This is a genomic window from Chloroflexus sp. MS-CIW-1 (genome assembly GCF_030444705.1).
Lineage (GTDB): Bacteria > Chloroflexota > Chloroflexia > Chloroflexales > Chloroflexaceae > Chloroflexus.
In genome coordinates, this window is the sequence record NZ_JAUBWR010000003.1 from 1 (window position 1) to 57,671 (window position 57,671).

The 57,671-nt window shown below is 54.1% G+C and carries 50 protein-coding genes and 1 riboswitch; of the genes, 25 read left to right on the top strand and 25 right to left on the bottom strand.

All coding sequences use genetic code 11. The features are described from left to right. Positions 1-369 precede the first annotated feature (369 nt). The 6 genes from QTO31_RS17150 to QTO31_RS17175 all read left to right on the top strand — a co-directional run bounded on the left by QTO31_RS17150 (position 370) and on the right by QTO31_RS17175 (position 4,697). Positions 370-1,014 carry a hypothetical protein gene (locus QTO31_RS17150; protein ID WP_301430307.1) on the top strand — a complete coding sequence of 215 codons (645 nt, stop codon included), beginning with the start codon at positions 370-372 and terminating at the stop codon, positions 1,012-1,014. Positions 1,015-1,114: 100 nt separating this feature from the next. Continuing rightward, positions 1,115-2,017, top strand: a complete 903-nt coding sequence (locus QTO31_RS17155) for a hypothetical protein (protein WP_301430309.1) — start codon at positions 1,115-1,117, stop codon at positions 2,015-2,017. 12 nt (positions 2,018-2,029) lie between these two features. Next, on the top strand, positions 2,030-2,272 hold the full coding sequence (locus QTO31_RS17160; protein ID WP_031460877.1) for a hypothetical protein: 243 nt from the start codon (positions 2,030-2,032) through the stop codon (positions 2,270-2,272). A 12-nt stretch (positions 2,273-2,284) separates the two neighbouring features. Continuing rightward, positions 2,285-2,899: a nicotinate-nucleotide adenylyltransferase gene (gene nadD, locus QTO31_RS17165; protein WP_031460876.1), complete on the top strand. Its 615-nt coding sequence runs from the start codon at positions 2,285-2,287 to the stop codon at positions 2,897-2,899. Between the two features lie 6 nt (positions 2,900-2,905). Continuing rightward, positions 2,906-3,622 carry a 16S rRNA (guanine(527)-N(7))-methyltransferase RsmG gene (gene rsmG, locus QTO31_RS17170; RefSeq protein ID WP_301430312.1) on the top strand — a complete coding sequence of 239 codons (717 nt, stop codon included), beginning with the start codon at positions 2,906-2,908 and terminating at the stop codon, positions 3,620-3,622. Positions 3,623-4,034: 412 nt separating this feature from the next. Continuing rightward, positions 4,035-4,697: a PspA/IM30 family protein gene (locus tag QTO31_RS17175; protein WP_301430313.1), complete on the top strand. Its 663-nt coding sequence runs from the start codon at positions 4,035-4,037 to the stop codon at positions 4,695-4,697. A 326-nt stretch (positions 4,698-5,023) separates the two neighbouring features. Here the strand turns inward: QTO31_RS17175 and QTO31_RS17180 are convergent, their stop codons facing one another. After that, complete coding sequence (locus QTO31_RS17180; protein WP_031460873.1) at positions 5,024-5,605, bottom strand: thymidine kinase; 582 nt, start codon at positions 5,603-5,605, stop codon at positions 5,024-5,026. A gap of 66 nt (positions 5,606-5,671) precedes the next feature. Between QTO31_RS17180 and QTO31_RS17185 the strand changes: the two genes are divergently transcribed. Together QTO31_RS17185 and QTO31_RS17190 are read left to right on the top strand one after the other, a co-directional pair. Then, entirely contained in the window at positions 5,672-6,394 is a 723-nt protein-coding gene (locus tag QTO31_RS17185; protein ID WP_301430314.1) for a TIGR00730 family Rossman fold protein, read from the top strand. Continuing rightward, positions 6,382-6,597 carry a hypothetical protein gene (locus QTO31_RS17190; RefSeq protein ID WP_301430315.1) on the top strand — a complete coding sequence of 72 codons (216 nt, stop codon included), beginning with the start codon at positions 6,382-6,384 and terminating at the stop codon, positions 6,595-6,597. Before QTO31_RS17185 ends, QTO31_RS17190 begins: the two co-directional genes overlap by 13 nt. Positions 6,598-6,649: 52 nt before the next feature. Here the strand turns inward: QTO31_RS17190 and QTO31_RS17195 are convergent, their stop codons facing one another. Continuing rightward, on the bottom strand, positions 6,650-8,158 hold the full coding sequence (locus tag QTO31_RS17195) for a MutS-related protein (protein WP_031460870.1): 1,509 nt from the start codon (positions 8,156-8,158) through the stop codon (positions 6,650-6,652). Then, positions 8,158-9,678: a MutS-related protein gene (locus QTO31_RS17200; RefSeq protein WP_031460869.1), complete on the bottom strand. Its 1,521-nt coding sequence runs from the start codon at positions 9,676-9,678 to the stop codon at positions 8,158-8,160. The genes QTO31_RS17195 and QTO31_RS17200 overlap by 1 nt, the downstream gene beginning before the upstream one ends. 63 nt (positions 9,679-9,741) lie before the next feature. Then, positions 9,742-9,803, bottom strand: a riboswitch (Fluoride riboswitch). Between the two features lie 99 nt (positions 9,804-9,902). On the opposite strand from QTO31_RS17200, the gene QTO31_RS17205 reads away from it, so the two are divergent. From QTO31_RS17205 to QTO31_RS17230, 6 genes are all read left to right on the top strand, one after another. Next, positions 9,903-10,376 carry a transposase gene (locus QTO31_RS17205; protein ID WP_301430318.1) on the top strand — a complete coding sequence of 158 codons (474 nt, stop codon included), beginning with the start codon at positions 9,903-9,905 and terminating at the stop codon, positions 10,374-10,376. Then, positions 10,349-10,714: a transposase gene (locus tag QTO31_RS17210; protein ID WP_301430320.1), complete on the top strand. Its 366-nt coding sequence runs from the start codon at positions 10,349-10,351 to the stop codon at positions 10,712-10,714. Before QTO31_RS17205 ends, QTO31_RS17210 begins: the two co-directional genes overlap by 28 nt. Positions 10,715-10,756: 42 nt before the next feature. After that, a complete protein-coding gene (locus QTO31_RS17215; RefSeq protein WP_301430321.1) occupies positions 10,757-12,646 on the top strand; it encodes a hybrid sensor histidine kinase/response regulator in 1,890 nt (629 codons plus the stop codon). Beyond that, complete coding sequence (locus QTO31_RS17220) at positions 12,639-14,393, top strand: response regulator (protein WP_301430323.1); 1,755 nt, start codon at positions 12,639-12,641, stop codon at positions 14,391-14,393. Before QTO31_RS17215 ends, QTO31_RS17220 begins: the two co-directional genes overlap by 8 nt. Positions 14,394-14,432: 39 nt before the next feature. Then, on the top strand, positions 14,433-15,647 hold the full coding sequence (locus tag QTO31_RS17225) for a tetratricopeptide repeat protein (RefSeq protein WP_301430324.1): 1,215 nt from the start codon (positions 14,433-14,435) through the stop codon (positions 15,645-15,647). A 700-nt stretch (positions 15,648-16,347) separates the two neighbouring features. Then, positions 16,348-17,459, top strand: a protein-coding gene (locus QTO31_RS17230; RefSeq protein ID WP_301430325.1) for an IS630 family transposase whose coding sequence is annotated in 2 segments (ribosomal slippage) — positions 16,348-16,762 and positions 16,762-17,459 — 1,113 coding nt in all. Because the reading frame shifts where the segments join, the coding sequence is not laid out codon by codon here. Between the two features lie 281 nt (positions 17,460-17,740). Here the strand turns inward: QTO31_RS17230 and QTO31_RS17235 are convergent. After that, on the bottom strand, positions 17,741-17,935 hold the full coding sequence (locus QTO31_RS17235; RefSeq protein WP_031459335.1) for a hypothetical protein: 195 nt from the start codon (positions 17,933-17,935) through the stop codon (positions 17,741-17,743). 204 nt (positions 17,936-18,139) lie between these two features. Between QTO31_RS17235 and QTO31_RS17240 the strand changes: the two genes are divergently transcribed. From QTO31_RS17240 to QTO31_RS17255, 4 genes are all read left to right on the top strand, one after another. Beyond that, on the top strand, positions 18,140-19,273 hold the full coding sequence (locus QTO31_RS17240; RefSeq protein ID WP_301430326.1) for a 5-(carboxyamino)imidazole ribonucleotide synthase: 1,134 nt from the start codon (positions 18,140-18,142) through the stop codon (positions 19,271-19,273). A gap of 50 nt (positions 19,274-19,323) precedes the next feature. After that, on the top strand, positions 19,324-19,818 hold the full coding sequence (purE, locus tag QTO31_RS17245; protein WP_031459333.1) for a 5-(carboxyamino)imidazole ribonucleotide mutase: 495 nt from the start codon (positions 19,324-19,326) through the stop codon (positions 19,816-19,818). Between the two features lie 109 nt (positions 19,819-19,927). Beyond that, positions 19,928-20,941 carry a dTDP-glucose 4,6-dehydratase gene (gene rfbB / locus QTO31_RS17250; protein WP_031459332.1) on the top strand — a complete coding sequence of 338 codons (1,014 nt, stop codon included), beginning with the start codon at positions 19,928-19,930 and terminating at the stop codon, positions 20,939-20,941. A gap of 190 nt (positions 20,942-21,131) precedes the next feature. Next, positions 21,132-22,109: a helix-turn-helix transcriptional regulator gene (locus QTO31_RS17255; RefSeq protein WP_301430327.1), complete on the top strand. Its 978-nt coding sequence runs from the start codon at positions 21,132-21,134 to the stop codon at positions 22,107-22,109. Positions 22,110-22,247: 138 nt separating this feature from the next. Here the strand turns inward: QTO31_RS17255 and rpmE are convergent, their stop codons facing one another. The 6 genes from rpmE to QTO31_RS17285 all read right to left on the bottom strand — a co-directional run bounded on the left by rpmE (position 22,248) and on the right by QTO31_RS17285 (position 27,147). Further along, a complete protein-coding gene (gene rpmE / locus QTO31_RS17260) occupies positions 22,248-22,547 on the bottom strand; it encodes a 50S ribosomal protein L31 (protein ID WP_367620657.1) in 300 nt (99 codons plus the stop codon). Between the two features lie 13 nt (positions 22,548-22,560). Then, complete coding sequence (rpmA, locus tag QTO31_RS17265) at positions 22,561-22,836, bottom strand: 50S ribosomal protein L27 (RefSeq protein ID WP_028457254.1); 276 nt, start codon at positions 22,834-22,836, stop codon at positions 22,561-22,563. A 14-nt stretch (positions 22,837-22,850) separates the two neighbouring features. After that, on the bottom strand, positions 22,851-23,162 hold the full coding sequence (gene rplU, locus QTO31_RS17270) for a 50S ribosomal protein L21 (protein WP_031459329.1): 312 nt from the start codon (positions 23,160-23,162) through the stop codon (positions 22,851-22,853). 125 nt (positions 23,163-23,287) lie between these two features. Then, on the bottom strand, positions 23,288-24,211 hold the full coding sequence (locus QTO31_RS17275; RefSeq protein ID WP_031459328.1) for a response regulator: 924 nt from the start codon (positions 24,209-24,211) through the stop codon (positions 23,288-23,290). 181 nt (positions 24,212-24,392) lie between these two features. Then, the gene (aspS, locus tag QTO31_RS17280; protein ID WP_301430329.1) at positions 24,393-26,162 is read right to left on the bottom strand and encodes an aspartate--tRNA ligase; all 1,770 of its coding nucleotides are present in this window, start codon (positions 26,160-26,162) and stop codon (positions 24,393-24,395) included. Between the two features lie 64 nt (positions 26,163-26,226). Beyond that, positions 26,227-27,147, bottom strand: coding sequence for a polyprenyl synthetase family protein (locus QTO31_RS17285; RefSeq protein WP_301430331.1), 921 nt, complete (start codon positions 27,145-27,147; stop codon positions 26,227-26,229). A gap of 240 nt (positions 27,148-27,387) precedes the next feature. Here QTO31_RS17285 and QTO31_RS17290 point away from each other — a divergent pair, with 240 nt between their 5' ends. Continuing rightward, the gene (locus QTO31_RS17290; RefSeq protein ID WP_301430332.1) at positions 27,388-29,847 is read left to right on the top strand and encodes a penicillin acylase family protein; all 2,460 of its coding nucleotides are present in this window, start codon (positions 27,388-27,390) and stop codon (positions 29,845-29,847) included. Positions 29,848-30,052: 205 nt separating this feature from the next. Continuing rightward, positions 30,053-31,549, top strand: a complete 1,497-nt coding sequence (locus tag QTO31_RS17295; protein WP_301430333.1) for an HD domain-containing protein — start codon at positions 30,053-30,055, stop codon at positions 31,547-31,549. On the opposite strand, the gene QTO31_RS17300 is transcribed toward QTO31_RS17295, so the two are convergent. Further along, positions 31,519-31,671 (bottom strand): hypothetical protein, encoded by a 153-nt coding sequence (locus tag QTO31_RS17300; RefSeq protein ID WP_173424549.1) that lies wholly within the window; start codon positions 31,669-31,671, stop codon positions 31,519-31,521. The genes QTO31_RS17295 and QTO31_RS17300 overlap by 31 nt on opposite strands. Before the next feature lie 92 nt (positions 31,672-31,763). Beyond that, complete coding sequence (locus QTO31_RS17305) at positions 31,764-32,159, bottom strand: response regulator (RefSeq protein ID WP_031459323.1); 396 nt, start codon at positions 32,157-32,159, stop codon at positions 31,764-31,766. 1,089 nt (positions 32,160-33,248) lie between these two features. Here QTO31_RS17305 and QTO31_RS17310 point away from each other — a divergent pair. Together QTO31_RS17310 and QTO31_RS17315 are read left to right on the top strand one after the other, a co-directional pair. Further along, a complete protein-coding gene (locus tag QTO31_RS17310) occupies positions 33,249-34,154 on the top strand; it encodes an AEC family transporter (protein ID WP_301430334.1) in 906 nt (301 codons plus the stop codon). Positions 34,155-34,287: 133 nt separating this feature from the next. Beyond that, positions 34,288-35,496: a TRAP transporter substrate-binding protein gene (locus tag QTO31_RS17315; protein WP_301430335.1), complete on the top strand. Its 1,209-nt coding sequence runs from the start codon at positions 34,288-34,290 to the stop codon at positions 35,494-35,496. Between the two features lie 450 nt (positions 35,497-35,946). Here the strand turns inward: QTO31_RS17315 and QTO31_RS17320 are convergent, their stop codons facing one another. The 3 genes from QTO31_RS17320 to QTO31_RS17330 form a co-directional block, all read right to left on the bottom strand. After that, complete coding sequence (locus tag QTO31_RS17320) at positions 35,947-37,281, bottom strand: TRAP transporter large permease subunit (RefSeq protein WP_301430337.1); 1,335 nt, start codon at positions 37,279-37,281, stop codon at positions 35,947-35,949. A 14-nt stretch (positions 37,282-37,295) separates the two neighbouring features. Beyond that, positions 37,296-37,856, bottom strand: a complete 561-nt coding sequence (locus QTO31_RS17325) for a TRAP transporter small permease subunit (RefSeq protein WP_301430338.1) — start codon at positions 37,854-37,856, stop codon at positions 37,296-37,298. A gap of 231 nt (positions 37,857-38,087) precedes the next feature. Further along, the gene (locus QTO31_RS17330; RefSeq protein ID WP_301430339.1) at positions 38,088-39,923 is read right to left on the bottom strand and encodes a phosphoenolpyruvate carboxykinase (GTP); all 1,836 of its coding nucleotides are present in this window, start codon (positions 39,921-39,923) and stop codon (positions 38,088-38,090) included. 473 nt (positions 39,924-40,396) lie between these two features. Here QTO31_RS17330 and secG point away from each other — a divergent pair, with 473 nt between their 5' ends. Continuing rightward, positions 40,397-40,612, top strand: a complete 216-nt coding sequence (gene secG, locus QTO31_RS17335; RefSeq protein WP_301430341.1) for a preprotein translocase subunit SecG — start codon at positions 40,397-40,399, stop codon at positions 40,610-40,612. A 3-nt stretch (positions 40,613-40,615) separates the two neighbouring features. Further along, positions 40,616-42,280 (top strand): peptide ABC transporter substrate-binding protein, encoded by a 1,665-nt coding sequence (locus QTO31_RS17340; RefSeq protein WP_301430342.1) that lies wholly within the window; start codon positions 40,616-40,618, stop codon positions 42,278-42,280. Positions 42,281-42,286: 6 nt separating this feature from the next. Here the strand turns inward: QTO31_RS17340 and QTO31_RS17345 are convergent, their stop codons facing one another. Continuing rightward, the gene (locus tag QTO31_RS17345) at positions 42,287-43,066 is read right to left on the bottom strand and encodes a hypothetical protein (RefSeq protein ID WP_301430715.1); all 780 of its coding nucleotides are present in this window, start codon (positions 43,064-43,066) and stop codon (positions 42,287-42,289) included. Positions 43,067-43,221: 155 nt separating this feature from the next. Between QTO31_RS17345 and QTO31_RS17350 the strand changes: the two genes are divergently transcribed. Then, complete coding sequence (locus QTO31_RS17350) at positions 43,222-45,321, top strand: ArnT family glycosyltransferase (protein ID WP_301430344.1); 2,100 nt, start codon at positions 43,222-43,224, stop codon at positions 45,319-45,321. A gap of 61 nt (positions 45,322-45,382) precedes the next feature. On the opposite strand, the gene QTO31_RS17355 is transcribed toward QTO31_RS17350, so the two are convergent. From QTO31_RS17355 to QTO31_RS17395, 9 genes are all read right to left on the bottom strand, one after another. Next, positions 45,383-46,207 carry a dihydroorotate dehydrogenase gene (locus QTO31_RS17355; RefSeq protein WP_301430345.1) on the bottom strand — a complete coding sequence of 275 codons (825 nt, stop codon included), beginning with the start codon at positions 46,205-46,207 and terminating at the stop codon, positions 45,383-45,385. Then, positions 46,200-47,729: a UDP-N-acetylmuramoyl-L-alanyl-D-glutamate--2,6-diaminopimelate ligase gene (locus tag QTO31_RS17360; RefSeq protein WP_301430346.1), complete on the bottom strand. Its 1,530-nt coding sequence runs from the start codon at positions 47,727-47,729 to the stop codon at positions 46,200-46,202. The genes QTO31_RS17355 and QTO31_RS17360 overlap by 8 nt, the downstream gene beginning before the upstream one ends. 1 nt (position 47,730) lies before the next feature. Beyond that, the gene (locus QTO31_RS17365) at positions 47,731-48,789 is read right to left on the bottom strand and encodes a lipid II:glycine glycyltransferase FemX (protein WP_301430348.1); all 1,059 of its coding nucleotides are present in this window, start codon (positions 48,787-48,789) and stop codon (positions 47,731-47,733) included. Beyond that, complete coding sequence (locus QTO31_RS17370) at positions 48,786-49,595, bottom strand: PIG-L deacetylase family protein (protein WP_301430349.1); 810 nt, start codon at positions 49,593-49,595, stop codon at positions 48,786-48,788. Before QTO31_RS17370 ends, QTO31_RS17365 begins: the two co-directional genes overlap by 4 nt. Positions 49,596-49,601: 6 nt before the next feature. Continuing rightward, on the bottom strand, positions 49,602-50,513 hold the full coding sequence (locus QTO31_RS17375; protein ID WP_031459309.1) for a HEAT repeat domain-containing protein: 912 nt from the start codon (positions 50,511-50,513) through the stop codon (positions 49,602-49,604). A 72-nt stretch (positions 50,514-50,585) separates the two neighbouring features. Then, on the bottom strand, positions 50,586-52,541 hold the full coding sequence (locus tag QTO31_RS17380) for a hypothetical protein (protein ID WP_301430350.1): 1,956 nt from the start codon (positions 52,539-52,541) through the stop codon (positions 50,586-50,588). Continuing rightward, positions 52,538-52,690 (bottom strand): hypothetical protein, encoded by a 153-nt coding sequence (locus QTO31_RS17385; protein WP_173424548.1) that lies wholly within the window; start codon positions 52,688-52,690, stop codon positions 52,538-52,540. The genes QTO31_RS17380 and QTO31_RS17385 overlap by 4 nt, the downstream gene beginning before the upstream one ends. A 498-nt stretch (positions 52,691-53,188) precedes the next feature. Then, positions 53,189-54,160: an ROK family protein gene (locus QTO31_RS17390; RefSeq protein WP_031459307.1), complete on the bottom strand. Its 972-nt coding sequence runs from the start codon at positions 54,158-54,160 to the stop codon at positions 53,189-53,191. 51 nt (positions 54,161-54,211) lie between these two features. Beyond that, positions 54,212-57,214: a lamin tail domain-containing protein gene (locus QTO31_RS17395; protein WP_301430352.1), complete on the bottom strand. Its 3,003-nt coding sequence runs from the start codon at positions 57,212-57,214 to the stop codon at positions 54,212-54,214. Between the last annotated feature and the right edge of the window lie 457 nt (positions 57,215-57,671).

The following is a 57,671-nucleotide window of genomic DNA, read 5'->3' on the forward strand; positions in this document are numbered from 1 at the left end:
AATCGCCACGGCTACGCTCACCTCCCCCCTTTCCTCTACCTTGGTGGGAGAGGAAGCGGCTTGGGGGAAGGTGAGGGCGCATCATCCCCCCTTCCTCTCCCTTGGTGGGAGCGGCAGGGGGAAGGGGGAAGGTGAGGGCGCATCATCCCCCCCTTCCTCTCCCGCAGCGTGGGAGAGGAAGGGGGGCTAGGGGGGAAGGTGAGGGCCGCCAGGCACGCTTTGCAGTACAGCTACTGAAAACGTTAAAGAACCTAATGCGTTATTTCCTTCATATTGACTCTACACAAAAATATCATAGAATAGTAGATACGACACAAGCGTTGTGTCGCTGGCCGTTCTTTATCTGTAGAAAGCGCATGGTTTTGAGCGATGCGCCAGCATTATGGCTGGATCATTCTGGCAGGTGTGGTTGTTGCATTGAGTGGCTGTCTTTCGACATTACCCACCCATCTGGATGTGAGCGGACCATTACCGGCAACATTGCCACCACTGGCACAAACACTCCGTGCAGCGACAGCACCGACGTTACCAACGCCGGTGCAATCGCCATTTGTACCTTCAATCACTAGCACAGCAACAGTGGCCATTATCGTCACAACTCCCGAACCGGCAACTGTCATTCCGCCAACACCTACCCTGGCACCGGTGCCAACACTCGTCTTACCAACCTTACCTGCACTCTCGAATGAAGAACGATGGCGTTTTCAGCAGCTTAACCGCCAAATTTTTCCTGAACCTCGTTTATATAGTACAAAACGCAGTCAACTGTATTGGTATGATCCAGTAAATCAGCAAACTGTTTTGCTTGGCGTTATAAATGGTGAATTTATAGCACAAGCTACCTTTACGTTTCGTGAAAATGGTCAATTAGCGCTCGAGGTGCCTTATGAAATTAACCGCAGTTACGGTCTTTCAGCGCTCTCTCCCGCAGTTATCGAGCGTATCCGTGCCGCTGGCTTCACTGATTGGATAGAAACATTCGTATTCCTGACTTCCGACGTTCAACCAAAGTAGTTTGAATGGTTACAACGTGTTTCCGGTGTCGTTGTATAATAGAGTTGCTTATCCTCGAATTATTTTTGCTCTTGCTCAGAGTTAGGAGAAGGAAATCGCCGTGAGTAGCCGCTATCTTGAAATGGTACGTGGTCAACGTCGCCGAAGTGGATGGCAATTTACCTCGAAATCATTGCTCGCCATTCTGGCATTCATTGCCATGATCGGCTCAGCCGTCTACTGGTGGGGGGTGCAAAGCCAGTTGACCGGTAACTGGATTATTGCAGCCGCGTATACCGCAATTCTGGTTCTGGCGCCACCTAGTCTGATGTCGTTCCTCATCCCCTGGTCACCCGGAGGGATGCTGCTCCAGAAGATTAATGCCCGCACCTGGGGCTATGTTGCAGTGATGATTGCTGCCCTGTACCTTGTGTATTATTCGTTCGAGATTCAATGGACATGGTGGGCATCCCAACCGGTTGTGCAAAGCACCGGTCTGGTTATTCAGCAAGTGTTGATAGGGATTATTGGCTTTATCATTATTCCGGCCCTCCTCTGGACGCCAGTGACCTCCGAAGAGTTGGTTGAACAGGTTCGCCAGGCCCATCTGGTCCGCCGTTACGAATTGCAGACGCAGGCTGATATTGCTATTCTTCGCGCAACGCTGCTCCGTGCTCAGGAAAAAGCATTAATTGGGTTTGCCAATCTCACTGTTCAGGAACGTGAAGAGCTGGCCTCGGTGATGCGTGGATTGGTAAAGGGTATTGATGCCACGTTACGCGATATTGGTGAGAGTGTGAAAACCGTGAGTGGTGCAACCATTCCGTTCAATAGCCTGGAAGATAATGAAGACATCCGACAATACCTCGATTTTGTCGCTGAGACCCTGACTGAAAACTCTCTCTTGCCACGCCGCTCGTCGGCAACCGGCCAATCTGAAGCGGCAACCCGCCAGATCACTCCCTCCGATCACGATGAGTATTATGACGATGATCGTAGGACTCGCCTTTTGAGACATCGGTAAGCGAGTATATGTATGCGCGGTTACCGTTTTACCACTGACAACCGCCTTCCTGAACGTGATCTGACCGAGCTGGCTGATGAGCTGGCGATACAGTTACATTATGCCTTGGGCGAACGGGTCAGCCTCTTACCACGCAGCGATGTTGCTGAGCTGATCTGGCCGTATATCGATGATCTCCATCCCGACGATCAGAACGATGTTGTCTGGCTCGTCTGGCATCTCTTTCAGGAAGCTCGTGAGCTGAGCGAGGAGTGAGTTACCTGCCCCATGCCTACTCTTCGCCGGTTAGGGATCTACGGTGGCGCATTCGATCCGATTCATTTCGGCCACCTGGCAATTGCTGAAGAGGCACGCTGGGCATGTGGCCTCGATCAGGTACTGATGATCCCAACCGCTTCGCAGCCGCTAAAACCAGGCCATTACGTCGCAGCCCATCATCGCCTGGCAATGGTTCGTCTGGCTTGCACTGGGAACCCGGCTCTCATTCCTTCAGCGCTTGAACTGGAACGACCGCCTCCGTCATACACTATCGACACGCTCCGTATTTGCCAGACCCGGTATGGAACTGACGTAGAACTGGTTTTGATCGTCGGTGCTGATGCGGCTGCCGATTTACCGCGTTGGCGCGATTGTGAACAGATTCCACATATCGCCCGCCTAGCAATCGTTCACCGGCCGGGTTATACCGTCTGTCTAGACACAATCCTCGCCGCAATACCCGCTTTTGCCAACCGGATCACTGTCATCGAAGGACCACAACTCGCTATTTCCAGTACCGATCTCCGTCGTCGTCTTGCCGACGGTCGCCCGGTACGGTATCAGTTGCCCGATGCAGTTCTTGACTACATCATCCAACACCGCCTGTATCAGGCAGAGGAATAAGAACGCATGACCGACAATGCCGAACAGTTGCTCAGAGAAACAACTGCCGAGTGGGGTATCCCGCTAAGCGATGCCCAGATCGCCCAGTTTCAGCGTTACCTCGACGAGTTGACGATCTGGAACGAGCGGTTCAATCTCACTGCCATTCACGACCGTAAGGCAATGGTGCGTCGCCATCTGCTCGACTCGCTCTGGCTGGCCCGTGTTTGGCCTGCAATCCCCGACAGCCTGATCGATATCGGCAGTGGCGCCGGTTTTCCTGCTCTGCCGCTCAAAATTGTATATCCTGCATTACCGGTGACCTTAGTTGAAGCTACGGCGAAGAAGGCAGCATTTTTGCAGCATATCATCGATTGTCTCAATCTCAGTGACGTGCGCGTTTTAAACGAGCGGATCGAGGTGGTGGGCCGCAACCCGACTGAACGCGAACGCTACCAGATTGTTACCGCCCGTGCCGTAGCCGAGCTGCGGGTCCTGGTTGAATATGCTCTCCCGCTCTTACGAGTTGGCGGACATTTGCTGGCACCAAAGGGAAGAAACCCAGCAGCAGAGATCGCAGCGGCCTATTCCGCCCTGCGACAGCTCGGCGGTGAAATCAGCTCTTGTCTACCGGTCACCATCCCGGGTGAAGAACCGCGTAGCCTGGTAATAGTCACGAAAGTCGCCCCTACACCCTCCCGCTTCCCACGTGCCATTGGTGTGCCAGCACGCCGACCGTTATAATGCTAGATCGATTCCGCAATTGGCTTCCACCACTGCCCGGTAGCAGTGGCAGCTTCCAGTTGCAATCAGGCTCCGCGTCGGTGCACCGATCATACCGTCAACGCACGGGAGGGGCAAGGCCCTGCGGACAAACAAACAGGTCAGCACGGGAGGCGATCAACGGAAGGGAATCACTGCGCCACGATGTTCACTCATATACGGCTCTTCGCAATAGATGATATAACAGTCGGCTCTCTCCATGTGCGCAGAATCTTCCCGCACCAGGCTGAAACCTTTCTGCCTATCACAACGTACAGATCAGTGGTTGTAGAAGCACGTTCGGCATGCTACAATGCAGACAGTTTTCTCACGCTGGATACGCAAAGCTACAGCCACAGCTCATGAGTACCGATACTGATAAGGAGGAGCATCTATGTCCATTCTCGGTCGGATCAAAGACCTGATCAGCGCCAACATCAATGCGATGCTCGACAAAGCGGAGGACCCAGAGAAGATGGCGAACGAATACCTGCGCCAGTTAACGAATGAGTTATACGAAGCACGAACCGGCGTTGCCCAAGCCATGGCTGATGAAACACGCCTCGAGCAGCGTCGTATCGCGGCTGAAGCGGAAGTTGAGCAGTGGCAAATAAAGGCCGAGCGTGCTCTGCGTGCCGGCGATGAAGCTCTGGCTAAAGCCGCCCTGGCGCGTAAGGTCCAGGCGCAGAAACTTGCCGAGCAGTACCGCGCTCAGGAAAAGGCGCAAGAAGAGCAGGTTGAAGCACTCCAGCAGGCCCTCATTGACCTCGAAACACGGATTGCTGAAGTGAAAGCCCGCAAAGAGCTGATCATCGCCAAGAAGAATCGTGCCCAAACCCAGGAAGCGATCCAGCGCACCGCAGCCTCGATTGGTCGAGTCAGTGCCCTCGATAAGCTCGATCAGCTTGAAGAGAAGGTCGATGACCGGCTGGCAAAGGCCGAAGCAATGGCTAAACTCGAAGGTGACACCCTGGAAGCGCGTTTCCGCCAGCTTGAGAAAGATACCGAGGTAGATATCGAACTGGCCGAGCTGAAGCGGAAGCTGGGCTTGAGCTGATTCACTTATCGTATCGGTGAATGACGCGAATGAGATGGGGGCGCATCCGTTTTACCACGATAGTGACGGTTATCTGATCTGATAAGCGTATCTACCATGCTGAAAGGAACACACTTCCTCGTTCTGATGACGAGGAAGTGTGTTCTGTAGCGTTGCCAGCGACTTAACACCTGAGAACGCTGTCCTCTCCCCCGCATCCCGTAGTGACAGGAGGCAGGTCCTGCATCAGATGCACCGCACATCGCTCTCAAGACGGCAATAGGCATCTGTAGGCCATCAGACACGCGCAAACAGTGAATGCGTCTCCCGCGTGCCCGTGGTATCACCTACAACGCCGGTTCGTAACAGGCTCGGCAGCGCGCCTCATACATATCCAGACCGCCGACTACAATCGTCGGTGCATTAGCCGGTGCTGGCTTGCCATCAATTAATCGTTGCGAGCGCGTCGCATACGCTCCACACTTGACACAAATTGCGTACAGCTTATCGACCTGTTCGGCTAACGCCAACAGGTGCATCATCGCCGGAAACGGCTCTGCACGGTAATTTAGATCGAGACCGGCAACAATCACTCGCACTCCCCGGTCGGCCAGCCATTGACAACCGCGCACCATTTCAGCCGGATCATCGTCGAAGAGATGGAGTTCATCAATTGCCACGACTTGCACATCGCTCGCATGAAACAGAATTTCGCGCATCGTTGATACGGTAATTGCCTCAAGCCGACTCCCGCTGTGACTTGCTACCTGCCCCTCGGCATAGCGAGTGTCCATACGTGGGGTAAAGATGCGGAACGATTGCCGAGCAATGCGCACCTGTCGCATACGGCGGATCAATTCCTCAGTTTTGCCGCTATACATGCAACCGCAAATGACTTCGATTCGACCACCATCACCTGGACGTGTCATCCATTCCTCCGAAATTGTAGTATCCTATTGGCAGTATTGCCCATTAACGTGCGGAGTATACCACATATGTCACGCCAGACTGAAGACGAACGCCTGTTACAGACCGAACCTGTTCGACAACCATACCACTTCACCCATACTGATACCTGGCGGGTATTACGGATTATGGGCGAATTTGTTGAAGGCTTTGAGAACATGGCCGGCCTGGGTCCGGCAGTCTCGATCTTCGGCTCAGCCCGCATTTTATCCGATTCGCCCATCTATGCGGCTGCTGTCGAAACCGCCCGCCTCCTGGCTCAGGCAGGCTTCACGATCATCACCGGCGGTGGCCCTGGCCTGATGGAAGCTGCAAACAAAGGCGCACGTGCAGGTGGTGGTCGTTCGGTCGGCTGTACTATCGAATTACCGTTTGAGTCCGGCGCCAATCCCTTCGTCGATCTCGAAGTGCGCTTCCGCTATTTCTTCATTCGCAAAATAATGTTTGTCAAATACGCTCAGGCATTTGTGATCTTCCCCGGTGGCTTCGGCACGCTCGACGAACTATTTGAGGCGCTGACCCTGATCCAAACCGGAAAAATTCACGACTTTCCGGTTATTCTCTATGGCTCTGATTTCTGGCAGGGCATGGTTGATTGGGCACGTCATACCTTGCTCGCCAACGGCACTATTTCGCAAAGCGATCTCGATCGGCTGCAAATTTGTGATGACCCGCAACAGATTTGTGCCCAGATTGTTGCATCGTATCAACAACGGTATGGGAAACGAGGGAACGAGCCGTGGACACACTGATATGGCCTGCGAACGATCAGCTTTGTACCCTGTTAAGACGTTATTACTGCGGTGAGGCAGGTCTTTGGGCCGAGATTCTGGCCTGCGTTAATCAAGAGCTGATGAGACGTCAACTTCCGGTCGCACCGCGGCATGTACGCTTCCGCCGAACGACTGATGGCTATTTGGTGGAGGTGCGTTCAGCCGAAGGGTTTCAGGTGTAAATGCGTGAAACAGCTCTTTTGCTTTCAGCGCAGAGCATGGATGGGTAACGGCTCAGCTATCTGTGATTTCTACCCCAAATATCTTTCGGTAGAGATCTGCCCCATAGCTGGTTTCGAGCGGCATGCCCTCTTTGATCTTAAAAGTACGTCTCCCATCCGGTAAGCGCTCAGCACGCAGGAAAAGAACATTATCTTTACCGATAAAAGAGCGGGCGAATTCAGAGAGATGGGTCACACAGTAGATTTTAATCTTCTTGTCGAGCAACGCACGAACAATTTGCCCGGCAATTTCCGAGCCTTCACGTTCATTGGTAGCGGCAAAGGCTTCATTCAATAGAAGCATGGCATTGGGAGTAAGATGGTCAACGATCGTACTCATCCGTGCGAGTTCCTCTTCAAACTTTCCCTTCACCATTGTCTTGTCTTCTTCGCGCCTGAAGTGAGTAAACAGAGCGCTTGCCAGATTGGCTTGAAACGCTGCGGCTGGAACAAACATACCGCATTGCATCATCATCTGTGCCTGACCGAGACTCCGTAGGAAAACGGTTTTGCCACCTCGGTTTGGCCCAGTAACAATAAGAAGCGATGTTCCATCAGCGGCAATATCATTACCGGTTACTGATGTTTTCATCGTCAATGCTAGGGCAACGTCGTACAACCCTACACACGAGCAGGAACGCTCATCGGCAGGCGCTGGCTGCGGAAAGGTAACGGGTTGGTCGAGCTGTGTGAGCTGCCTGTACAGGTTTAGACAGCCAATGTAGAATGCCAGCTCACGCCGTAGAACCTCGAAGAAGTGTTCTATGTGTGCAGCGGCCTGGGCCACTACACTGGCGGTACGGGCAAGCCCCTGGTCGCGTAATTCACCCAATACCTGAATCCCAGCATCATCGCGTGGGTGGAGCGTATACGAATAGACTGGCGTATGGGCAGTGAAAAGACGTTGCAGCCAGTTCCGACCGACGTTGTTCGGACGACAGAGAACGTAGTCGCTACCTTCGTTCCCTTTTCCCAATTGTGCTCTGAGCAAGACACCCTGTGGGAAGCGTAACTGCTGAATATGTTGTTCCACTTGGGCCAGATATTCATCATCAAGCTCGTGCTGGATCATGGTGAAGAAGCGGCGAAAGCCCGGAGATGTGAAGGTCGATACATGTTGGTCAGCAATCTGTCGTAACCGACGGAGGAGGTCTAAAGAGATTTCCAACAATTCACGGGCACCGCTTAGAAGGGAACTCGGTGATGCGCGGAACGAGGAAATCCACAGCCAACGCTTGCGCTTACGCTCAAGAAATGCTAGTGGAATCTGGTATAGCTGCCTGACAACATCAGGGTACCGGATGCAGTCTTTCAAGATGTCCTGGCGATATAGAATCGGTGTGAGTTCAGTCAACGATGACAACACAACTTGACGGACCACCTGCAACACGAATTCGTCACCCTGTGCCATCGCTTCAAACAAGATGGGCAAACCCAGATCTCGGATCACATCATCGATGAGCGGTGGTAATGGTGAAGACAGGTCAAAATCCTGATCGGGATGGAGCAAAAACACCTTCATCATGACAATCGCTCCTGAAGTTGTTCATAGGTGAGACCATACGTGCGCGCCAGTGAGATGGCATAAGCCAGGCCATCGGCTGGTCTGCGGGTTATTTTGAAAGTACGCCTGGCAGGATCAGCAGCGTCTATCGACGCTACCATACTGACCGTCTTTTCGCTCAACGAGGCCAGTTCGTCGAAAAATGTTACCCAGACTCCCAAAACATCGAGCGCTATCAGACGAGCCATGATCTCCTTACTCAAGAAGAGAGCATCCTGAACAGTGGTGGATGAGAAGATCTCATTCAGGATAAACACACTGTTTGGTGTAGCCTGCGCGAGCGCATCGTGGATGCGGAGCAGGTCATCCTCTAGTTTTCCGCGCAGATTCTGTAGATTCTCTGTGCGCTCGAAATGGGTGAAGATGTTGTCGGCCAGAAAGAGCGCTGCCTGCCGACCAGGAACGGGGCAGCCAAGACTGGCCAGATAGTGAGCTTGACCAATCATGCGGGCAAATGTCGTTTTGCCCCCCTGGTTTGGCCCTGTGACAACGAGAATACGTTCCGGATCATTGAGAAAAAAGTCGTTCCGCACAATGATGTTTGCATTGTGCCGCAAAGTGTGAGCCAGCGCCAGATCAAAGCCGTCGCGCACAAAGATCGATTTGTTGGTTGTGCTGACGCGAGGATAGCAAAAGGGTAAATGCTGGGCTTTAAAATCGGCAATAAAGTCAAGATAAGCAACATAGAACTGTATCTCACGGTCGAACGTCTCAATAGTTTGATCGAGAAATTGGGGATGTTGGCGGCAGAAATGATCTAGGGCAGTGAAGGGTTCAGGGTATAACAGGGCAACAGAATCGAGAATCTTAGCCTCAATATGACTCATTCCGTTGCGTTTTGACAGATGCAAGAATTCATCCGACGTATCACGTTGCTTAAACTTTTTGAAGGTATTCTCTATATCCAGGCTGTAATCAACCTCGTCCTCGTAGGGCTTGACCTTGAAACTCCCACTCTCGATGATGACGCAATACCTGATCGCGGACAGAAACCGCTTGACCTGCTGCCCTTCAGCCGCCAGCGATTGGTATCCCGACGACCGAACGTAATGCTTCAGATATTCACGGAACGCTACAAGACCGCGCGAACGCAGTGAAAGATTGTCCAGGTTGCGTGCAAGAGAATCTACTGTGTTACAATACACTAAAACCGCTTCAAGAAACCAACCTTTTTTGTGATAGTCAACGTCAAGTTTGTCAATCATTGTCAGATAGCGCCGTACCGTGCCCATACCCTCCGCAAATGCTTTGATCGCCATCATCACCGGCTCGTGTTCCAGGTCTTGAAACACTTCTTGTCGATAGTAAACCGTTTCGACATCACGCAGAGGAGTCCAGAAAAAGGATTGGAGCTGGTATCCCGGTTTGAGACTAGTAATAGCTGCGACTATTTGATCCAGATTCAGATCGGAAAAGAAAGCGGGCTGAACGCTGGCAAGCGGGCGATGTTCATCGTGGTTATGAAGAATGGAGATCATGGAATCCCTCGTACTACACAGAACACTTGCGGCGTAAAGAAAAAACCTCTACAGAGAACTTACTCCTCTGTAGAGGCTATCAGCCTAAAAGGCAATTGACGGTGAGCCTCATCACCGGTAACTCACTGAGATCATTCTACTCTCAAAAGAACAAATGTCAAATCAGCATCTAATGTGTGGTATAGTGATAGTGACCATGCTGTTCTGATGAGGAGCAATCTGGTATGCCACAACGTGCATTTCGATCCTATCCAACCAATTATGCGACCGATCTGACCGATGCGCAATGGGCCGCCATCACGCCGCTCGTCACCGCGCCGTCGCCCAACGGCGGCCGCCCGACCGAAATTGATCGCCGCGCGATCGTCAACGCGCTGCGCTCCAAAAATCGCACCGGTTACCAATGGCGCATGCTTCCGAACGATGTTCCGCCAATGCGTTCCGTTCGCTCCTATTTCGACAAATGGAATCGTGATGGAACCTTTATAAACATCAATGATACGCTGCGGAAACTGGCGCGACAAGCGCTTGATCGCGATCCGGAGCCGTCCATCAGCGTCCTGGACTCCCAATCCGTCAAAACGACCGAAGCAGGCGGAGAGCGCGGCGACGATGGGGAAAAAAGGTCAACGGGCGCAAACGGCAATGCTGGGTTGATACAAATGGGTTCTTGCTGCGCGTGCTCGTCCATCCGGTAGACATTTCTGATACTGAAGGCGCGGAGTGGCTTTTGGCCGCGCATCATCAATCGTTTCCTCGGATGCAAGAAATTCGGGTGGATGAAGGATACAAACAAGGGTTAAATGAATGGATGCAACAGAACACGACGATACGCCTGAATGTCATCGAAAAACCGCCTGGACAAAAGGGATTTGCGGTCATCCCGAAGCGATGGGTGGTAGAACGCTCGATTGCGTGGGCGGGACGCAATCGGTTGGCGAGCAAGGAATACAACCGCAACCCAGAATCAAGCGAAGCCTTTCTTTATCTCGGTTCTATTGCAATGCTCCTGAATAGGCTTTATCCGAGGTGTTAGTTTTTGATCACGCTCTTAGGGCGCCACAATGGAGTAATAGTCATGACTCGAAAAATTCGCATTCTAGTAGTGGACGATGATCATGCAACACGAAGATTACTTCGGTATCTTTTTGAAGAAGCAGGTTTTGAAATAGTGGGAGAGGCTGAAAATGGTCAGCAAGCCGTAGAAATGGCGCTCGAATGCAAGCCAGATGTTGTTACAATGGATCTTAACATGCCAATTATGAATGGTATTGATGCTACCAGAATCATTACACAAAAAGCACCCTCGATCCGAATTATTATAATAACTGGATTTGGCACGCCAAGTACCGTAGAAATCTCGATAAAAGCGGGAGCCTGCGCTTTTATGGCAAAACCATTCGGTTTTGAAGATCTATTGACTACTATTAACCGTGTACACGAGCAGAAGCCTTCTCCTTCGGAGATTGAACAGATACAAATTGCCGAACTTAGAGAGCGTTTAGATCTGTATGCTCACGACGTCACCAAAGGATGCTTGCTTGACCAGATAGACCGTCTTGTCGCCGGTATTGCCCATGACCTGCGTAGCCCTTTGGGTATCGTTCTGTCTACTCTTGGCACGATAGATGTCAATGCTAATGATGTGACATTCGTCAGGCATCTGGAACGGATTCGGAGGCGATCCCTGTATTGCAAATGGATAGTAGACAATTTTCTAGGAGTAAGCTTTAGCGAAAACATAACTCTGGATAATATATCGCTTATTGATGTCATACAAGAAACGTTGCAGATACTGGAAAACAAAATCCATCCAAACATACATCTGAGTATTCATGTTCCAGAAGATCTTCGAATTCTGGGCAGTAGCAACCTCCTTCGTCTAATCTTGATGAACATTATTGAAAACGCTATTGAAGCGATGACAGACGGCGGCGCCCTGGATGTATCCGCTCATACGATTGATAGTCATGTACACATCGTCATAGCGGATACGGGGGTTGGTATTTCCTCAGATAAAAGGCAGAAATTGTTCAGTATAGGATTTACTACAAAACCCGCTCATTGTGGACTGGGTCTTTACATAGCCCAACGCTTTGCACGTCGAATGGGGGGTGAAATAGTCTATGCAGAGAGAGAACAATCTAATGGCTCGGTATTTCGTCTCTCGGTGCCTCTCCAACCCGAGTTCTCACTCCCGAAAGAACCTTCGAAGTTGCGCGCAAATCGGCGTAATTTAGAGAGAAAACTTACGAGAATTAGAGACAGATCAGTTTTAGAGGTGGATCGAGTTCTTCCTGAGTTCCAGAGAATCGTTTCAACTTTTGCAAGCAATCTTTATAACGAATTGAATGTCATAGAAGTTACCGCTAAAAATTTGCTATCGGAATCTCAGGACGATTCATTGAAAAACGCACTAAATAAGATTATTCAAAGCTGCACGTATGCACGTTTGCTTACCCGAAACATGGCAGAGCTCGGAAAGACACCCTCACTCCACTACAGTTTCATATCGCCAATCGAGATCATTGAGGAGGTTTTGGAGTTACTGGAAAGAAAGATACCTCCTGAGTACTACAAAGTTGAGTGGGAAATAGATCCAACGCTAGGAGATATCGAGGCGGACTCAATCTCGCTTAAACAGGTTTTTATGAACCTGATTCGCAACGCCCTGGAAGCCATGCCAGATGGCGGGGTCCTCAAGCTTAATCTGGCTCGCGAAGGGCAAACAGCAGTCATTACCGTAAGCGACACAGGGAAGGGCATTGCACCAGAGTACATCAATCGCCTCTTTACCATAGGCTTCACAACCAAACAAAATGGCTATGGCTTAGGGTTATACAATGTTATGAGCATCATTAAGAAACATAAGGGCACGATTAGCGTTTCTAGCCGCCCAGGTAAAGGCACCACATTTGTCATTCGGTTACCTATAAAGCAAACAACAGAGGAGGCGACCTATGAATGAAAAACCAAGGATACTGTTAGTTGAAGACGATATGGATTGGCTTGAAATTTATAGCGACAATCTGCGAGATGAAGATTATATTATAGAGACGGCGCGATCTATTCGCCAAGCTATTGATTTGTTGCGACATGCCATCTACGATGTCGTTGTGACAGACCTAAAAATGCTAGGATACAACGATGACTTCGGAGGATTTAGCGTCCTACAGAAAACCAAGGAACTCAGTCCTACTACTCAAGTGGTCGTGATCACCGGTTATGGATCTCGTGATATTGCATTACGTGCCATGCAACAAGGAGCGTTCGACTACGTAACCAAACCCCCTGAGCGTGAGAGATTGAAGCTGTGTGTAAGAGCGGCACTTCATGCCCGGAGGATGTTGGTACAAACAAGTTCAACGCAAAGAGCCAAGACTGAAGCAGGAAGTCACGACAAAGGTATACTTGATCAGCCTTTACAAAAACATGGAGCATTACAAGGCTTTATTGCCAATAGTCAGGGCATGCGAGTTGTGTATGAACAGGTAATTGAGGCTATTGATACCTCATTTTCAGTTCTTATATATGGGGAAAGAGGTACTGGCAAAGGATTTATAGCAAAGACCATCCATGCTAATAGCCCAAGACGGTCACGACCGTTCTCGCAAGTAAACTGTGCAGATCTATCTGGTATTCACTGGAATGCCATCACCCGTAACTTATCTCGCATTCAGGGAGGTACTTTGTTCTTTGATGACATCTCGATCTTGAGCGATAAAGATCAGGATAGCCTGGATAGGCTAATTCCAACACTTCAAACGCAAGATATACGCTTGATTGCGTCCGCAAATGTAAATCAGGGAAAAGAGTGGATAAAACGCCCAGAAAGCGCAACTGTACGACCTTCATTATTACAGAGTATAGCTCGCATATCTATTTGGGTGCCTCCGCTAAGAGAACGGAAAGATGGCGACGATCTTCCCGCACTAATAGGTTACTTCATTCACAACGCGTCTGAGGAGATAGAACCAAAACCCGACATTACGGTTTCTTCCGAAGCGATGAGGCTGCTTCTAGAATATGATTATCGTAACGGAAATATTACTGAACTGTATAATATCGTAAGAAATGCCGTGAATTTTTTAGGGGGTGAAGGGGCAATTCTGCCCGAACATTTGCTTTTTCCAAAGGGGAAGGGAAGCCGTGAGATTACCAGGATTCTATTTCTTGCATCCGATCCTACCAACACTTCGCGTCTGCGATTGGGAGAGGAATTCAGGGAGATTAGCGAACAACTCATGTTAGCACTAGGTCGTGATTATTTTGACTTGTTACTACCGCAACTATCTCTTCGTCCAAAGGATATTGCCAGAGTTCTGCTAAACACGAAACCTCACATTGTTCATTTCTCCGGACACGGCGATTCCGAGGGAGCTTTGTGTTTTGAAGATAACAATGGCCAGGTATATTTGGTCCAACCCGAAGCGCTTGCAGCATTATTTGAGCAATTGGCTGACCAAGTACAGTGTGTTGTCTTGAATGCCTGTTATTCAGAAATTCAGGCAAGAGCAATATCAAAACACATTGGCTACGTCATCGGAATGAACAAGGCGGTAAGTGATAGGGCTGCTATTGCATTTTCTCTTGGCTTCTATCAGGCACTCGGAGCAGGACGCTCTATAGATGAGGCTTTCAGATTTGGGTGCGTACAAATGCAATTACACGGCCTTCCTGAACACTTAACCCCCGTACTCATAAAAAGCGTCTGACACCGCTTCCAGTTGCCGACCGGCTCCCACTAGCGTGCTTTGATCCACAACAGTGCTGGCCATGTATGCCGCGCCGCTCGGCAGTGTGCCGCTGCACTGGGAACGCGATGCGCGCGCCTGCGCCAGGTGCTCAGCGCCTACGACGAGGCGCTGCGCTTTTATACCCCGACCAGCGCGCCGCTCGCGTATGCGATGACGCAGAACAACCGGGGCGCCGTGTTGCAGGCCCTGGCGACGCTGGCGGAGGAAGACCGCGCCGCGCGCCTGCGCCAGGCGCTCAGCGCCTACGACGAGGCGCTGCGCTTTTATACCCCGACCAGCGCGCCGCTCGCGTATGCGATGACGCAGGGTAATCTGCTGAATCTCTATCAAACCCTTGCGGGCGAGCCGGGTGAAGATCGAATGTCCCGGTTGCTGGATGCGCTTCGCGCTGGATGGACGGCGTTCCGTTTTTTTACGGCGTTACAACATTCGGATTTTCAGCAGCGTGTGATGCACCTGCTTCGAGGTCTCCGCGCCGCCTGCGGCGATGACTTCGATACGCTGTGGGCAGCGCTGGATGTGGGACCGCCGCCGGAGTGGCTGAGCGCGCCGGAGGAGGGTGAGACGTCGTCGCTGCTGAGCCAGCTTATCCAGCGCTTGCTGGCGGTGTCGTCCGGCGAGGAGTTGCTGGCGTTCTGGCGCGAACTGCCCGCCGAACTGGAAGAACCGCTGGCTGCTGCCGCAGAAGAAGCAGCGCATCAGGCCCGGCAGGCTGGCGACGCGGCGCTGGCGCAGGCGCTGCGTGAGCGCGCTGCGGGTCTGCGCGCCATCCGCGCCGCCGCGGATGCGGCTCAGTCAAAGATTCAGCAGGCCTGGCAGCATTACATTGAACTGGTCGAGGCTGCTGAGGCGTCGGGAAATGACATCGCCGCATGGCGGGCTGCGGTGGAAGCCGGCGAGGCGCTGCTCGCGCCGGAGTTCACCGATACACTGGGGATTGGGGATGCTGTGCGCGAGCATGTTGCGTCAACCTGGAATGCTCTTGGCAATGCGCTCCACGACGCTGGCGACGGAGAGGCTGCGGTTGCCGCCTATGATCGCGCCATTGCGCTGCAACCTGATAAAGCCATGTTGCGGCGCAATCGCGTCGCGACGCTGATCGACCTGGGGCGGCGCGCTGAGGCGGCGGAGGAACTGGCGCGCGCCCGCGCGCTCGAGCCGGACGCCGCGCGCCTGGCGGAACTGGAGGCGCGGTTGAGGGATGAGGGGTAGCGCGTGGCGTCGTCGTAAGGCTGCCGATAGGCGAGAGGCGAGAGGCGAGAGGCGAGAGGCGAGAGGCGAGAGGCGAGAGACGAGAGGCGAGAGGCGAGAGGCGAGAGGCGAGAGGCGAGAGGCGAGAGGCGAGAGGCGAGAGGCGAGAGGCGAGAGGCGAGAGGCGAGAGGCGAGAGGCGAGAGGCGAGAGACGAGAGGCGAGAGGCGATGGTCGAGAGGGTCACTGCTGGAGTTCGCGTTCCGTGCCGGCGGGCTTCGTGCTGGCGAGCCGAGGGCTTTCGCCCGACGGCGTGCGCCAGCCCGCGCAGGCGGGCTTCGTCCTGGCTAGCCGAGGGCTTTCGCCCGACGGCGTGCGCCAGCCCGCGCAGGCGGGCTTCGTCCTGGCTAGCCGAGGGCTTATGGTCTTTGAATAAATAATCTGGTATAGCCCGCGCAGGCAGGCTTCGCCCTGGCTAGCCGAGGGCTTATAGTCTTTGAATAAATAATCCGCCATAGCCCGCGCAGGCGGGCTTCGCCCTGGCTAGCCGAGGGCTTCAGCCCCACGGCTAGCGCAGTATAGCGAATTTAATTTTCAATCTCCATCAGCCTCACGGCTGGCGCAGTATTGCGGAGTTATTTCTCAATCTCCACTAGTACTTGACCACACTGGTCTCATAGGGTATTCTTTCTTCCACACTACTCTCGTGGAGTGAAGGAGCCATGCCCAGACCCAAAGCATACGTGGTGACGCTGACCGAAAAGGAGCGCTTGTCCCTGCGTGATCTCCTGAAGAAGGGGGAAGTGAACGCCCGGATGGTTACTCGGGCCCGGATTCTGCTCCTTTCAGCAGAGGGCGCGACCGATCAATCGATAGCCGAGGTGCTCAAGGTGAATCCGCAGACGGTGCGGAACATCCGAAAACGGTTCGGAGAGGAGGGGCTGGAAGCCGCTTTGCAGGAGCGCCCCCGGCCTGGCGCCCAGCCGAAACTGGACAGCAAACAGGAGGCGTTCCTGATCGCCCTGGCCTGCAGCGCGCCGCCGGAGGGCCGGGAGCGCTGGACGATGCAGCTCTTGGCCGACCGGCTGGTGGAACGGAAGATTGTGGAATCCATCTCCGACGAAACGGTGCGGCGGGTGTTAAAAAAAACAACCTTAAGCCCTGGCAGAAGCAGCAGTGGCGCCTTGGACAGATTACTGCGGACTTCCTCTGGCGCATGGAAGATGTGCTGGACCTGTACGCCGAACCTTACGACCCACGACGACCGGTCGTCTGCTTTGACGAACGGCCGTATCAGTTGGTGGCGGATGTCCAGGCGCCCCTGCCGATGGAGCCGGGGCGTCCGCAGCGGGTGGACGACGCATATGAGCGGCAAGGATGCTGCAACCTGTTTTTGATCTTTCACCCCCTGACGGGCTGGCGGGAAGTCCACGTGACGGAGCGGCGGACGAAGGAGGACGTCGCCCGCCAAATGAAATGGCTAGTGGATGAAGTCTTCCCGGAGGCAGAGGGGATTCGCGTGGTGCTGGACAACCTGAACACCCATACCCCAGCTGTGCTGTACCAGACTTTTCCACCAGAGGAAGCCCGACGGCTGACACGGAAGTTGGCGTTTCACTCTACGCCGAAGCATGGCAGTTGGCTGAACATGACAGAGATCGAGTTCTCCATCCTGGCTCGCCAATGTCTGGATCGGCGTCTGCCGGATATAGAGAGCGTACGCCGAGAGGTAGACGCATGGGCAAAAGCCCGTAGTGAAGTCCGGGCTACCGTGCAATGGCGGTTCACCACGGCCAATGCCCGGCTCACGTTTCGTCGCTTTTATCATCAGTAATCAGTGTGGTCAAGTACTAGCTCGTTGACAATTTGACTCACTTCTACGGAATCTATGCTTCAACAGAGCAAACAATCAGCGAGAGCGGTCAGCATACTCAGCATTGGTCACCTTCACTAACCAGATGAGGCAACAGCGGAGACACATCGGCTGGCGTATACGCTGAAGGGACGGGAATTTCGCCCGACTGCATCCCCCTGCCTTGCCCCTGGGAGAAGAGGCAGGGGCCGCTGGGGGAAGGTGCGGGGAGCGTAACGATCTCCCGCTCTCCCGACTTTACCTCACCACACAAACGAGGCAATAACCATACCAAGCATGAGTAACCCGCCCCAAATAGCAATCCAGAAGAGATCACGACGGACATCAGCATACTCACGGCTGTAGTCTGGTGGTTCGATTGAACGTGCAACCGGTCGTCGAACCGAGGCAGAACGCTGGTTTGAACGACGACGATTGCTGCGCGAAGAGGTTGTCATACTGTCTTGCTCCTTCCTGTATTGTATTTTCCCCGACATTATAGCCGAAGTCACCTTTTCACCGGGAGCTTGCATATCTGAACATCTGAGGATACTATACCCGGCGTAGCGTTCCCGCAGTACGTGCATGGCAGCTCGCCACAGGAGGAACGTGACACGGTTGCGAATTTCTGAAACACAGATAGTATGATCGGTGGATAAGCTATGCGGATCGGTATTCTTGGTGGTGGTCAACTGGCCCAGATGCTCACCCAGGCTGCAATATCACTGGGGGTTGAAGTAGTTATTTGTGAGCGGCTACCAGATAGTCCGGCAGCCCGCTATACTCAATATGCAGTCGTTGGCCCCTGGGAAGACGAGACGGGTTTGACAGCCTTTGCCCACCAGTGCGATTTGGTCACGTTAGAGAATGAGTTTATTGACGCCTCGATACTTGAGCGTATCGAGGCGCATGGTGTTCCGGTCTTGCCGCGACCGGCAACGGTGGCAGTTGTACAAGATAAGTTACGGCAGAAGGAGCGATTGGCATCTGCCGGACTGACGGTACCACCATTTCGGTCAGTGACGACACCAAACGATGTGTTGACTGCGGCGCAAGAGTTTGGCTGGCCACTCGTGCTGAAGACACGCCGGAATGGGTACGATGGGTACGGAAATGCAACCGTTCGCAGCGCTGAAGAGGTGATACTGGCCTGGGAGCGTCTTACACGCGGAGGTAGTCCGTTGTTCGTCGAGGCTTGGGTGCCGTTTACGTGTGAGCTGGCGGTGATGGTTGTGCGCGGACGTGACGGTACGACAGTGGCTTACCCTGTCGTTGAAACAGTACAGCAGAATCACATCTGTCATGTGGTACGGGTACCGGCGCCGGTCGATGCAAACTTGGCAGCGCAGGCCACCGATCTGGCAGTAGCAGCAATTCAGGCGGTTGATGGGGTCGGTATTTTTGGCGTTGAGCTGTTTGCGCTCGCTGACGGGCAGGTGCTCATCAATGAATTAGCGCCACGTCCACACAATTCCGGTCACTACACGATTGAAGCCTGTGTGACGTCGCAGTTTGAAAATCATCTGCGTGCCGTCTTGGGTTGGCCACTCGGCCCAACCGCTTTGCGGGCGCCAGCGGCGGTAATGGTGAATCTGCTCGGCAAGCGCAACGGGCCGATCAATCCATCGGCCATTGTCGCAGCGCTGGCTGTACCAGGAGCACACATTCATTTTTATGGTAAGCGAGAAGAGCGGATTGGGCGTAAAATGGGCCATATTACGGCACTTGGCGCAACCCTGGCTGAAGCAGAAGCTGTTGCCCGACGCGCCGCAGCCCTGGTTACAATGCCGGAATAGCAGAGCTAGAGCGTATCTCGGAACGTTCACGCATCAGGTGAGGAACAGGTATGGCCGATCATCCGTTAGTGGGTATCATCATGGGGAGTGACAGCGACTTGCCAACGCTGCAGGGCGCTATCGATGTCTGTCGCGAATTCGGCATTCCCTACGAAGCACGTATTGTCTCGGCCCATCGCACACCACTCGACATGGCCGAGTATGGGATGACCGCACATCAGCGCGGTATTCGGGTTATCATTGCCGGGGCAGGCGGTGCAGCACATTTACCGGGGATGATCGCAGCCTATTCGCCATTACCGGTGATTGGTGTTCCGGTGCCCAGCAAGGCGCTCAATGGTCTGGATTCCCTGCTCTCAATTGTGCAGATGCCGGCAGGTGTGCCGGTGGCAACCGTTGCCATCGGCAACGGACGTAACGCCGGCTTGCTGGCAGTACAGATTCTGGCGAGCGCTGATCCGGCACTCTTAGCCCAGGTCCTGGCTTACAAAGAGCGTATGGCTGCCGAATCGCGAGCCAAAAACCGCATCTTTACGGAAACGTGATTCCCTGGTGGTTCAGCAGGTTTCCTGCTCTATTTCAGATACGCTCTCAGGAATTGTAAGACACATTTGCAATACCATTGTTAGCGAAGTGAAAGGAAGCAACATTACTATGCGGAATCTCCTTATTACTGGCGGAGCCGGGTTTATTGGCAGTAACTTTGTCCATTATATGCTTGACACATATACCGATTATCGGATCGTGGTGTACGATAAACTCACGTATGCCGGTAATCTGGCAAATCTAGCATCGGTCGCTAATGACCCACGTTTCACATTCGTGCGGGGTGATATTTGCGATATTGATACGGTACGCGAGGTAGTGCGTACCTACAAGATCGATACCATTGTCAATTTTGCCGCCGAGACCCACGTCGATCGGTCAATAATGGCGCCCGATGCAGTCGTTCGTACTAATGTGAACGGAACTTGGGCCTTGCTCGAAGTAGCCCGCGAGTTTCAACTCGAACGTTTCCATCAGATCAGTACCGATGAGGTGTATGGCGCAATTCCGGCCCCCCGCCGCTCACGAGAGGGTGATCCTCTTGAACCGCGCAGCCCCTACTCGGCGAGTAAGGCCGGCGCTGAGCACCTGGTGTATGCCTACTACATTACGTATGGGGTACCGATAACGATTACCCGTGGTTCAAATAATATCGGGCCGTACCACTATCCCGAAAAGGCGGTTCCCCTCTTCACAACGAATGCCATTGATAACTTGCCTCTACCGATCTATGGTGATGGATTGCAGGTACGTGATTACCAATATGTCCTTGACCACTGTGAAGCGATTGATATTGTGCTCCATAAAGGCCAGATCGGCGAGGTGTATAACGTTGGCACAGAGGTTGAGACGCCGAACATCGAAATGGCACGCAAGATTCTCGATATTCTCGGCAAGCCGTACAGTCTGATCCAACACGTCACCGATCGCGCCGGTCATGACCGACGTTATGCGCTTGATTGCTCGAAACTGCGCGCATTGGGCTGGCGTTCGCGTCATACGTTCGATGAAGCCCTCGAAAAGACGGTGCGCTGGTTTGTTGAGCATGAAGATTGGTGGCGCCCGATCAAGTCTGGCGAGTATATGGAGTATTATCGGCGCCAGTATATTGAACGTGGGTAAATGCTCTCTAGTACGGAGGTCGGTGTCATAGCTTTGCAGACCGGAAAGAGGTGCAAGAAATAGCAGCAGATTCCTCGCCACTCAAACGCATCGGCGGGGAAAAGAGGGAATCTTACCCAACCCCGTGACGAGCACATTCAGATAATAAGGTGGTCAATGCACTGGCTTTAACGTTCAGTACACCAAACCTATGACCGATACCGATAATCGTCTACGTAGTAAAGCTGCCCGGTTACGCCACCTGGAGCATATCCTCTACAATGCGCCCAATGGGCTAAGTGTGATTGAATTGGCTAAACGGTGTGGTGTGCATCGACGCACCATCTACCGTGATCTCGACGCCCTTGCAGAAAGCGGAGCACCCATCTGGCAGCACGATGGCAAATACGGCATCGACCGTAACGCATACCTGGCGACAATTCGCCTCAACCTTCACGAGGCAGTTGCGCTCTTCTTCGCCGCCCGCCTGTTGAGCCATCATAGCGACGAGCATAACCCACATATCGTTTCGGCCCTGAACCAACTGGCGGCCGGGCTACCCGATCAGACGATTGCCGATCATATCGCCCGTTTGGCAAATATCGTGCGCGACCGTCCCCCACATCCCCACTACATCCAAACCCTCGAAAGGCTTACCCGGGCCTGGGCTGACCGGCGGATGGTACGGATACGGTATCGTCCGCCTAATCGCCCTCCCACCGAGCGCGAGATCGCCCCCTATTTCCTTGAGGTCGTGCGGATGACGCCAGGCGTATACGTGATTGGGTATGACCGACTGCGTGACGATGTACGCACCTTTAAAGTTGAGCGCATCGAGCACGCGGAACTTTTGGCAGAACACTATACCATTCCGGAAGCATTTGACCCCTACACCCATCTGGCAAACGCATGGGAGGTCGTGAACGAAGCAGCGGTGACCATTCATTTACGCTTTAGCGCCCAAATCGCGCCGCGTATTCGTGAAAATCGCTGGCATCATAGCCAACAACTCACCGACAACCCCGACGGTAGCTGCGATCTGCGTCTGACTGTTGGCGGCATCCGCGAGATTCTAAGCTGGGTGTTAAGTTGGGGTGCAGACGTTGAAGTGTTGGAGCCAGAGGAATTGCGGCTGGAAGTTATCAACCATGCCCGTCGCATATTGACCCACTACAATACCATACCGTAGCGAAAAGTTTAATCCATTACTCCTCAAGACGAAGCAGGACCTCGCTGATGCTCCAGGCAACGAGGATTCTGCCATCTCATTACTAAAAAACGAAGGTCGGCGCCAGGCCGACCTCACCAGGCAGATACGAACTATCGCCTACTCGGCATCCTCACCATAAATTTCTTTGAGCAGGCTCTTCTTTTGTGGCTGAGCACGACCGGCGCGTCGACTTTCACGCTCATTCTGGCGTTCCTGCGCGACATTCAACCGACGCATAAAGCGATCGACCTGGCCGGCAGTATCGACGATCCGCTGCTCGCCGGTGTAAAACGGATGGCAATTAGCACAGATTTCTACGCGCAGATTGGGACGTGTCGAGCCAATCTTCCAAACGGTGCCACACGTACCACACACAATGCCATCGGTATAGTATTTGGGATGAATACCCGGTTTCACGGCAACTTCCTCTCTAGTGAGTGGCTGTGGTTGTGCCAACTGGAATCACGCTCACCTTCTTCTGCGTGCGTGAATAGTGGCTAAACTGCACTACACCATCTACGAGTGCGTACAGCGTCCAGTCACGACCAACCCCAACATTCTCACCCGGCTTAATCTTCGTACCACACTGGCGGACGATAATGTTCCCGGCGCGAACCTTCTCGCCGCCAAAGCGCTTGACTCCGCGCATTTTTGGATTGCTATCGCGCCCATTGCGCGAGCTACCTACACCTTTCTTGTGGGCCATTGTTCAAGCTCCTCTCAGGCGACGATCTCGCTGATACGAATTTTGGTATAGCGCTGGCGATGACCGGTGCGACGGCGATAACGTGTTTTGTTGCGATACCGAAAAACAATAATCTTCTCGCCCTTTTGCTCGCCGAGCACTTCCGCCCGCACCACTGCACCTTCAACCAGCGGTGAGCCGACCTTCACCTGATCCGCGTCACCCACCAGGAGCACTTCGTCTAGCTCGATCTGGCTGCCTGGTTCGGCGTTGATCAGGTCGATAGTCAAGACCTGGCCTGGCTCAACACGGTATTGCATGCCTCGGTCACGAATAATTGCATACACGGTCTTCTTCTCCTTGGGGCGACGCTTTTGATAGCGTCGAGACAACATGAAAACAGAGCGGTTACACCGCCCTTCGCCCTGCGTAGTATAGCAAAGGCCAGGCGTGGTGTCAAACTGATACAGCCTTACTCACTCCGTGCAATCCGCGCCATTTCTTCACAAGCGCGCAGGGTAGCAATACGTGCCCATCCCAGTGACGCATTCGCCCCAATTGCCAGCAACAGAATGAGATCATCGACCGATGCCATGATGATGTTTTGATCCTGGCCCTCGTGGATAACCAGATGCCCTGGTTGCTGCTGCCCTAAATGCCGACCGATCTCGGTCAGTGCCAGCGTATTCCCTGCTGCCAGGGCTGCCACGACGGTCACATTGATGTCACGTCGTCGACTCCAGTGGCTGAGGACCAAACCACTCGTATCGGCCAGAATCGCGCATTGCACGTCAGGGGCCAGTGCCAGATCCTTCAGTGACTGGCGCATACGCTCCAACTGCGCTTCTGAATAGCTCCGCCCACTACGCCCGCTCTGATTGGGAGTGAGCCGCATCGCGACGCCCGATGATGCAACCGACGACGACTGCGCTGGCTGTCGAGCACGCAGTGCAGCCAGTCGCTGGCTAAACCGACTGCCAGCGGCAGGTTCAGGTGCTGGCGACTCGACACGCATCGCAGCGACCGGCTTTGTCGGATCGAGGAGCGTCATAGCTGTCAGTCGAAGCTGCTCGGCGTTCGCCGGTTTGGCCAGAACATAGTCGATCTGCAATTCGCTTTGTAACTGCGGCGATACATCCTCTGGGCTGATCGTAAAAACGACAATCGCAGTGCCCGGATCAAGCTGCCGTACTCGCTGAATAAGCTCGATGCCGCTCATCCCTGGCATCTTCAGATCGGTGAGCAGCAGATCAACAGGCTGCCGGGAAATGTGAAGGAGCGCTGCCTCTGCCGACGAGACATCGCTTACCTCGTAAGACGTGTCTTCGGTCAATGCCAGCGACACCAGCCGACGAATATGAGGATCGTCATCAACAACCAGAATGCGCTTAGGCATATCCACTCCGGCGAACATACCGCCGCGCCAATCTGGGCGCGGCGGCGGCATGGACGTCGTACATATCTATAGTATAGCCGGTTTATGCTGAATTTGTCGTTAGCCCAAAGGTACGAATTTGATGAATTATTTGTCAGAATGACGCCATACATCCCCAATGGGAGATGACGACCTCACCCACCTATTCTGGCATGACAATCCGAATGTGCAACTCTTTCAACTGTCGTTCATCAACCGGTGATGGTGCGTTAGTCATGAGATCAACTGCTTGCTGCGTCTTGGGGAAGGCCATCACCTCACGAATCGTCGGCTCATCGGCCAGGATCATCACCAGCCGATCAATACCGGGGGCAATGCCACCGTGCGGTGGAGCGCCGTATTCAAACGCTTCCAGCATATGCCCAAACTGGGCCTGCGCCTTTTCTTCGCTAATGCCAAGTAGCGAGAAGACCTGCTGCTGAATATCACGACGGTGAATACGAATACTGCCACCACCGGCTTCATACCCGTTGAGGATCAGATCGTAGGCTTTCGCCCGCACTTTACCGGGATCGGTGGTTAACAGAGGCAGGTCTTCATCTTTCGGTGCAGTAAACGGATGGTGAACGGCGTCCCAACGCTGTTCCTCTTCGTTCCATTCTACCAACGGAAAATCGACAATCCACGCAAAACAGAGCGTATCGGGATCGGCCAATCGCAGCCGCTCTGCCAGATTGCGGCGTAGCTTGTCGAGCGAAGCTGCAACCACCGCCGGTTGATCGGCCACGATGAGGATCAGATCACCGGGTTCGGCGGCCATGCGCTCAGTGATAGCGGTGAACTCACCAGGAGCCAGATTCTTGGCGAAACTTGAACGCACTTCACCGCCATCAGATGGCAGAGCTGCCCAGGCCAGGCCCTTTGCTCCTCCGGCACGCACCACTTCCGCAAGCTCGTCAATCTGCTTCCGCGAGAAATGGGCACATCCTGGCGCCCGAATACCCTTGACCTGACCGCCATTGGCTAAGACACTGCGGAAGACCTGAAATGGGGTCTCAGCGAGCAGATCGCTCAGATTAACCAGCTCTAAGTCGTAGCGCAGATCGGGCTTATCCGAACCGTAACGCTCAATTGCCTCGGCGTATGTCAGGCGGCGAAATGGGGTTGGTAAACGCTTATGTGGCACGATTGTCCGACAGAGCGCCGTAAACAGCCGTTCGATCAGCGCAAGCACATCCTCCTGATCGACAAAGCTCATCTCCATATCGAGCTGGGTAAACTCAGGCTGCCGGTCGGCACGCTGGTCTTCATCACGAAAACAGCGTGCGATCTGAAAGTACTTATCGTAACCGGCTACCATAAGTAACTGCTTGAGCTGCTGTGGACTTTGCGGTAGCGCGTAGAATTTGCCTGGATGCAGTCGTGACGGCACCAGATAGTCGCGCGCGCCTTCGGGGGTCGATTTGATCAGAATCGGTGTCTCGATTTCGAGAAAACCTTCGGCGTCGAGAAAATCGCGAATAAACTTCACTACTCGATGACGCAAGATCAGGTTGCGCTGCATCCGTTCCCGACGCAGATCGAGATAGCGATACTTCAGTCGCACCGATTCATCTTCACCACCCTCCTTGGCAATGTAGATCGGCGGTGTGCGGGCCGGATTCAACACCTGCGCTTCAAACGCCTCTACCTCAATCTCACCGGTCGCAAGATCAGGATTCACTGCTTCTGCCGGACGTATGCGCACATGTCCACGCACCTGCACCACGTATTCCGAACGAACGGTTTCGGCTACTGCGTGCGCTGCTGGATGGGCGCTGTTAAAAACAACCTGTGTGATGCCATAACGGTCACGCAGGTCGATAAAGATAAGATCACCATGATCGCGCCGACGATGTACCCATCCGGCCAGCGTCACCTCCTGACCGGCATGAGCCGGACGCAATTCACCACAGGTGTGTGAACGATACATAATATACACTCCTGCCGAATCGAAAGCGACATCGATAGCTCAGCCGTCGCATTATAACACAGCGTTACACTTCGCCGATCTGATCAATGATGCGGTGCAGCCAGGGCGTTGTGACGCCAACCGGCAGAAGCTGTAGAGCCTGCCGGGCAGCGTTCCGCTGCGCCACAAGGGCGGTACGGGCTGCGGGTAAGCCGTTGGTGCGAATCAACGGCAAAGCCTCGGCGATAGTGGCTGGTGTCGGATTTGCAAAAACTGCTTGCAATACCGGTGCTGGTGGTTCGGTCACAGCTAGTAGCATCGCTAATGGAACATGACCGGCCTGTAATAGAGCACCATTAGCCTCCAGATCGCGAATTTCCGTCGCCAACCGCAGGGCCAGTCCTAAATGTAGACCAAACTGTGCTGCTGGTTCAAGGAGATGTTCTGCCAACCCGCCACACAAGACACCTGCCTGGGCCGACGCCGCTAAGAGCACCCCGAAAAGCGCTTCCGTTCGTTGCCAGTAGATGGTCAAAGCAGTTTCCTGTGGGGTAAGGCTCGTGATCGTGGTCAATTGCCCTTCACAGATCCGCATCACCGCCTGCGAGTAGAGTTCAATCACCCGTGGATCTGGGCTGCGGGCCATCTCGCCAGCGGCAAGCGCAAAGAGGTAATCACCAACCATCAAAGCCACACCATGATCCCACGTACCATTTGTACCTCTTCCGAACCGACGAGCCTGTCTGTCGATGAGGTTGTCATGGGCACGAGTTGCCGCTTCAATAAGCTCCACTGCGGCTGCCGCGTGGACAACCTGAGCACTAACGGTATTACCTAGCCGGGCAACGGCGAGGACAATCAGGGCACGCAGTCGATCTGCTGCATCGGCTATCACGTGCGGATCAACCATCGCAATGACGCTATACCGCGCCCGTAGCCGGTCACGAAGTATCTGCTCGACAAGCGAAAGATCGTGGTGCAACTCCGCTGGAATAGCAAGGGTCATGCTTTATCACTTCAGCTATAACGTATTGCCTACTGTTTGGAAAGATACGCTATCCCGGCGTCACTGTCAACCGTCATCCGAGTCGCCAACGGATTTTCAGCGTTTTTAGCTTCGGATCACCTTTGCAGCCTGAACGACACCAGAACAAATCGACACCAATGAACCTTTTCGTTTGACATGTGAGCGTATCCGATTCACAATACCGGTGTCTCAGTCCTTGACTCGAAACGGAGGTGGAGCGTGACCCTGAACCCCACACGCATCGGACGAGCGATAGGCATTACGGTAGGTGCGGTCGCGGCGCTGGCCGGTGTCGGAGCAATTGCCGCGCTACGACGACCGTTACCCCGCACGAATGGCCAGATCACCCTACCCGGCATCCGCACGGCGGTAGAAATACGACGTGACCGTTGGGGTGTGCCGCATATCTACGCAGAACACAACGAAGATCTCTTTGCCGCTTTAGGGTATGTGCATGCTCAGGATCGTCTCTGGCAGATGGAAATGCACCGACGCATTGGTCACGGTCGGCTGGCCGAGATTTTTGGGCCAGCCGCCCTCGATTCCGATCGCTTTATTCGCACACTCGGCTTTAGTCGCATTGCCGATCAGGAGGTCAAGCTGCTTGATGACGAAACGGCAACGCTCATGAGCGCGTATGTACGTGGGGTCAATGCCTGCATCGGACATATCGGCAACCGGTTACCACTCGAATTCACGCTGCTCGGCTTCCAACCCGAACCATGGACACTGGCCGATCTGCTAGTCTGGCCGAAAATGATGGCACTCACTCTGTCAACCAACTGGATGCAAGAGCTATTGCAGGCCCAGATCGTCGCGCTGGTTGGCATCGAACGCGCTACCGCATTGCGTCCTCACTATCCAGAAGATGCACCGCTGACTGTGCCGGCCGGTACCAGCTATACACCCGATCTCGGCGCCGGAGCGCTCCAATTGGCCAGCGATGCTGCCCTGTTTACCGGTGAAAACGAAACACCCCAAGGGTCAAATGCGTGGGTTGTCGCCGGTCAACGCACCACGAGCGGTCGTCCCTTACTTGCGAATGATCCTCATCTCAACCTCTCGCTCCCCAATCTCTGGTACGAGGTGCATTTAGAGGGAGGCGATTTTCACGTTGCCGGTGTGACCATTCCTGCTACCTGTGGTGTGATCATCGGTCACAATCAACGCATCGCCTGGGGCGTCACCAATGCCCGTACCGATAATCAAGACCTGTTCATTGAGCAGTTCGATGTGACTGATCCTCGCCGTTACCGCTGGAATGACGACTGGCTCACTGCTGAGGTTGTTCAAGAGAAGATTGTGGTCAAAGGACAGGCGAACCCAACGGTGATCGATGTGCGCATCACACGTCACGGACCGATTATCGATCCGGTTGCCGGTTCGCTGCGCGGTGAACCATCTAGCGCCGACTCGACAACGCAGGCGCTAGCGCTGCGCTGGACGGCTCTCGATCCTTCGCCTACCCTCACTCGTTCCGTGCTCAAATTGAACCGTGCCCGCAACTGGGAAGAGTTTCGGGCTGCATTACAAGACTGGGACGTGCCACCGCAGAATTTTGTCTACGCTGATATTGACGGCCACATCGGTTACTGTCTGGCCGGTCGCCTCCCAATCCGTCGTCAAGGTGACGGGATGCTGCCGGTGCCCGGCTGGAATAGTGATTATGAATGGCAGGGCTACATTCCATTCACCGAGCTACCGAACCAGCTCGATCCGCCGAATGGCGCCATTGTAACGGCCAATCACCGAATTACTCACGATAAACCTCCTACCAGTGCTCCTATTCAGGGTTTCTGGCTCAATCCGTACCGTGCCCAACGCATTCAGACATTACTCGACGCCACCAAGCAGCACGATGTTCGTAGTTTTGCCCGCATCCAGGGCGACATCCTGTCTTTACCCGGCAAAGCCCTCGTCGAACAGATGGCCCGTCTTCAGCTCGAACCGGGAATGGAGCAGCGCGTGCGCGATCTCTTCATTACCTGGGATGGTCAGCTTCATCCAGAAAGTGTTGGGGGCGCGATCTATGAAGGTCTACGCTACCACCTGCTCCGCATTGTCTACCACGAATTGCATGATCTGTTCCAGGCTTCGGCAGCCGTGGGTTCGTTTAGTGTTTTGCCCGCGAACCTCTACCTGGAATGCGCCTTACCGATGATTCTTTCCCGTATGGCCGGTCAACCGCTCGAACAACCCGATGAATGGCTCGGCCACGGTCGTAGTTGGGGCGGCGTCTTACGGGCAGCTCTGGCCCGTACTGTTGCTGAACTGACTGAACGATTCGGTAACGATCCTTCACGCTGGACGTATGGCCGCTTGCATACATTAACCCTACGCCACCCCCTTGGTAGCGTACCCGCACTTACCCCTCTCTTCAATCGCGGGCCATGGTCAATCGGCGGTGACATCGATACCGTTAACCATTGCTATCTTCCCCGCGACAATGCCGGCATGAAGATTACCAATGGTGTTTCATTACGCTTTATCTTTGATCTCAATGATTGGGATAACTCGCGGGCTATTCTACCAGGTGGACAGAGTGGGCATCCGGCCAGTCCTCATTATGCCGATATGGTGACGGCCTGGCGTGGTGGCGCCTATCATCCACTGTTGTGGAGCCGGGCGGCAGTCGAGCGGCACACCAGAGACGTTTTGACGTTGCTTGCCGAACATTGAGCGTATTGTTGCGGAAGCATGTCATCTATCTATGTTATGGTATAAGTGCAGGCAGGTCGTACACGTCGCTCAGAAGCGGAGAGAAAGGACTGAGAGAAGGTGCAGGTACCGGTATCACTGCTCATAGCTAGCTTTTCGTTGCTACCTGAAAAGACTTAGGACGAAGCGGAACCGCTGATGATAAGGTTCATCGTCACCTGATACGATGATGCAAACAATAAACAACCTGTTTTCACTGATTGCCGCCTGCACAGATCGACCGGTCTGGCTGGTGGGGGGAGCTGTGCGCGAGCTGCTTACCGGTCGTACCCCGGCTGACCTCGACCTCGCCATTGATGGAAGTGGACTGTCACTTGCACAGGCACTCGCTCACACCGGCAACGGCACATTTGTCGCCCTCGACCGCGAACGTGATACCGGTCGGGTCGTCTTTGCCGATGGGATAACCATCGACTGTGCGACGTTACGGGCCGCTGATATTGTGGCCGATCTGCATTTACGCGATTTTACCGTTAATGCACTGGCACTGCCGCTTACTGCTGCTATAACCGGCGACTGGCGTAAGCTGATCGATCCACTCGGTGGTCAGGCCGATCTTGCTGCCAGACAGCTCCGTCCATGCTCAGCTTACAGTCTGATAGATGATCCACTGCGAGTTGTACGTGCCGGTCGCTTTCGAGCCACTTACCAGCTCATGCCAACCCCTGAACTGATCACTGCGGCGCGCAGCGCTGCACCATTCTTACCCAACGTAGCAATTGAACGAATCCGGGATGAACTGCTCAAACTCTGCGACGGTCTGGCAGCGGCTGCCGGCCTGCGCCTCCTCGATCAGGTTGGTGCACTAACCATCATCTTCCCCGAATTAGAAGCGGCACGCACCTGTGAACAGCCACGCATCCATTTCTTACCCGTCCTCGATCATGTCCTGGAAACGGTTGCAGCCCTTGACTGGCTGATCGACAATGGCGAACCACCCATTGCCGTACAAACCCATCCTAATCTGAGCCGTAACCTGCCGTTTGCCGATCGCTATCGTGAACTTTTACAGCAGCGACGCGGCAACGTCCGCCGCGCAGCACTACTCAAGCTGGCAGCCCTTTTGCACGACAATGCCAAACCGCAAACCAAAGTGAACCATGCGGATGGCACAGTAACTTTCTATGGACATCAGGGGATAGGGGCAGAGGTAGCTGCAACTATTGGCCAACGCCTACGGCTGAGTCGGTCCGACACCCAATACCTGGTACAGATTGTACGCGAACATATGCGTCCAGGCCAGATGCGTGGTGGCGGGCAACTGACCGAAAGGGGCATTGCCCGCTTTTTCCGCGATTCTGAAGATGCCGGTCCTGATATTCTGCTCCACGAACTGGCCGATCATCTGGCAACACGCGGCCCGTGGCTCGATCCAGCAGCATGGAACGAACATCTTAGATGGATGGAAACAATGCTAGAGCACTACTGGAACACACCGACCCCACCACTGCCACCACTTATTCGGGGCGATATGTTAATGGACGCTTTAGGGATTAAACCGGGGCCGGAAGTTGGTCGCCTGTTACGGCTGATTCGCGAAGCACAACTGGCAGGGGAAATACACAACGCTGAAGAGGCTTTAGCACTCGCCCGTACAATGCAAATCCCGACGACCGAGACAGACGATCCAGATCACTGTGGCCGTCGTGGCAAACGGATCTGATCGGTCTGTTGCTGTTCATGCGCGGCGGGGCGATCATCATCAAGCAACGGCAACAGGATGAGTGTCAACACGATCATCCCAAACAACACGAACGATGGCAGAAACGACATTAGATCGTACATCGCATACCTCCCGTGAAGCTGCAACGAAAGAGTACCATGCGTTAGTATCCTAGCGGAGAGCATGCGTCAGGAGAATGACAATGATCTGATGTTTAGCTGATGGGCGCACGTAAGACGTCGCGCACAATATGTTCAAGGCGGTCAAGGGGAAAAGGCTTGGCAAGGTAGTAATCGATTCGTTGCTCACGAGCGCGCTTTTCAAGCTCAGGCGTGGCATAGGCAGTAATCATGACCACGCACGTATCAGGGGAGGTCTCTTTAATTGCCGCGGCAAGCTGTAAGCCATTCATGCCTGGCATATTATAGTCTGTGATAACGAGAGGTACACGCCGCAGCGCAATTTGAGCCAGCGCATCAGCACCACTGTGAACAGTAATAATATCGTAGCCACCGGTTAGGTCTCGCATCAAACGATGCAAAATGATAAGAATATCAGGCTCATCCTCCACCAGAATGATTGCCGGATTGCGACCGGAAACGTCGGACATACGAGAAGCTCCTTAAGCAGCCGCAAAACTTGTTCTTTATCAGAAATACCGGTTATACGTTGGCAAAGCTAGTCGTATTGTAGCACAGCCATGCATGACGGGCAAGCGATGAGCGCAGACGATCAGGAGTTTTTACCACTTGCAGTGGCTGCGCAACAGAAGTTGCCACTCCGCTGAGCTGCTACATAGGAGAGCAAGGAGAATTGTTACGCAGCGCGGTTTCTGCCGCTTCCACACGAAGAGAGGAAGTTACAGGGGTGGGAACGCCACCCTACGCAGGCTGCTGGCCTGCGCACCTAGCTAGATCACGTAGGTGAGGTTACCGTAAGCGGGTACGTGATAGCAATCCGTAGCACAACACTGGTTTGTATTGTCTGGCATCAAAGGTGATCTGAAGCTGAGAACACTGCAAAACTCTAACCGGAAAGAGTATTGCTGGAAGAAATATACGATATGCTGTATCTCAGCTCAGCTTACTCATATCGAATGTTTCAGCGACTAACGCAACTTACGTTATTATATAACATCGTATACGGAAACATGTTTGAAACCGGTCCTGTAAGGGGATCCAATACGTAATGAGTACTTATCCACCACATCTGCTTATGGGTCGACCAACATTCTTAGAGCTTGTCCGGATCATCTATCATCACCACACGACGGATGAATCTCGGCGATAGAAACAATACGATGTATGAGGAAAGGCATCGTCTCGACCCGACAAGTTTTCCACGACGATGGTTATAGAGCCGGAGATACCGAACGTCGTCGCAACTCAGGGAGAAACGACGCTTTCGGATGGCACATCGATCTGACCGAGAATGACCTGCTGATCCTCATCGCTCGGAACAGGAGATATCGGATCGACTCTTAGAACGTATCTAAAACACTCTTTTGTTACCATCTGTTACTCACTGTTGTTATTCTACAAAGAGGTGCATGATGGCTTAGTAGATTCGGTATCGCAGTAACGCCACAAGTCCTGTCCACTCTTCACATGGTACCGGTTTGAAGCAAGCTCTTAGCGAAAACACATTGCTCGTGGATCCTTATGCCTCTTTCAAGGCTGTTTGAAGAAACTACACTGCTATGAACCAACTCCCCGGCATCTTCCTGAATGTCCTTGCACCGGTGTTCCTGCTCGTGCTGATCGGTTACATCACCGGCCCTCGTCTGCAACTCGAAGCCCGCACTCTCTCACGGTTCGCCTATTTCATTCTGACCCCAGCGTTTGTCTTTTACGTTCTTAGTCAAACCCGGATCGAAGTCGGGCTGGCAGGACGTATGATCGGATTCATCACCGTCGTCTATCTCGGCTCAATTATTATCGCCTTTCTGATTGCCAGGCTTTTCAAACGCAGCGCCAAAATGACTGCTGCCTACGTTATGATCGCTGCCTTCGGCAACGTCGGCAACTTCGGCCTGCCTATCATTCAGTTCGCCGAAGGGCCAGCCGCTCTTGGGGTAGCTACAGTCTACTTTTTGGCCAATCTCGTCCTGGCTTTCATTGTCTGTGTGGGTGCGGCCAATTTCAGCCGTGGCTTCAGTCTGAGTATGGCCATTCAAGTTTTTCGCACCCCTGCGTTACTGGCCCTTCCGCCAGCACTCTTGTTCAACTGGCTTGAAATCAATCTACCACCGGTCGTTATGCGCCCACTTGAACTGCTTTCCGGCGCCCTCATCCCAACAATGCTCATCGTGTTAGGTGCACAACTGGCGGCTGCCGGTATTCCGCGCATCAATGCCGATCTGCTTATCGCCAGCGCAATCCGCCTGATCAGTGGGCCGGTATTGGCCTTCAGCACCGTGAGCTGGTTCGATCTGCCGCCACTGGAACGTAATGTAGGTATTCTACAGGCCAGCATGCCAACGGCGGTATTGGTCAGCATTATTGCAATGGAAAACGAACTACTTCCTGAATTTGTTACAGCTACAGTCCTGTTCTCGAATCTCGTTAGCATTATTTCACTCGCATTAGTATTAGTCTTCTTGTAAGCATCCTTTTGTCAAGAAACAACTGAATCAACAACTATTGCACGAACAATAACACCACCATTTGCACAATTTCGCCATATCATGTATAATTAGGATACCGAGTTCTTATTTTCAGATTGCCCAGGAGCACAGCATGAAACGACGAGAGTTTCTTCGTGGCGCCGCAGCCGGCGTTCTCGGTGGCCTTGGACTGACACTAGCTGCTTGTGGTCAACCACCGGCGGTTACCAATCCGCCAACGGCGGCCCCCCCTACCTCACCACCAGCGCCTACAGCCGCAGGTGGTGAGCAACCCACTGCCGCTGCCCCCACGGCTCAGGCCCCTGCTCAAGGTTCGTCAATGCCGGCTGTTGAATGGCGAATGGGAACGAGCTGGCCTATCGCGCTCGATACCATCTACGGTGGTGCAGTAACGGTGGCTGAGCGGGTAGCAGAGTTATCGAACGGTATGTTCAAAATCACGACCTTCCCCGCCGGCGAACTTTTCCCTGGCCTTGAAGTGCTGCAAAACGTACAGCAGGGGACAGTTGAATCAGGACACACTGCACTGTACTATTACGTAGGTCTTGATCCAGCGTGGGCCTTCGCCACATCGCTGCCGTTTGGTCTCACTGCGCAACAGCAAAATGCCTGGCTCTATCATGGTGGTGGTGAGGCAGCAATTAACAAGCTCGGTGCGAACTTCAACGTTATCTCTTTCGCTGCCGGTAACACCGGTACCCAGATGGGTGGCTGGTTCCGCCGCGAGATCAACACCGTGGCCGACCTGCAGGGTCTCAAGATGCGCATCCCCGGTTTAGGTGCGCGAGTACTCGGAAAGCTCGGCGTGGTAACCCAAACCCTACCCGGTGGGGAAATCTTCCAAGCCCTGTCAACCGGTGCTATCGATGCGGCAGAGTGGGTCGGTGCCTACGACGACGAGAAACTTGGTCTCCCCGATGCGGCAGAGTTCTACTATGCACCAGGCTGGTGGGAGCCAGGGCCCAGTCTCCACGCTGTATTCAATCTCGATGCCTGGAATAAGCTGCCGAAAGAGTATCAGAACTTCCTCCGCGTCGCTTGTTGGGAAGCAAATATGAACATGCTCGCTAAGTACGACGCACTCAACAACGATGCACTGGAGCGAATTCTGGCGAAGGGGAAGAAGTTGCGTGTCTACAGCGATGAGATTATGAATGCAGCGCAGAAAGCGGCCTTCGAGCTGTTCGCCGAGAATGCGGAAACGTCGGCGGCGTTCAAAGAGATCTTCCCCGGCTGGAACTCGTTCCGCCAGAAGATTCAGCGCTGGCACCAGACCAACGAGTTACCGTTTAATCTCTTCGTCAAGAACAATCCGATTTAGTTTCTCCGTCCTTTTCCGCACTTCAACCAATTACGGCAGGGGCACGGCATACCGTGCCCCTGCTGGTATCAAGATGGTTGTTCCATACAATCCACCCGCGAGAAAGCACACATACACAATGGCAGACGAATCAGCCCCGTGTGTAACGCTACACCGTCAGAGAGCGTAAAGCACGTGTCTGAACAATAATTCTCGTGTTTGAGGGTGGAGAAGCCTGCCGATCCGTATTCCGAAGTGAAGACAGGAAAGAAGGGTTCAGGTACCCAACCAGTCCGAGCCAGCATGCGAATGTAAGCGAACGATGGATGACCCGTTCACTGTAGAACGCGGGCCAGAGGCCCGCGCTAGAATAGCGATCACGGTGAGCGGGTGCATAGATGTTCGTCGCGTATCCTGATTTTTAAGCAAATCAGTCAGCGAATATGATGACCTGTCTTCATCAGGATATGATCACTGGCCAAACGACACTGCTGGCAACCACAGCGCCAGTTGGGGGAAGAAGATCAAGATCACCACAATCATGAGCTGAATGGCGATAAACGGTATCACCCCCCGGTAAATATCACCGGTCGTAACCCCAGCAGGGGCCACCCCACGCAAATAGAAGAGAGCAAATCCGAACGGCGGGGTAAGGAACGAGGTCTGCAAGTTCGCGCCGAGCAGCACGCCAAACCAGATCAGATCGAAACCGAGTGCCTTTGCTACTGGTACGAAAAGCGGAATGACGATAAAGCAAATCTCGAAGAAATCGATAAAGAAACCGAGAAAAAACACAATGAGCATACTGACAATAAGAAAACCCCAGGCACCACCAGGTAAATTCGCCATGAGATCGAACACGAACTTATCGCCACTTAATGCTCGGAAAACCAGTGCAAAGGCGGTTGAGCCGATCAGGATGAAAATAACCATTGTGGTGGCGCGCATTGTCGCATCACACACAGCAATGAAATTCTTCCAGGTCAAGCGCCTGTTTGCTGCCGCCAGCAAGGTTGCACCCAGGGCGCCTACTGCGCCAGCTTCAGTCGCTGTTGAAATCCCGAAGAAGATCGATCCGAGAACTGCGACAATTAACAACAACGGTGGAATCATCACCTGAAATACACGCTTTGCCAACGCCGCGCCACTTATCGAACGGGCGGATAACGGTAGCGCCGGGGCCATCTCAGGCTTGAGCAAAGCGACCACCCAGCAGTAGAAGGCGAGCGCTGCTGACAGCAACAATCCAGGTATTAGCGAACCGAGGAACAAGCGTCCTACCGACACACCAATCTGGTCACCGAGTACAACCAGCACCACTGAGGGCGGGATAATTTGCCCGAGCGTACCAGCGGCACAGATCACGCCACAGGCCAATTCCTTGTTGTAGCCGTAGCGCAACATAATCGGCAGCGAGATCAATCCCATTGCCACTACCGTCGCTGCCACCACACCAGTAGTTGCGGCTAACAACGCTCCGACTACCACCACGGCAATTGCCAGGCCGCCGCGAATTGGCCCAAAGAGAATACCCATTGTGTCAAGCAAATCTTCTGCCAGCCCCGACTTTTCGAGCATCGAGCCGAGGAAGATAAAGTACGGGATGGCGAGAAGTGTGTAATTCGACATCACGTTAAAGATACGTGATGGCATTGCCCGAATAATAATCGGGTCAAAAATACCAAGCGAGACACCGATGATTCCGAATACAATCGCTGTTGCACCCAACGAAAACGCGACCGGGTAGCCGATACCAAGAATGACCAGCGCCCCGAGGAACATTGTGGGACCGAGCCAATCGTACATGGATCCTCCAGATATTACAATTTTGTCTCGTGCTCTTCTTCAATAGTTGACGGATCAAGAATTCCGCGGAAGGCAGCGAAGTATTTAATTGCTTCTGAAATACCCTGAATGATCAGGAGCACCGGGCTGATTATCAGAAAGGTCTTGATAATATAGCGTGGCAGACCACCCGGATCGGGAGAATTCTCACGAATACGCCACGACTGTTCAACATACGGTAGACCAAAGTAGATTAGTAAGGCACAAAATGGAATTAGAAAGAACACAGTACCAAGCAAATTCACAAGCGCTTTACGCTTTGGTGGATAGTTACTGTAGAATACATCAACCCGTACATGCTCATTATGCTTGAGAGCATACGCTGCGCCCAACAGAAAGATCAGTGAAAAAATGTACCATTGTGCCTCGATGTAAAAGTTGGACCCCAGTGTCCGACCAATTGCCCGACCAACATAGCGGTTTGCAACGTTCCAAACCCCCACACCAACAACAACTGGGACCAGGATATAGGCAATCCGCCCAACCCATTCGGTGAAGGTATCGATGATGCGTGACAATTGCAACAATGCTTGCACGTCAATCCTTCCTTCCCTTGTAATAGCCTTATGCGAACACAACAAACGAACCTAGCGATTCGACACGAAATCGCTGTGAACTGTCGAAAAGGAGATGATCAGTACAACATACTTTGGGAATGTTTAACTCTTTATGGTTCAATAGTACACGGAAACAAGCATCTTGTCAAAAAAATCGCGGATCACCTGCTGATAGGTGATCCGCAACAGATACGAACCTCAGGCGAGCAATTATTCGTGCGTCGCTCCCCACTTCTCTGGGGCACGCCAGAGGCTAGAAAGGATCAGATCACGCACCGACAACAATTCTTTGGGCAAGCGATCGTAGAGCTTGATAAACAGCTCCTCGTGCAACAGAATCTCCTGCTGCCATTCCGCTAAATCACACTCCATCACCTGATCAAATTGTTCGGGGCTGAAATCAAGCCCTCGCCAGTCAATATCCTCGTACCGCGGTACCCACCCGATAGGGGTTTCTACACTCACGGCCTGACCATGGGCACGTTCGATGATCCACTTTAAGACGCGGATATTTTCACCAAAGCCCGGCCAGATGAACTTCCCATTCTCATCCTTGCGGAACCAGTTGACACTGAAAATACGCGGCGGGTTCTTCAGACGACGGCCAAAGCTGAGCCAGTGATTGAAGTAGTCACCCATATGATAGCCGGCAAATGGGAGCATCGCGAATGGATCGCGCCGTACTACACCCTGCTGCCCCATTGCTGCTGCCGTCGTCTCAGATCCCATCGTCGCCGCAAGATAGACACCATACGTCCAGTTGAAAGCCTGGTAAACCAATGGCACCGTGCGGCTCCGGCGGCCACCGAAGATAAAGGCCTCAATCGGCACCCCCCTTGGATTCTCCCATTCCGGATCAATCGCCGGATTCTGACGGGCTGGAGCAGTAAAGCGAGCATTAGGATGAGCCGCCAGTCGTCCACAACCAGGCGTCCAGTCACGTCCTTGCCAATCGATCAAATGCGCTGGTGGTTCATCAGTCATACCTTCCCACCAGACATCGCCATCGTCGGTAAGGGCGACATTGGTGAAAATGGCATTCGCCCGACAGCTCTCCATCGCGTTGGGGTTGGTCTTGTAGGAGGTACCCGGTGCAACCCCAAAATAGCCGGTCTCAGGATTAATCGCGTACAGTTTGCCATCAGGGCCAGGTTTAATCCAGGCAATATCGTCGCCAACAGTGGTGATCTCCCATCCCTCACGTTTGAAGGCATCGGGAGGAATGAGCATCGCGAAATTGGTCTTACCACACGCTGAAGGGAAGGCTGCGGCAACATACGTTTTACGACCGGATGGCTCTTTCACCCCCAGAATCAGCATATGCTCAGCCAGCCAACCCTGCTGCCGCGCCATAACTGATGCGATGCGGAGGGCAAAACACTTCTTCCCAAGCAATGCGTTGCCGCCGTAGCCCGAACCAAAGCTCCAGATCGAACGCTCTTCAGGAAAGTGAACAATGTATTTTGTCGGATTACACGGCCATGGCACATCGGGTTGACCTCTTTCAAGTGGCATACCAACACTGTGGAGACAGGGGATGTATTCACCATCTTCACCCAGCACATCATAAATCTTCGTCGAAACACGGGTCATGATATGCATGTTCACAACGACGTAGGGTGAGTCGGTGAGTTGAATCCCAATGTGCGCAATCGGCGACCCAATTGGTCCCATACTAAAGGGGATAACGTAGAGAGTACGACCGCGCATGCTGCCCTTAAACAGTTTGAGCAGAATCTCCTTCATCTCTTTTGGAGCCATCCAGTTATTGGTTGGGCCAGCATCGTCTTTTGATAGGCTGCAAATAAAGGTGCGATCTTCAACGCGAGCTACATCTGAAGGATCGGAGCGGGCGAGAAAACTGTTGGGGCGCAATTTTGGGTTGAGGCGAATGAATGTACCGGTTTCGACCAGTTTGTTACAAAGCGTGTCATATTCAGTCTGGCTGCCATCGCAGAAATGTACTTGTGCTGGCTCGCATAATGTGACGATTTCCTGAATCCATTCGCGCAACTGTTGATGTTTAAGGTATGCAGGGAACTGCATATAAGACCTTCCTTTCGCTCACGACACCATCGGCGGGCGATGTCTGTGACATCTCGAACAATTGCAATGATAACATAGTGAGCAACAAAATACACGACTGGAAATCATTACATTTCGTCGCAAGACGACAACCGTAGATACTACGATAACTTCAGCAAGGCAACAGTGGTTCATCCTTGGCAGGGCACAACACACTTCGCGATAAGCACGATAGAGCAGACAAGTGTTGAAAGGTACATACACCGCACATCGCATGTATCGGTACGAACCTGACGAGCCATCAAGGTATGATCTTCGCAGGATCGCTCCGTCGTTAATCGCTTCAGTCATCGAAGGTTACCCGAAGCTGAGCACACTGAACACCACTGCCTTCACTCCCTCTTCTGAACACCGGCGGGATATGGTATACTATGATGCCTTTAGAAAGGCAGCAGATGCTACTTACTACTCGCATAAGGAGAGGTAAACCGAGCATGGAAACAGCGCTGTACATTGCGATTTTGGTCATTAGTGCCGTGATGAGTGTGTTGGTTATCTTACAATCGCGCGGAGGCGGTATTAATCGTGACACCAGCTCGATTCAGCGCACCCGACGCGGGATTGAGAAAACGTTGTACCAGGCCACGATTGTGCTCGGTGTCACCTTTTTAGTACTCGCACTGATTACCAGCTTGCCAATTTTTAGTTAGGGTATGGCACGTCGAATTCGCTGGCAGATTGCGATTGCGCTGCTTGGAATTGGCTTCATTGTGGGGTTGTTTGGTCGTCTGGCAATGTTAAGTGCATCGACCAATAATCCCGCTCCCGGCGGTACGTACCGTGAAGCAGTGGTTGGCTCACCGTTGATGCCGATCCCACTTCTGAACGATCCGATCAATGATCCAGTAGGCCGCACGCTCATCAGTCTGCTCTTTGAAGGACTGACCCGGATTGGAGCCGATGGGCTGATCGAACCGGCCCTGGCTGAGGGTTATACCGTCGATGGAAGTGGCGAAATCTACACGTTTACCCTTCGTCCAGGGTTGCGCTGGCATGATGGGACACCATTGACCGCTGACGATGTGGTCTTTACGCTTCGTACCCTGCAAACCTTAGATGCTGCTGGTGAACCGGCTGTCGCCAGTTTTTGGCGGACTACACTTATCGAGCGCGTTGACATCCGTACCGTTCGATTTACACTGTCGGGGCCATTCGCACCGTTTCCAGCCCTCGCCCGTGTACCAATTCTCCCGGCACATTTGCTGCGCGATCTGCCCCCTACCGAGTGGTCAACCAGTGAGTTTGGTCAGCGTCTGATCGGCAGTGGGCCGTTTCGATTGTCGGAATTACGCCCCGATGGGGCAATCTTGACCGCCAATCCAACTTATTACAATGGCCGGCCATTCCTCGATACTATTGAGTTACGGTTCATCAGTACATACGAGGCCGCCATAGCCGCCCTATCACGCGGCGAAGTGATGGGCCTAGCCGAACGCTGGGGAAGCAACCTTCAAGCTATTGATCTGCCAGGTGAAGAACAACGGATTGCTTTGCCGCTAGATGAGTATACTCAACTCACTTTCAATCTGCGATTACCACTGTTTCAAGAGATTCCTCTCCGCCGTGCATTGGCCCTCGGCCTCAACCGCGACGCCTTGATTGAAACGGTTATCAAAGGGTTGGCGCAACCCATCGACACACCACTTTTACCCAATAGCTGGGCTGACGACCCGACGATTCGGCAGATGCCGTTCGATCCGGTCACGGCAGCCGAGCGGTTGGCAGAAATTGATTTTGAACCGGGCGATGATGGCATTCGTCAGCGCGGACGGCAACGCCTCAGTTTCACATTACTGGTTGATCAGGATGAACGTCGACTGGCTGTCGCTAACGCTATTGCCGAACAGTGGCGAACTATCGGTGTCGAGGTTACTGTTGAATCGGTGGATAGCGTAACCCTGATCGACCGTCTGCGTCAAGGTGATTTTATGGCAGCCATTCATACCTGGACACGGATTGGGCCAGACCCCGACCCCTACAGTCTCTGGCACTCCAGTCAGGCAAACGGTGGCTCAAATTACGCTGGGCTTACCGACAGTCGGATTGACACCCTGTTGGAGCAAGCGCGTGCTGAACCTGAACTCGTCGCTCGTTCTGAGTTCTACCACACCTTTCAACAGCGCTGGCTGGAATTATCACCGGCGATCACATTGTACCAACCGTTGTATGTGATCGTGACGACGACAAATATTCAGGGACGCACCTTTGCTAACCCTGATCTCGGCCCACATATCCTCTTCGGCGTCGAAGATCGCTTCCGCGACGTCCATCGTTGGTTTGTCAACAGTTTTCGCCGCCTCGAAGGTGATTTACCGTAAATCCGCTTACGCTGGCAGACGGAGATCACGGAGATCGAACACCGGCCCTTCAACACAACGTCGCTGCCACCCTTGCCGGGTCTCGATCTGACAGACACGACAGATACCCAGCCCACACGGCAGCGATCCGTCCAGAATCACCTGAACCAGCCCACGATCCCATCGCAGACGAGTCGTGCGTATCAGGTTCGCAGCCCGGTTTACGAACAAAGAAGGTAACCCTAACACAATCTGATCGGCCCAACGTAACGGATTCTGATCCATTGTCGTGAGCAGATCGAACAGCGCCGACTCACCGGTCGAGCTGATCTGCACTTCTACCGTCGCCGGTAAGAGAAATGGCGGTGGGACAAAGCCGTCATCACCGGCCATCAACAGCGATACATTCAGCTTTCCAGCATACCGACGCGCTAAGAACAGCAGAGCCGGTAACGTATTGCCAACACCCGCCAACAGAAGGGTCTGGGTTGTTGGATTGATTGCACAGGTGTTCACAGAAGGTACACCGAGGTCCAGAATGGTTCCCTCACGCAGATCAAGCAACCAGGAACGGGTGGAGTCACGTGGATCGATCAACAGCTCTACGGTGCCATCGGTTGGATCAGCACCGGCTAAAAAGATAGCAGACCATAAGAGCGGATCGAGACTGTACGTTTGCCGCTGGCTAATCATGGCAAACTGACCGGGACGGGCAGTGCGTGCCAGTGACGGCGCCACCAGCCGTATCCAGATCAAGTGTTCAAATTGACGGTATTCCTGAATTGTTGCGGTATAATATAGCTGCATTTTCAAACACGTATCCTGAAGCTGGTTCCACTGCATGCCGCATTCTTTACCCACTTCTCCTGTAGCGCGTGAAGAACGCCAGAGGCGGGTGAAATTGATGAATACAAAGCGTACCGATACACCATGTCTGCCGCACCAGAAATCATACCATCGTGATGATGAGTAATCAATCTTCCAACAATCAATTATCTCTGGACTGGTGGCAAAAGCCGCTTGCCGGGAACGGATTGCTCAGATGTATTACCATCGGTGAACTGCTGCTCTTATGCGGCAGCCTTACTCTCTACATGTACACGCGCTTCATCGATCTGACAACGTTCCCCATCTATTTTTTCTGCGATGAGGCAATTCATGGCGTATTAGCCCGTGAACTGGTTGCGCAAGGATTTCGTGATGCCAGCGGTGTCTGGTTTCCACCTTACTTTCGGAATGTAGAGAAGTGGAGTCTCAGCTTAAGCGTCTACCTCCATGCCTTCAGGATCATCCTCTTTGGGTTTGATCAATCGGTGTGGACTATCCGAGCTACGTCGGTCATTGCTGGATTGCTGGCGCCACTTGGTATCGCGCTGATCCTCCGCGTGGGGTACAACAGCCAACGCTGGTGGCTCGGCATACTGGTGCTCTGTATTCTGCCAGCATGGTTTATCCATTCACGCACAGCGTTTGAAACAGCGCTGATGGTGGCCTGCTACGCCGGCTTTCTCGCCTCATACGTCATCTACCGTTTTCACGATGATCGCTGGATCGTGGCCGTCATACTCTTTGGCGCAGCGACGTTTTACAGCTACGCCAATGGTCAGGGGGTCATGTTGGTCAGTGGATTACTCTTGCTGCTGAGCGATGCTCGCTACCATTTCAGCCGTTCGGCGCCGCGTCTCTGGACTGCATTTCTGATGTTGTTGCTTGTGCTCGTCCCGTGGCTGCGGTTTCGTCAACTCCATCCCGACGCCACCTTCGAGCACCTCCGTTCGCTCTACTCCTACTGGATTCTGCCCATACCCATCAGCGAAAAGATCCAACGATTTTTCAGCCTCTACCTGCAGGGGTTAGACCCTCGCTACTGGTTCTGGCCAAATACGATTGACCTCGACCGACACCGCTTCCCAGAGAGCGGTCATCTTCCGCTCGTGCTGTTGCCCTTTATCACCACTGGCCTGATCACCTGTCTGTGGCATTGGCGCAACCCAAACTATCGCATTCCAATTATTGCCCTGCTGGCTGCACCCTTCAGCAGCGCCCTGGTTGGACCAGCAATCACGCGAATGCTGGGAATGGTTGTCCCGGCAACGATTTTGACGGTCATTGGCATTGATGTTCTTCTCGATCTGTTTAACCGCTTTTGGCAGCGTCTGTTCAGTATCATGACCGGAATACTCTTGGCTGCAAGTAGCCTGGCAATGACCCAATATGCCGTCCTCGGTGGGCCACTCTGGTTTCGCGATTACGGTCTTTATGGCATGCAATACGGTGCGCAACAGATCTTCGCCGAGACTATTCCCACCCTGCTCGCCCGCGATCCCCACATTGTGCTGCGTGTCTCACCGACATGGGCGAACAATCCAAACAGTTTTGTGGGCTTCTTTCTGACTCCTGCGCAACAACGGCGGGTAGAGCTGATCAGTATCGAAGCCTATCTCTACACTGTTCGTGATCTCAATCGGCAACGCGATGTCTTTATTATGACAGACGCCGAATATTGGCTTGCCCAACAAAGTGGAAAGTTCATCATATCGCCGCCCGAACAGATCGTTCCCTACCCTGATGGACGGCCAGGGTTTTACGTGGTGCGCATGGAATACGTGGCAAACATCGAAGAAATCTTAGCCGCTGAGCGCGCCGAGCGGCAGCGCTTGATTGAAACCCCCTATACCCTCGATGGTCAACCGATCACTGTCGCTCATTCTCTGTTTGATATGGGGAGTGTCAATGAACTGTTCGACGGCAATCCGATGACGCTTGCCCGCGGGTTTGAAGCGAATCCGCTGGTGATTGAATTGCGCTTGACCACTCCCAAATCGCTACGCCAGGTAGAGCTGACCCTAGGTTCGATGGACCTTGATCTCACGGTGGTGTTGACAACCCCTGATGGTGTTGCGAACGTCGTGCGCCAGCAATACCGTAATCTCCCGCCCGATCCGACAGTTCAGCTTGATCTCCCTGCACCGACGACCGTGCAACAGGTACGCTTGGAAATCTTCCAGGTTGGTGTCGGCGAACCGGCACATGTCCATGTGCGCGAGATTGTCTTGCGTTGAAGGAGAATGGGAAGTTCAGGAACCTTTCGACGCTCTCAGCCAATTGTGACCGTCCATCCCCCTACGAGATAGCCTGATCACGCAACGATTCAGCAATCACTCGTCCACGACGCAGATCACTAACCAGCGCACTGGCCAGGGCAACTGCCCGTGCACCAGCCTGAACCATTGCCTGCGCATGGGCCTCTGTAGCTACACCACCCATACCAATCACCGGCAATTGCACAGCAGCAGCAACACTTGCTACCATCCGTAGCGCCACCGGAAAGATGGCCGGGCCGCCAAGTCGTCCATAGATCAACCCTCCTTCAGGGTGGGGCATACAGGCTGGCAGGCCTCCGATCAGAGCAATCGCATCAGCACCGGCAGTCACACAGGCCTGGGCTACTGCAACCGGATCGTTCAACTCACCGGGGAGACGAACGATTAGCGGCAACAGCGTCACTCGACGCACGCGAGCGACCTGTTGCTCGGCTTCAAGTGCGGAAGTGGCAGGAAGTGCTAGCTCAAAACCGGCAACACCTGGCACCTCACTCAATTCGGCAGCGACCGTTGCCGTGTCTGTTCCGGCCAGACTGACTAATACCGGCACATGGTAGGTTGCCCAACGTGGCGCCAACTGTTCACGTACCTGCTGTACGCCGAGACTGAAGCCTCCGTGGTGGTAAAGCACACCGGCTGGAGTAGCGATCAGTTGCGGTTGCCCGCGACGCCCGCTGCGGGTAACGGTTGAACTGACAATAGCGCCTAAACCGTGGTCGGCATCAGCCCGTTGTAGTCCCAGCCAGCGTGCAATCCCCACCACATCACCCAAACTACCAGCGGCTGCGATCACCGGCGAGGAGATGATCAGGGTGTACGGATTATAGGGCGCCAGTTCAATCATGCGCGCTCCCATAGCCTAGCTCGGCCAGCGCCTGCCGTGCCACTTCCTCTTCGTTCCACGGAATAGAATGTTCGGCGTAGATAATGCTGCCCTCGTGACCTTTACCCAACAACAACACCATGTCGCCGGGTTGTGCAGCAGCTAATGCTGCCCGTATCGCCTGTGCTCGATCAGGAATGCAGAGGTAGCCACTGCCCGCTCGTTTACCAGCCCGCTCGGCGCCAGCCGCAATCTGGGCGATGATTGCTTCGCGATCCTCACCACGAGGATCCTCGTCGGTAAGAACGAGCAAATCACACATCCGACCGGCAATTTCACCCTGCATAGCACGTTTAGCAACGTCACGCTCGCCAGCGCTTCCGAACACAGCGATCATTCGCCCGCGTACCTGGGGCCGCAACATTGCAAAAATCTGTTCAAAGGATTCAGGATTGTGCGCATAATCAACGATGACCGAAAACGGTTGCCCGGCATCAACTGCTACCATCCGGCCTCGTGGCGCTCGTACACCGGCAAGAGCGGTAGCGGCCGTATCAAGCGGAACCCCCTGCGAGAGAGCGACCGTCAGCGCTGCCAGTGCATTACTGGCGTTAAATTGACCGGGAAGCGGTACAGTGACTTCCGCTTCCCCCCACGGTGAAGACACCCGCAACGTGCTACGAGTTGGTTCACTACGGACAATGACTCCCCGCACCTCTGCGGGGGAATTAAGCGCATACCGCAATCGCACAGCATCAGCCGGAGCTGCGGCGAGAAAATAGTGATGATTGGGATCATCGGCATTAACAATTGCCCACCGTTGACCAGAACGCTCGGTAAGCAGGGCAAAGAGTTGTGCCTTATCGGCCCGATACTGTTCAAACGAACCGTGGTAATCAAGATGCTCGTGACCGATATTGAGCATCACAGCTACGGCAAAAGCACAACCGACCAGCCGGCCCCACCGTGGGGAGAGCGCATGCGAAGTAGCCTCAATAACAGCCGTATCACAGCCGTCCTGCACCATCTCACGGAGCAAGGCCTGCACCTCTGGCGCCTCCGGTGTGCTCTGGCGCGTATCGTTAGGCCATCGGCGTGATCCAATCTGGAAATCGACCGTATTGATCATCCCGACTCTCCGCCCGGCAGCGGTTAGTAGCTGAGCTGTTATATCGGTTGTCGTACTCTTCCCTTTCGTACCGGTAATCCCAATCGTGATCATGTCTCGACCGGGATAATCGTAAAATGCAGCCGCCAATGGCGCCAGGGCAACCCGACTATCGGCAACAACAACGACCGGAACCGCCGGATGGTGCGACCCAGACCAATAGCGACGATCAACCACTACCGCATGTGCCCCCTGAGTAATGGCCTGTTCAATAAACTGGTGACCATCGCTATGCTGCCCACGAATGGCCACAAATAGACTCCCCGGCCTGACCCGACGCGAATCGTAGGTGAGCGCCTGTATCGGTAATTGCGGATCGCCTATAAGCTGATATTCACCGAGACCGACCAGGAGACTGGCAAGAGATTTTGTCACGCTATCCTCCAATTTTCTGCTTTGCCAGGGGATAGAGTGGTGGCAGCAACACGAGATCGAAGGCCGGCATCAAACGAACGATGCGGCCACCAAAACCCTTTTTAAAACGATACACACCGATCAACGGGTCCTGCTGAGCAGCTTGTTCAAGCGCCGTGCGCACCGCTGCATCGTCGGCAAATGCTGCCTGACCGAGCGCATCTGGGATACCCCAAAAATCATAACCGATGCAACCGCGCTCACGTGCCCAGCGCAGTGCCTGCCATGCCAGCAAATGATTGGCACCACTCCGCAATCCCTCCGTCGTCGAACCACCGTAGAGGTAATAACCGTAACGCGCATCAGCCAGGATCAGATGTGCTGCCACTGGCATCGCTTGGGCTTCAGCAATGAAAAGACGGGCGTTTGGTTGATGCAATCGCCATACCGTGGCATAGTAGTCAGCACTGTGAATACTGAATGCTGCGCGTTCCCCGGTCGCCCGCATAATATCGTAAAACGGAGCGAGATCGGCTTCATTCCCCACCCGCACCGTTACTCCGCATCGTTCAGCGCGCCGAATATCGGCCCGATGACCTTTTGAGCAAGCGGCAAAGAGTGCCGATTCTGGGGCCTGGAGATCGAGCAACACAGTACTGCGTGGTTGAATGGTATCGGCGACCACAAGACGGCAATGATCAAACCAGGCACGTAATTCGGCAGCTCGCAGGTCGCGTTCGCTGATGTTTGGCTCGAAGCGGATCATAATTGCTGCCATCTGTCGGCCTACTCGTCGTAACGCCTGTATCAACAATTCATCAACGGTCGGATCACCAGAAAAGAGAGGACCGCGTGGCGTATAGCCAAAAGCCAGACCGAAAGAGCGCCGAAAGAGCACCTGGGCACCGGCCAGGATAGTACCGGCTGCATCGAATACTGCCAGGCGCCGACAATGCCAGCCAAACAGCGCTTTCATTGCCCCCCACGGGCTGGCCTGCAAGAAACTTCCATGCGGATGCGTGGCAACAAACGCATCCCAACGCACAGAAGATGGTACATCAACCCGCCACCGATCCCTCATACGCGCACCCATTGCCGTTCAGCATAACGCATGGCCGGAAACGCAATCCGTGCGGCATACTCGGTCACGGCAGCCGGCATCGCCGCTGCCCCACCAAAGAGGACATTCAACTGGCTAGAATAAGCCGAAATAGCCGTAATCTTCACCTGAAGCAACGCCTCATCGAGTGGAACATAGCGTGGGGCATAGTGCTTACGACCGATCATTGCTAACCGCTGTTCAACAGCCGACGGCTGGCGAGCATACGGAAAATCTTCGTAATACCCATAGCGTACATCAGCAGCCTGCAAAACACTCGTCGCAGCGGCAAAGACTAACTGATGATCGACGTGCATCCCAACGGCCAGTGGCACATAAAATGTAGCATGCGGATAGCGCTCGACCAGCGTTGTCGTCAGACGTACCACTGCATCAATGAGCGGATCATCGGCTATCGGTGTTGCAAACAGACTCACTTCATCGGCATACACATCGGGGCAGCGATAAATTGCATCAAGCTCAGGCAACAACAGCGCATCGGCGCCAAGCACACCTAGCGCGGCGGCATCTTCAACCCGACGATGGGCCACGACAGATGATGGCGGCAATGCCCAGCGTTCGTGGAGCGATTGGGCAAATGCACTGAACCCCGCCTGAGCAGAGGGTATACCACTACAAACATTGACGACCAGCACCCGCTCGCCAGCCGCCGTCATACGCGCAATGAACCCGCCACAGGAAAGCGCCGCATCATCAAGATGCGGCGACAGCACAATGTGACGATAGCCATCAGGCAATGCCGTGGCCTGATCGGTAATAAAGGCCATACTTCCTCAGAGGGTATCAAGGTCGAGTTCGGCGAGTGCATCTTGGGCAACCTGAGCACGCACCTCATCACGAGAACGGGCAATCCGCTGGAGAATCCGTCGCGCATCAGCCCCACCAACCTGGCCTAACGCCCAAATTGCAGCCAGAGCAATTTCGGTATCCTCATCATCGACGAGCGGTAACAATGCAGGCAACAATTCCCGTCCATCTTCACCGATCTCACCAACTGCCCGTGCCGCCTCGTAACGCAACGATGGAGATGGACTTTGCAGCTCGCGCAAGATATACGGGAACCATTGGCGCCGCATTGAGCGCCCCATTGCCAGCACCGCACTCTCGCGCATGTAGATGTCATCGGTATTGTAGGCACGGTCAACCAGTTCCTGCGCTGCTGAAGACTCGGCAAAATAGCCTAATGCCTCAATTGCCCGACGCCGTACCTCAAAGGGCTGATCAGGATCGGTAGCCGCTTCAACCAAGACATCATGCAAGCGCTGACCTGCACTGAGCGACAGATCACCGATCTCAGCACGGTAGGCAAACCGTGCCAGACTGAGCAGCGCCGCCGCTCGCACTTCACCTGCCGGGTCGTGGAGCATCTGGATCAACCGATCCATCATCTGCTCATGGTCGTCTTCCCATAATCCTTCAATAGCAAGCACCCGAATTTGAGCGTCCTGATCGGCCAGACATGCCCGAAAGACCGGCCGGTAATCAAGCTGAATCTGTTCTTCGGCCAGCTCAGCTAGTAAACGCATAATATGGCGTCGGCGATCCAGACTGAAGCGCTGCCACTGCTCCCAAAAGATGTATACGCTCTCTGGCCCTAAATTAGCCAGCAACTTCAGATCGAGGCGCGTCGGAGCCTTCTCCATCGTATCGAGTTGGGCAACACGCTCAGCAAAACTCAGAGTCATGGTAAACCTGCCCAGGGAAACACGACAAAGCGACGATGCAGAGCCAACGCCCTTCATCGTCGCCAGTCATACTTACTCATCTTCATCAATATACCGACCACCCCGCCGTCGTAAAGTGGGTTGGATTGGCAAATCTTCCGCTACATCTACATCCTCTGCTTCGGTCTCGGTTCGTTCCACTTGCGGCAGAGTGAAGAAATACGTTCCAGACGCTGAAGGATCGGCTGTCATCGCCGAATGGCTATCGAGCAACGCTTGCAAAAACGAGCGTGATGCCGGACGTAGCACGTTATAGGCAACGTATATATCATTAAACGTTACTCGATACACCGGCTGCTCACGGCTACCACCCCGCTCGCCCATCGCCTCGCAAACGTGTTCGAGTATCATCTCGGCCTTCCGCCGTTCACTCATTGGGAACGCCTTCAGATTTCGCAATTTCCCATAGCGATTCTGGGTCGGCAACAAATCCTCATCAACGGCACAGTAGAAGGTGAGATTGGCAAACGCAAACCGGTTCTTCTTCTCGTCAAAGGTCAGCAGACGATCCGTCGTCTCACCACCCTCCTCGTAGCTGATGGTAAAGACATTCACCGCGTTAGTCCGACTAATCGTGATCAAAGCGCCGGGTACAAGATACTCGCGGAAGAAATCTTCCAGCCCTTGCAACCAACCACCACGATTACCGCTCGGATAGCGCACTTCAACCAGATACGTTCCGAAATGTTGTGGTGAATCAAAGCGAAGAACCGCACTTCGTTGATCAGGGAAAACCGGTTTCGGCAACAGGGTCGCCAACGCAGCATCTAGCGGAAGCACCCCGTATTCCCACTCAAAGAAGGTTAGCAAGCGAGTCACACTGCCACTGGCCTGAATAGACTCCACACTTTGATCAGCCAGACTATCATCAAAGCCCTCGATCAGATACGAGGTCAGTTGGCCCATCTCGGATGCTTTTACCCGCTTAGAGCCAATGGCTGGCAAACCCTTCGTTGACCAGATATTTGCGCCTTCCACTCCTACGAATTCAAAATCTTTTTCACGCGACAGGCGATAATTCAACGAAAAGCGAAAACCCTCGTAATCAGGTTGGCGTGGATTGTGGTAATACAGATCGGCAATGATCTCGGTATCGAGCAATGGCTCATTGCGTTCGAGGATGTAGTCGCGGATCTTGCGCAGATCGTTCTTACCAAAGCTTACTAAGCTCGTTTCCGGATAGTGCAATCGCCCAAAGCTGACGATCCGCCGGAGTGGGTCTTGAGCCAATCGCTCGGCTAGAATGCGCTCTAGAGCAGGGCCGTGCTCGGCCACGATCTCTGCCGGTGAACGGCTCAGATCAATGGACAAGCCGTCAACGGTCAGCACTGTCGAACGCTCACCGGTAGCCGACGCGGCAACCGGCGCTGCCGAGGGTTCCTCAACAACCGTCGCAACCGGCTCTTCAACATCAGTTGGTGGTACCACTGCCACTCCTGGCTCTTCACCAACCGGCGCCGGGCCTGCCCCCTCAGCAACTGGCTGCTCGACAACAACCGGTGTCGTCGCACCAGCTTCCTGAGATTCGGGCTGAACTACCGGCTGTTCATCCATCTGCGTAGCCGCCACTAACCGGGCCTGTTCGAGCCAGTAGTCTGAAATATAGACCGGTTCCACCGTCGTAATTGCCGGACGCGACGTAGATACAACAACGCTTAAATCATCAATCGGTAACGGATTCTCTGGCTCATAGAGGCGCTGTTTAAAGGTATGCGGATCGGTAGTATCACGGGGAATATACCGTCCCTGACGAGAGGTCACAAAAATAACTTGACCGTTGACCTCCTCGCGGGTGAAACGCTCATCAGCGGCCAGAGCTGCTTCCAGTTCAGCCTGCACACTCGCCGGATCGCGTTGTAGACGAGCGGCAAAGAATGCGACCAGATTACTCAGCGTCTGCCGAATAGGGGCATCAATGGCGAAAAGAATTCCCTGTGCGGTCATCAGCCGCCATACTTCATCGGCCAGTGTTGCTGTGGTGGCAGTCATTCGCCCTCCTCCGTCACCAGCTTGCAAAGAATTTCGAGATAGTGCAATAACAGGTCTCTCACATCTTTCGGTTCACCGCTTGCCCGAAGCCATTGGAGTAAGCGGTCGATGGCGGTATCGCCAAAAATGATCGTCTTTGCGTCCATCATGCCCCCACAAGCTTCAACTCATAGACAACAGGAAACAGAGAGGCGGGACTTGCCTCCCTGCTATCCGTAGGGTGTACGATATAGCTCACTGTATTGTATCATTGCTCAGCACGACATGCAAATAGGAGATCGTGCAGGGAGGGATTTTCAGCGTTCTCATACCGATCCTGTTCACGAAAACCGTGTCCTGGTGCGTGGGCATCTGGATCACCCCCTTCCCTCCGTAAGCGGGGGGTACTAGCAGCGCTGGCAGGATGATACACGGCTTGCCCAGACAGGATTGGCATCAGATACGGGCCTCATTGCGGCCACCTGGGTACGCGGGCCTCCGGCCCGCGTCGTGTGATGCACATGTAGTTCCCATCGGTTGACACATTAGCCCACCATCACCCTCCAGGTCCCGATCCACCACCATCTCCTCTGTGCGGGGGTACAGGTTGCGAACCTGCCATACGCTAACGGTATGATCGACGAGAGAAGAGAGGCATATCAGCAAAACTAATCTGACAAGCTATCGAGGGCCATAGCTACAGCACCGATTGCGACACTGTCTGGCCCTAATATCGAAGCCACGACCGGTACCGGACGAGCAAACTGGGGAGCGATGAAATGATTTACCCTGGAGGCAATTGCTTCGACGAAACTATCGCCGCCAATACGCACCACAATGCCACCTAAGACAACGATTTCCGGATCGAGTAACGCAATAATCTGCGCAATCCTGGTAGCCATCAAATCAACGGTATGCTGAACAACCTTACGCGCCACCGGATGATCACTGAAAATATCTTCCAGGCGACTGGTGGTTAGACCGGCAGCGGCTGCCCGTCGGAGCAATCCACCAATAGAGACCAATTCCTCTAGCGTTTCCGGACGACCATCACCATCCCAACCATGACCTACGACCGCATGCCCAATTTCACCTGCCATGGAATGAGCACCATGGTAGAGACGACCGTTCAATACCGCTCCACCGCCCACACCACTGCTCAGGTGAACGTAAAAAAGATGCTGACACCCCTTCCCAACACCAAATACGGCTTCACCGAGTGCGATCAGGTTGGCATCGTTGTCGATCAGAGTTACGGTGTCGAAGGCCTGTTCAAAGCGTTCCTGGAGCGGATAGTTTTCCCAGCCTGGTCGACGGGGCGCTAATCGAACGGTGCCATGCCGGAGATCGACCGGGCCACTAAAGCCTACGCCAACCCGTACCAGCCGATCAGTACCCACACCTTCCTGAGCCATCAAGCCACGGGCCAGCTCGATGACACGATTCACTGTTGTGTCCGGGTCTTCGTGTTCGGCCAATTCCATGGAAGCATTTTGATAGGTGTGGTGCTGTAAGTCAACTAAGGCAACCCGCAGGCCGTAGCTGCCCAGATCGATACCAAGAATATACCCTTGATTGCCGAGAACGCCCCACAGGTTCTGCGTCAACCGTTCACCTATCAGGGTAGGCAGATCTTTCATAGGGGTGTTCCTCTCTGAATATAACGTATGTTCGGCACCAGTGTTGTGAGATTATAACACATCCTGATAGTCTCGCACAGAACGACGTGGTTTTGGTTCAGTAACAAAGAGCAGGATGGCAATAACTCCCAGCACCGCAGCAGTGATCCGCGACCATGACCACCTTGGTTCAGAGCAATCAGTACACGTGCTCACGTTGACTGCCGGTGGAGTAACGGTTGGCGACGCAGTGGCAGTTATCGTCAGGTAACCGGGCAACGGCGAACGGAGTGCTAACGAAAATGGAAGCCGTTCGGTAGGCCGTGAAAATGCTAATGGCGAAGGCAATATGCTATCGGTCGTGGCAGGCATTTGCAGAGAGAGGTTGATCTCGTGCCCAGGGTCGGTTTGCGAAGAAGAAACTGTGAGTTGGCGCCAGACGATGCTATCAATCTCTGCTGCAGAATAAGAAAATGTGTCGATCGCGTTTCCCGTTGGATCGTGCAGGATCACCGTATCACCGCTGTTGTTCAGAAAAGAGCGCGTGATCGGAATACGCACCGTTGCTCCTGCCGCCAGGGATTGCTCAGAAATCAGGCGACGTTGTCCACTATTATCGGTAAAGAACCATCCTTGCAGGTCGATGGGTTGTGCATATTGGCTACGGAGTTCAATCCACTCGTGTTTTCCCGTTGCTGGCGCCGGTAAGAGTGCATTGATGATCACCACACCACTAGGCCAAGCCGTTGGCTCAGGAGTCGGCAATACGGTCGGCGTGCGAGTCGCGGTTGGTGTCTTCGTGGGCTTTGTTGTGCGGGTTGCGGTTGGTGTCTTCGTGACTGTTGGTGTTCGGGTCACGGTTGGTGTTTTCGTAACCGTCGGCGTGCGGGTCACGGTTGGTGTTTTCGTGACCGTTGGCGTGCGGGTTGCAGTGGGGGTCTTCGTAACCGTTGGTGTCCTGGTTGCGGTTGGTGTGTACGTCGCATTGGGCATAGTTACTACCGTAGCTGTAGCAGTCGCAAGTGGCGACGATGAGATCGTTGGCTCAGGAATGTCGTTGGATATTCCAGCCGTCGCCTGTGTACGCACCACCCATTCCGGTGCGCCATCGCGCACGCGGGCATAGACCGTCGTGGCACTGAGCGCCGGGTATTCGACCGCCGTGCTCAACGCCGTCGCCCGCCAGAACAGCGTCAGCCGCGCCCCACCGTCGGGTAAGGTACCCTTTGCCAGAGGTATCAGTAGCCATTCGCCTGCGGCCAGCGTCACCGTCGGCAACGAACGCACCACGCGACTGCCACTCGTGCTCACCCGCTCAAGCTGCCACTCCGCCAGCTCGACCGCCGTCGGCCCGCGATTGTACAGCTCGACCCACTCCTTCTCGCCCGCTGCGGCAATTTCGTTAATCACCACCTGATCCACGGCTGCCGGCAGTGTTGGCGTTGGCGTTGGCGACGGGAGCAGGGTAGCGGTTGGTGTCGGCGTGGCCGTGGCCGTCGCGCTCGGCGTGACCGTGGCCGTCGCGCTCGGTGTGAGTGTTGCGGGCAGATTATTCGACACACCGGCCGTCGCCTGTTCCCGCACGAGCCACTCGGGTGCGCCATCGCGCACGCGGGCATAGACCGTCGTGGCACTGAGCGCCGGGTATTCGACCGCCGTGCTCAACGCCGTCGTCCGCCAGAACAGCGTCAGCCGCGCCCCGCCGTCGGGTAAGGTACCCTTTGCCAGAGGTATCAGTAGCCATTCGCCTGCGGCCAGCGTCACCGCCGGCAACGAACGCACCACGCGACTGCCACTCATGCTTACCCGCTCAAGCTGCCACTCTGCCAGCTCGACCGCCGTCGGCCCGCGATTGTACAGCTCGACCCACTCCTTCTCGCCCGCTGCGGCAATTTCGTTAATCACCACCTGGTCCACGGCTGCCGGCAGTGTTGGCGTTGGCGTCGGCGACGGGAGCAGGGTAGCGGTTGGTGTCGGCGTGGCCGTGGCCGTCGTGCTCGGCGTGACCGTGGCCGTCGCGCTCGGTGTGAGTGTTGCGGGCAGATTATTCGACACACCGGCCGTCGCCTGTTCCCGCACGAGCCACTCGGGTGCGCCATCGCGCACGCGGGCATAGACCGTCGTGGCACTGAGCGCCGGGTATTCGACCGCCGTGCTCAACGCCGTCGCCCGCCAGAACAGCGTCAGCCGCGCCCCACCGTCGGGTAAGGTACCCTTTGCCAGAGGTATCAGTAGCCATTCGCCTGCGGCCAGCGTCACCGTCGGCAACGAACGCACCACGCGACTGCCACTCGTGCTCACCCGCTCAAGCTGCCACTCCGCCAGCTCGACCGCCGTCGGCCCGCGATTGTACAGCTCGACCCACTCCTTCTCGCCCGCTGCGGCAATTTCGTTAATCACCACCTGATCCACGGCTGCCGGCAGTGTTGGCGTTGGCGTTGGCGACGGGAGCAGGGTAGCGGTTGGTGTCGGCGTGGCCGTGGCCGTCGCGCTCGGCGTGACCGTGGCCGTCGCGCTCGGTGTGACCGTGACCGTCGCGCTCGGCGTGGCGGTGACTGTTGCGTCCGGTGTAGCCGTGTTCGTCGTGCCTGGTGTGGGCGTGGTCGGAATGCCTGTGGCAGGTGGATCACCACTATTCCAGATTCCCGGCGAAGGCGAACCCACTATCCAGGTATTGCTACCGTCAGGCTGGCGAGCGATGGTCTGATCAGGTCGTAAAACGATCAGCGGACTCTGATCGATCACCTGACCGGTTGGATCGCTCAAGATAACTCGATCCGGATCGTTATTGTTGAGTATAGCACTGGTCAGTGGGATAACCAGCAAACTATCCGGAGCAATAACCACTCCTTCACCGATCAGGGTATGAGGTCCACCGATAACCGAATCATCAATCCGCCAACCACTCAGATTAACCGGCACGGTACCCGGATTATACAGCTCAATCCACTCTGACCCCGATGACGGATAATGCATGACCTCATTGATCAATATGAGCGGTGATTGAGCATGAATTGGTTGAAGGGCAACAATGAGCAGCCACAGGCAAATGAAACCGATAGTAAACTGACGCATGATCGCTTCTCCAGTATGAGTTATTTGTCCTACTAGAGAAACCGTACAGAATGGCAAAAAGATTCGCTGATTTTAGGGGGAATTTGCCAAAAGGAAGATCGGCGCTTACAACATCGACGCCTTTCTTGCCTACGCGAGGATCTGAGTGCCTGATCAGAAACTCGTGGTTTTGATCAGGTGCTCAGTAGGGACGTCGGCTGAAGGGGCAAGAAACGACGCGCCTCAGCAACAAATCTGGGCTTTTGCCAAGGCGCGACCATAGCATCTCCAGAATGGTTCGGGGAATGTTGGCGAGCAGCACCGGCGTCTCTTCGACGCGATAGAAACGGGTAGCATCGGGGTCAGCGCCGGTGCTACGGCGCACGCTTAGCGCACCCTCACCTTCCCCTCTAGCCCCCTTCCTCTCACACCAGAGGAGAGGAAGGGGATGGTACCACTGTCGCGCTCACCAAGGGCG

What these genes read in the sequence shown, in the direction of transcription:
- QTO31_RS17150 (WP_301430307.1), top strand. Translation starts at nt 370, where the DNA reads ATGCGCCAGCATTATGGCTGGATCATTCTGGCAGGTGTGGTTGTTGCA.
- QTO31_RS17160 (WP_031460877.1), top strand. Translation starts at nt 2,030, where the DNA reads ATGCGCGGTTACCGTTTTACCACTGACAACCGCCTTCCTGAACGTGAT.
- nadD (WP_031460876.1), top strand. Translation starts at nt 2,285, where the DNA reads ATGCCTACTCTTCGCCGGTTAGGGATCTACGGTGGCGCATTCGATCCG.
- rsmG (WP_301430312.1), top strand. Translation starts at nt 2,906, where the DNA reads ATGACCGACAATGCCGAACAGTTGCTCAGAGAAACAACTGCCGAGTGG.
- QTO31_RS17175 (WP_301430313.1), top strand. Translation starts at nt 4,035, where the DNA reads ATGTCCATTCTCGGTCGGATCAAAGACCTGATCAGCGCCAACATCAAT.
- QTO31_RS17180 (WP_031460873.1), bottom strand. Translation starts at nt 5,605, where the DNA reads ATGACACGTCCAGGTGATGGTGGTCGAATCGAAGTCATTTGCGGTTGC.
- QTO31_RS17185 (WP_301430314.1), top strand. Translation starts at nt 5,672, where the DNA reads ATGTCACGCCAGACTGAAGACGAACGCCTGTTACAGACCGAACCTGTT.
- QTO31_RS17195 (WP_031460870.1), bottom strand. Translation starts at nt 8,158, where the DNA reads ATGAAGGTGTTTTTGCTCCATCCCGATCAGGATTTTGACCTGTCTTCA.
- QTO31_RS17200 (WP_031460869.1), bottom strand. Translation starts at nt 9,678, where the DNA reads ATGATCTCCATTCTTCATAACCACGATGAACATCGCCCGCTTGCCAGC.
- QTO31_RS17205 (WP_301430318.1), top strand. Translation starts at nt 9,903, where the DNA reads ATGCCACAACGTGCATTTCGATCCTATCCAACCAATTATGCGACCGAT.
- QTO31_RS17215 (WP_301430321.1), top strand. Translation starts at nt 10,757, where the DNA reads ATGACTCGAAAAATTCGCATTCTAGTAGTGGACGATGATCATGCAACA.
- QTO31_RS17220 (WP_301430323.1), top strand. Translation starts at nt 12,639, where the DNA reads ATGAATGAAAAACCAAGGATACTGTTAGTTGAAGACGATATGGATTGG.
- QTO31_RS17235 (WP_031459335.1), bottom strand. Translation starts at nt 17,935, where the DNA reads ATGACAACCTCTTCGCGCAGCAATCGTCGTCGTTCAAACCAGCGTTCT.
- QTO31_RS17240 (WP_301430326.1), top strand. Translation starts at nt 18,140, where the DNA reads ATGCGGATCGGTATTCTTGGTGGTGGTCAACTGGCCCAGATGCTCACC.
- purE (WP_031459333.1), top strand. Translation starts at nt 19,324, where the DNA reads ATGGCCGATCATCCGTTAGTGGGTATCATCATGGGGAGTGACAGCGAC.
- rfbB (WP_031459332.1), top strand. Translation starts at nt 19,928, where the DNA reads ATGCGGAATCTCCTTATTACTGGCGGAGCCGGGTTTATTGGCAGTAAC.
- QTO31_RS17255 (WP_301430327.1), top strand. Translation starts at nt 21,132, where the DNA reads ATGACCGATACCGATAATCGTCTACGTAGTAAAGCTGCCCGGTTACGC.
- rpmA (WP_028457254.1), bottom strand. Translation starts at nt 22,836, where the DNA reads ATGGCCCACAAGAAAGGTGTAGGTAGCTCGCGCAATGGGCGCGATAGC.
- QTO31_RS17275 (WP_031459328.1), bottom strand. Translation starts at nt 24,211, where the DNA reads ATGCCTAAGCGCATTCTGGTTGTTGATGACGATCCTCATATTCGTCGG.
- aspS (WP_301430329.1), bottom strand. Translation starts at nt 26,162, where the DNA reads ATGTATCGTTCACACACCTGTGGTGAATTGCGTCCGGCTCATGCCGGT.
- QTO31_RS17285 (WP_301430331.1), bottom strand. Translation starts at nt 27,147, where the DNA reads ATGACCCTTGCTATTCCAGCGGAGTTGCACCACGATCTTTCGCTTGTC.
- QTO31_RS17295 (WP_301430333.1), top strand. Translation starts at nt 30,053, where the DNA reads ATGATGCAAACAATAAACAACCTGTTTTCACTGATTGCCGCCTGCACA.
- QTO31_RS17300 (WP_173424549.1), bottom strand. Translation starts at nt 31,671, where the DNA reads ATGTACGATCTAATGTCGTTTCTGCCATCGTTCGTGTTGTTTGGGATG.
- QTO31_RS17305 (WP_031459323.1), bottom strand. Translation starts at nt 32,159, where the DNA reads ATGTCCGACGTTTCCGGTCGCAATCCGGCAATCATTCTGGTGGAGGAT.
- QTO31_RS17310 (WP_301430334.1), top strand. Translation starts at nt 33,249, where the DNA reads ATGAACCAACTCCCCGGCATCTTCCTGAATGTCCTTGCACCGGTGTTC.
- QTO31_RS17315 (WP_301430335.1), top strand. Translation starts at nt 34,288, where the DNA reads ATGAAACGACGAGAGTTTCTTCGTGGCGCCGCAGCCGGCGTTCTCGGT.
- QTO31_RS17320 (WP_301430337.1), bottom strand. Translation starts at nt 37,281, where the DNA reads ATGTACGATTGGCTCGGTCCCACAATGTTCCTCGGGGCGCTGGTCATT.
- QTO31_RS17330 (WP_301430339.1), bottom strand. Translation starts at nt 39,923, where the DNA reads ATGCAGTTCCCTGCATACCTTAAACATCAACAGTTGCGCGAATGGATT.
- secG (WP_301430341.1), top strand. Translation starts at nt 40,397, where the DNA reads ATGGAAACAGCGCTGTACATTGCGATTTTGGTCATTAGTGCCGTGATG.
- QTO31_RS17340 (WP_301430342.1), top strand. Translation starts at nt 40,616, where the DNA reads ATGGCACGTCGAATTCGCTGGCAGATTGCGATTGCGCTGCTTGGAATT.
- QTO31_RS17345 (WP_301430715.1), bottom strand. Translation starts at nt 43,066, where the DNA reads ATGCAGCTATATTATACCGCAACAATTCAGGAATACCGTCAATTTGAA.
- QTO31_RS17350 (WP_301430344.1), top strand. Translation starts at nt 43,222, where the DNA reads ATGATGAGTAATCAATCTTCCAACAATCAATTATCTCTGGACTGGTGG.
- QTO31_RS17355 (WP_301430345.1), bottom strand. Translation starts at nt 46,207, where the DNA reads ATGATTGAACTGGCGCCCTATAATCCGTACACCCTGATCATCTCCTCG.
- QTO31_RS17365 (WP_301430348.1), bottom strand. Translation starts at nt 48,789, where the DNA reads ATGAGGGATCGGTGGCGGGTTGATGTACCATCTTCTGTGCGTTGGGAT.
- QTO31_RS17370 (WP_301430349.1), bottom strand. Translation starts at nt 49,595, where the DNA reads ATGGCCTTTATTACCGATCAGGCCACGGCATTGCCTGATGGCTATCGT.
- QTO31_RS17375 (WP_031459309.1), bottom strand. Translation starts at nt 50,513, where the DNA reads ATGACTCTGAGTTTTGCTGAGCGTGTTGCCCAACTCGATACGATGGAG.
- QTO31_RS17380 (WP_301430350.1), bottom strand. Translation starts at nt 52,541, where the DNA reads ATGACTGCCACCACAGCAACACTGGCCGATGAAGTATGGCGGCTGATG.
- QTO31_RS17385 (WP_173424548.1), bottom strand. Translation starts at nt 52,690, where the DNA reads ATGATGGACGCAAAGACGATCATTTTTGGCGATACCGCCATCGACCGC.
- QTO31_RS17390 (WP_031459307.1), bottom strand. Translation starts at nt 54,160, where the DNA reads ATGAAAGATCTGCCTACCCTGATAGGTGAACGGTTGACGCAGAACCTG.
- QTO31_RS17395 (WP_301430352.1), bottom strand. Translation starts at nt 57,214, where the DNA reads ATGCGTCAGTTTACTATCGGTTTCATTTGCCTGTGGCTGCTCATTGTT.